Here is a 56,657-nt window from a genome sequence, read left to right as displayed (position 1 = left end):
ACCATGAACTGGCGGATCGACGACAGCGCCTTGCTGCGCGCCGCGAAGCGCGCCCGGGCGTCGCCGTCGGTGATCAGGTCGACGTAGCGCTGCCGGTACTTCTGCTCCTGGTCGGCCATGCCGTGGAACTTGTCGGGCAGCGGGCGCAGGCTCTTGGTCAGCAGCCGCAGCGCGCTGACGCGTACCGACAGCTCGCCGGTCTTGGTCTTGAAGAGCGCGCCTTCGGCGCCCAGGATGTCGCCCAGGTCCCAGTGCTTGAAGCGTGCGTAGGCGTCCTCGCCCAGCGCATCGCGGGTCACGAACAGCTGGATCTGGCCGGTGCCGTCCTGCAGCGTGCCGAAGCTCGCCTTGCCCATCACGCGCTTGAGCATCAGCCGGCCGGCGACGACGACGTGGATGTTCAGCGGCTCGAGTTCCTCGTTCTCCTGGTCGCCGTGCTGGCGCAGCAGTTCGGCGGCGTGGTGCTTCGGCTTGAAGTCGTTCGGAAATGCGATGCCTTGCTGGCGGATGGCCGCCAGCTTCTCGCGGCGTTCGGTGATCAGCTGGTTTTCGTCGGACATGGGGGGCTTTGCGAGTGAGCCCGCGATTTTAGAGGGCGGCGTCGCCACGCCCTCAGTGCCCCTAAAATCGCGCGTTTGCCCCGTCGGGGGCGCCGCGTCGCCTTCCATGTCCACACCCAGCGTGATCCTGAACCGCAAGCTCCGCGTCGCCCTGGTCGGCTGCGGGCGCATCGCGCAGAACCATTTCGCGGCGCTGAAGCAGCATGCGGCGCGGGCCGAGCTGGTGGCGGTCTGTGACAACCACCCGCCCAGCCTGGCCGTGGCCGTCGCGACGACCGGGGTGGCCGGCTTTGCCTCGCTCGACGAGCTGCTGAGCGGCTCCGACGTCGACATCGTCGTGCTCGCCACGCCGAGCGGCCTGCATTCGCGCCAGGCGATCAAGGTCGCACAGGCCGGCCGCCACGTGATGAGCGAGAAGCCGATGGCGACCAAGTGGGACGAGGGCGTGGCGATGGTGCGCGCCTGTCGCGACGCCGGCGTCAAGCTGTTCGTCGTCAAGCAGAACCGGCTGAACGCGACGCTGCAGCTCGTCAAGCGCGCGGTCGATGCCGGCCGCTTCGGACGCCTGGCGATGGTCAACGTCAACGTGTTCTGGACCCGCCCGCAGGCCTACTACGACGCCGCGCCCTGGCGTGGCCGCTGGGACATGGATGGCGGCGCCTTCATGAACCAGGCCAGCCACTACGTCGACATGGTCGACTGGCTGGTCGGCCCCGTCGACAACGTGCATGCCTATACCGCCACGCTCGCGCGCAACATCGAGGCCGAGGACAGCGGCGTGATGAGCCTGCGGCTGCGCAGCGGCGCGCTCGCGTCGGTCAACGTCACGATGCTGACCCACAACAAGAACTTCGAGGGCAGCATCACGCTGCTGGGCGAGCGCGGCACCGTGCGGGTCGGCGGCGTCGCGGTCAACAAGATCGAGCACTGGGAGTTCGACACCGCGCACGAGGACGACGCGAAGGTCGCGAGCGCGAGCTACGGTGTCGAGAGCGTCTACGGTCCGGGCCATCCGCTGTACTACGACAACGTGATCAACACGCTGCGCGGGGAGGCCAATGCGGCGGTCGACGGCTACGAGGGCCTGCGCTCGCTCGAGGTGCTGATCGCTGGCTACCGCTCGGCGCGCGACGGCGTGCGCGTCGGCCTGCCGCTGGTGTTCTGATGACCGCGACGATCCACCCCTCCGCGATCGTCGACGACGGCGCGCAGCTCGGCGCCGGCACCCACGTGTGGCACTTTGCGCACGTGTGCGCGGGGGCCCGCATCGGCACCGGGTGCTCGCTGGGGCAGGGCGTGTTCGTCGCGAACCAGGTGATCATCGGCAACAACGTGAAGATCCAGAACAACGTGTCGGTCTACGACGCGGTCACGCTGGAGGACGACGTGTTCTGCGGCCCGAGCATGGTGTTTACCAACGTGCACAACCCGCGCTCGGCGGTGCCGCGCAAGAACGAATACCGCCCGACGCGGGTCCGGCGCGGCGCGACGCTCGGGGCCAACTGCACCGTCGTCTGTGGCACGACGATCGGCCGCCACGCCTTCGTCGGCGCCGGCGCCGTGGTGAGCCGCGACGTGGCGGATTTTGCGCTCGTCGTCGGTGTGCCGGCCCGGCGCATCGGCTGGGTCAGCCGGCACGGCGAGCGGCTCACCTTCGCCGATGGTGCGGCGGTCTGCCCGGCCACCGGCGAGCGCTATGTGCTGCTCGACGGCGTCTGCCTGCCGGCCGACGAGGTGCGGACATGACGGCGCCGCTCGATTTCATCGACCTCAAGAGCCAGTACGCGGCGCTGAAGGTCTCGATCGCCGAGCGCATGCAGCGCGTGCTCGACCACGGCCAGTACATCATGGGGCCCGAGGTCGCCGAGCTCGAGGCGAAGCTCGCCGCGTACACCGGTGCGAAGCACTGCGTGACGGTCGCGAGCGGCACCGAGGCGCTGCTGATCGCGCTGATGGCGCTCGACCTGAAGCCCGGCGACGAGGTCGTCACGACGCCATTCACCTTCGCGGCCACGGCCGAGATGATCGTGCTGCTCGGCGGCGTGCCGGTGTTCGCCGACATCGAGCCCGACACCTGCAACATCGACGCGTCGCTGATCGAAGCACAGATCACGCCGCGCACCCGCGCCATCGTGCCGGTCAGCCTGTACGGCCAGTGCGCAGACATGGACGCGATCAACGCGATCGCTGCCCGCCACGGCCTCGCGGTCATCGAAGACGCTGCGCAGAGCTTCGGCGCCACCTACCGCGGTCGCCAGAGCTGCCACCTGAGCACGATCGGCTGCACCAGCTTCTTCCCCAGCAAACCGCTCGGCTGCTATGGCGATGGCGGCGCGCTGTTCACCGACGACGACGCGCTCGCACAGGCCGCGCGCGAGATCCGCGTGCACGGCCAGAGCGCCCGCTACACCCACACCCGCGTGGGCGTGGGCGGGCGCATGGACACGCTGCAGTGCGCGGTCGTGCTGGCCAAGCTGGAGCGCTTCGAGTGGGAGATCGCGCAGCGGCTCGCGCTCGGCGAGCGCTACCGCGCGCTGCTGTCGGACCTGGCCGGCGTCGACCTGCTCGCGGTGCGCGACGAGCGGGATTGCGTGTGGGCGCAGTACACCGTCTTCGTCGAGAGCCGCGCCGCCGTGCAGTCGGCGCTGAAGGCGCAGGGCATTCCGTCGGCCGTGCACTACCCGAAGCCGGTGCATCACCAGGCCGCGTATGCGCGCTACGCGTCGGTGGACGACCTGCCGCACAGCATCGCCGCGGCAGCGCGCGTGATGAGCCTGCCGATGAGCGCCGACCTGACGCACGCGCAACAGGACCGCGTCGTCGCGGCGCTGCGAGGCGCAGTCGCCAGATGAGGTCCGACGCCTGTCGCTTCGCGCATCCAACTCGACCTGCGCGCCGACACAACTGAAATGGTACGACCAGGCGCCAGCATGGTGCGCGCGACGTTGACCTTGCTCGTCGGGAGCGTGCTCGCGCAAGCGTTGCCGCTTTTTCTCGGCCCCTTGGTCACCCGGCTATACACGCCCGATCAGTTCGGGCACTACACGGCGTTCTCGGCCGTTCTCGCGAACATAGCCGTCGTAGGTTGCGCGCGTTACGAATTTGCATTGCCACTCGCGCGCGACGATGCCGAGGCGCGCGACCTGCTCGCGCTGTGCCTGCGCGTGTTGCTGGGCGTTACGTTGGCGACGGCGCTGGGCGCTGGGTTGGGCGTCTTGGTGGCCGGTGGCGGTTTCTATTGGTTGTGGTTGCCGTTGGGCGTGTTGGCCGGCGCGACGGTGCAGACCTTGACGCTGTGGGCGACGCGCGCGCAGCGATTCCCCGCGCTGTCGGCTAGTCGCTTCGTGCAGTACGGCGGTGGCGCCATGTTGCAGGCCGGCTTCGGCGTCGCGCAGTTCGGCGGTTGGGGCCTCATGGCCGCGCCAGTGCTGGCGAGCGCGCTGGCGGTTCCCGGGCTTGCACGTCCCGAGCCCAAAGGTGGGTGGCTTGCGCTCGGTTTGGTACCAGCGGTGCGCTTGCGCGAGGTCGCACTGCGACACCGCGACTTTCCGATGCTCAACACACCGCACGCCTTTGCCGCTGCCCTGCAGGACACACTCGCAGTCGCGTTGCTGGTTGCGCTGACGGGCGAGGCGGCGGCGGGCTTTTGGGGCCTGGCACTGCGCTATCTAAAGGCGCCAGCTTCTCTGATCGGTGGTGCGGTCTCGCAGGCTCTCTACTCGCGGCTTGTCGAGGCTCGGCCCGCCGAAGCTCGCGCTACAGTGCGTCAGGTTATGCTGACGCTCGCGCTGATCTCGCTGCCGCTCGTCCTTGTTCTACTATTGTGGGGGCCGGCGCTTTTCGCGCTGGCGTTCGGCGAGCCTTGGCGTGATGCCGGTCAACTCGCTCGTGCGCTCGCACCATATATTGGCGCACACTTCGTAGCGGCGCCTCTGGGCGTTGTCACGCTCGCGTGGCGTGCGCAGGGCTGGGCTCTGCGCTTCTCGCTTATCGGCCAGGTAATCTTCGTCGGCGCGCTTGCACTAGGGTTGCACCTGGGCGGGCTTACAGGTGGTGCATGGGCCGTTTCCGCGGCGATGCCAATTTACTTCGGCATCTATTTCTGGTCACTCTCGACTTGGAGAAACGTACCCGATGTCCGCGCTAATTAGGGCCTGGATGAACGCCACGCGACGCGCGCTCGTACGCGCGTTGGCGCTGCGCATCGTGTTCGGCGAGCGCGACGGCGCGGGTCGGCTCCTGCCCTTAACGAGGATCTCGCCATCGTGTTGTATTGAGCATCCGGAGGGCCTTTCGCTCGCAGACGATGTGTTTATCGGTCACTACAACGTGATCGAGGCACGGCAAGGCGTGTGCATAGAGACCGGCGTTCAGATTACTAACTTCGTTAGCATCATCACTCACAGCTCTCACCGAAGTCTGCGACTGATGGGCCGTGCTTACGGCACAGTGCCGATCGAGCAGCGGCCCGGGTTCATCAGCGGTTCGGTGCACATCGGTGCCTTTTGTTTCATCGGCCCGCACAGCGTCATCGAGGCCAACACGCGGCTCGGAAAGGGTTGTGTGGTCGCCTCGCACAGCCGCGTCCGCGGTGAGTTTCCCGACTTCGCGGTGATTGCGGGTACGCCTGCACGCGTCGTCGGCGACACGCGTGAGGGTGATGCGGCGCTGCTCGCCCGCTACCCGGAGTGGCGCACCGACTATGAGCGATGGGCGGGTAGGTCGGATGATTGAGTACGGGACCGTGTCCGCGCAACCGCTGCGTGTCGTCTTGATAGGCGATGCGCAGAGTCCGCACCTGCTGAAGTGGGCGCGCGCATTGGCGGCATCGGTTGGGGTCGAGGTGTGGGCAGCATCGACTCGCGGCTTCGTCGCCGAGTTCGACGCGATCGTACCTTCGCAACGTAGGCTAGCGCTCGAAACAAGGCCCCTTCATCGCGGCGGCAATGTCGGTGTTTTGGCGGCGCTGCCGCGGCTCGCGCGTTGGTTGCGCGAGGTCGATGCCGACTGGCTTCATGCGCACTACCTGACCTCGCACGGTACGCTGGCTTGGCTTGCTCAACGGGGCTGGCACCTTCGGGCACGTCTTGCCGGGTCGGCATGGGGCACGGACATCTTACTGACCCCGAAGCGCTCAGCGGCGCAGCGTTGGCTGATCCGACGCGTCCTGCGCGCTTGCGACGTCGCGACTAGCGATTCGGCCTATATGGCAGACCGCATGCGCGAACTGGGCGCGCGCGAGGTCATGACCTTCCCGTTCGGTCTGGAAGCGCTGCCGCCTGAGTCTGGTCCGAAGCAGCCATGGCTGGTATTCGCGAACCGGGGACTCGAACCGCTCTACCGTCCCCAGCGGATGCTCGCGTTGTTCGCAACCCTCGCTAGATATGAGCCGCGCGCGCGGCTGGTCGTCGCCAACGATGGGACGTTGGCTGGGTCCTTGCCCGGTGTGGCGCGCGCGCTCGGTCTCAGCGTCGGTAAAGTCGATGCCGGCGCGCAGGTCGAGTTCGTCGGTCGCCTCGATCAGGTGCAGCAAGACTTCTGGTATGCGCGCGCTGCGTTTTACCTCAGCGTACCTGCGAGCGATTCGGTGTCCGTCTCGGTCCTCGAGGCGATGGCACAGGGTTGCATCCCGTTGCTGTCCGATCTGCCGGCGAACCGCGAACTCATAGAAAGCAGCGCGAACGGCCTGATCATCTCCGACGCTGCAGTCGCACTCGAACTGCCGATGCTCTTGACGTTGGACGCTGCCGCCTCACAGATTGCCGCACGCAACCGCGCATGGATCGCGCGGCATGGTCTGTTTGCACCAGCCGTGGCGCGCTTTGTCGCGCGTTTGCAAGACGGTATGCGCTCGTGAACATCCTGCTCGTCAACCACTACGCCGGCTCGCCGCAGCACGGCATGGAGTACCGCCCGTACTACCTGGCCCGCGAGTGGGTGCGGGCCGGGCATCGTGTCCAGATCGTCGCCGCGGCGTACTCGCACGTGCGCAGCCACCAGCCGGCGATGCCCGGCGCCGGGCAGGCGCTGGACGAAACGATCGACGGCATCGCCTACCGCTGGCTGGCGGCGCCGCGCTATGTCGGCAACGGCGTCGGGCGGGTGCGCAACATCTGGGCCTTCCTGAGCGGGCTGTGGCGCGAATCGGGAAGGCTGGTGCGTGCGTTCCAGCCTGACGTGGTGATCGCCTCCAGCACGTACCCGATGGACATCTGGGTCGCCCGGCGGATCGCGCGGCTGGCAAAGGCCAGGCTGGTCCATGAGGTGCACGACTTGTGGCCGGCGTCGCCGATCGAGCTCTCGGGCATGTCGCCGCGGCACCCGTTCATCGTGCTGTGCCAGAGAGCGGAGAACGACGCGTACCGCGACGCCGACGTCGTCGTCTCGATGCTCCCCAAGGTCGCCGACCACATGCGCGCGCACGGCCTCGACCTGCGCAAGCTGCACATCGTGCCGAACGGCATCGCGCCGGAGGATTGGGCCGGCGCCGCGCCGGAACTGGCCGGTGAGTTGCAGGCGCACCTGGATGCGCAGCGGGCCAGCGGGCGGATCGTCGTCGGCTATGCCGGGTCGCACGGCCTGCCGAATGCGCTCGACGTGCTGCTCGATGCCGCCGGATTGCTGCGGGACGAGCCGTTCGCGTTCGTGCTGGTCGGTGATGGCCACGAAAAGGCGCGGCTGGCGAAGCGGGCGGCCGACGAAGGCCTGAAGAACATCGCGTTGTTCCCGCCCATCCCGAAAGCCCGGATCCCGGCGTTGCTGGCGCGCTTCGACATCGCCTACATCGGCTGGCAGCGCGTGCCGATCTACCGCTTCGGCATCGCGCCCAACAAGCTGATGGACTACATGATGGCGGCGCGACCGGTCCTGCATTCCGTCGAGGCCGGCAACGACCCGGTGGCCGAGGCGGGTTGCGGGTTGACCGTGACGCCGGAATCGCCCGCCGCGGTGGCCGCCGGTTTGCGCACGCTGGCTGCGCTGTCGCCCGCCGAGCGCGCCGCCGCGGGCGCACGCGGACGGGCCTTCGTGCTCGCGCATCACAGCTACCCCGTGCTGGCGCGGCGCTTCATCGAGGCCGTGTCGTGAGCGACGAGCGCGAACTCGACGCGGTGGCGGGCCGCTATGCCCGGCGTGGCGGCCCCGATCGCTACGCGGCCAGCCGGCCCGATACCTGGCAGTCGATGCAGGAACGCCAGCGCGCGCTGCTGCGGCTCTTCGATCGACTCGGCTTCGACGACCTGGGCGCCCTGCGGCTGCTCGAAGTGGGCAGCGGCGGCGGCTGGAACCTGCTCGAGCTGTTGCGCCTCGGCTTTGCGCCGGAGCACCTGAGCGGCGCCGAGCTGCTGCCGGAGCGCGTCGCGATGGCGCGCCGATTGCTGCCGCCGGGCGTCACGCTGTTCGAGGGCGATGCGCTGCGCATGGCCGTGGAACCGGGCTCCCAGGACGTCGTGTTCGCGTCGACCGTGTTCTCGTCGCTGCTCGACGATGCGTTCCAGCAGCTCCTGGCCGACGCGATGTGGCGCTGGGTCAGGCCCGGCGGCGGCGTGCTCTGGTACGACTTCACCATCGACAACCCGCGCAACCCGGACGTGCGCGGCATGCCGCTCGAACGCGTACGCGCGCTGTTCCCGCACGGCGAGCTGCAATCCCGGCGCGTCACGCTCGCGCCGCCGATCGCGCGCGCGGTGACGCGGGTGCACCCGGCCCTCTACACTCTGTTCAACCTGCTGCTCCCGCTGCGCACCCACGTGCTGGCGTGGATCGCCAAACCCCGCTGACCATGCCCGACACCTTGCCGTTCCTGCCGTTCGCGCTGCCCGAGATCGGCGAGGCCGAGATCGCCGAAGTCGTCGACACGCTGCGCTCGGGCTGGGTCACGACCGGGCCGAAGGCGAAACGGTTCGAAGACGACTTCGCGGCCTTCCTCGGCGACGCGTCGCTGCACTGCATGGCCGTCAACTCGGCCACTGCGGGCTTGCATCTGGCGCTCGAGGCGCTCGGCATCGGTCCGGGCGACGAGGTCATCACGACCACGCACACCTTCACCGCGACCGCCGAGGTCGTGCGCTACCTCGGTGCCGACGTGGTGCTGGTCGACATCGATCAGGCCACGCTGTGCATCGACCCGGCGCTGGTCGAGGCGGCCGTCACCCCGCGGACCAAGGCGATCATGCCGGTGCACTACGGCGGCCTCGCGGCGGACATGCCGGCGTTGCTCGACATCGCGAAGCGTCATGGCCTGAAAGTCGTCGAGGACGCCGCGCATGCGCTGCCCACGACCAGCGGCGGCGCGCTCGTCGGCACGCTGGATTCGGACGCGACCGTGTTCAGTTTCTACGCCAACAAGACCATCACGACGGGCGAGGGCGGCATGGTCGTGACGCGCGACGTCGATCTCGCGAAGCGCATCAGGACCATGCGCCTGCACGGCATGAACCGCGATGCGTTCGACCGCTTCACCGCGAAGGTGCCGAGCTGGTACTACGAGATCGTCGCGCCGGGGTTCAAGTACAACCTGACCGACATCGCGGCGGCGATGGGCATCCACCAGCTGAAGCGGGCGCGGGCGTTCCATGCGCGTCGCGCCGCGATCGCGCACGCCTACCACGCTGCGTTCGCGGAGCTGCCCCTGATCGTGCCGCCCGACGCGCCCGCGGGCGAGCTGCATGCCTGGCACCTCTACCCGTTGCGGCTGGCGGATGCGGCGGCCATCGATCGCGATGCGCTGATCGAGCGGTTGTTCGCCGCCGGCATCGGCTGCAGCGTGCACTACATCCCGCTGCACCTGCAGCCGTATTGGCGCGATCGGTATGCGCTGCGCGCCGAGTCCTTCCCCCACAGCCAGCGGGCGTTCGAGCGCATGCTGAGCCTGCCGATCTACACCCGCATGACGGACGCGGACGTGCAGCGTGTCGTCGCCGCGGTGCGTCGCGCGCTCGGCTGATGCGGGCGATGGCCAAACGCCTCCTTGATCTGCTCGGCGCCGGCCTCGGGGTGCTGTTGCTGTCGCCGCTGCTGCTCGGCATCGCGTTGTGGATCAAGCTGGACTCGCGCGGGCCGGTGTTCTTTCGGCAGGAGCGCGTCGGCCGTTTCGGGGCGCTTTTTCGCATCCACAAGTTCCGCACGATGCGGGTCGATGCGCCGTCGCTGGGCCCGCAGCTCACGGTGGGGGCCGATCCGAGGATCACGCCCGCCGGCCACTTCCTGCGACGCCACAAGCTCGACGAATTGCCGCAACTGATCGACGTGGTGGCCGGAACCATGAGTCTGGTCGGTCCGCGCCCCGAGGTGCCGCGCTACGTGGCGATGTACCCGGCCGCGTTGCGCGACAAGGTGCTGTCGGTGCGGCCCGGCATCACCGATCCGGCGTCGATCGAATACCGCGACGAGGGCGCGTTGCTCGCCGCGGCCAGCGACCCGGAGCGCGTCTATGTGGAGCAGGTGATGCCGGCGAAGCTGCGCTTCGCGGCGGCGTACGTCGAACAGCGCTCGATGGCGGGCGACCTGCGCCTGATCGGCGCGACGCTGCGGGCGCTGTGCGTGCGATGAACGCCGAACCGTCGTTCTGGCACCGGCTCGATCACCTGCTGGCGCGCGTGCGCGTCCACCGGCGGCCGCTGTCGCTGCTGATCGACGGCCTGGTGATCGCCGCGTGCTGGAACGCGACCTACCTGTTTCGCCTCGGCTTCGAGCGCTGGTGGCACGCACGGCCCGGCTACGACGTGTGGGTGATGCTCGGCGTCATCGCGGTGTACCTGGGCGTGTTCGTGCTGAGCGGCATCCCGCGTGGGATGTGGCGCTTTTCCGGCTTCGGCGAGGTCAAGCGGCTGACGCTGGCGTGCCTCGGCAGCGGCCTCGTCTGCGCCGTGGTGGTGATGGCGCTCGGGCTCGCGCAGGTGCCGCGCGCCGTGCTCGCGCTCCACCCGCTGATCACGCTGATCGGGTTGTGCATGGTGCGCGTGGGCTACCGCATGCTGTACGAGCATGCGCGCTCGCGCATCACAGGCAGCGAGACGGAAGTGCGCCGTGCGATCGTGCTCGGCGCGGGCGAGGCCGCCAAGCTGCTTCTGGCGAGCATCCATCAGCAGGGCTGGATCGTGCTCGGCCTGCTCGACGACGACCCGGCCAAGCGCGGCGCCCGCATCGGCGGTGTCTCCGTATTGGGCACCCTCGACGACCTGACCACGCTCGACATGCTGCCCGAGGTGACGCACGTGATCGTCGCGATGCCGGGCGCCACCGTCGCGAAGCGCCGCCGTGCGATCGATCTGGCCGCCGCGACCGAGCGGCCCGTGCTCACCGTGCCTTCGGCGAGCGAACTGCAGGATGGCAGCGCGCGCGTCGAGCGCGTGCGCGCGATCGAAGCCGAGGACTTGCTCGGGCGCGAGCCGGTCGCGCTGGACGAATCGGGCATCGCCGGCCTCATCACCGGCAAGACCGTGCTGGTCACCGGTGCCGGCGGCTCGATCGGCAGCGAACTGTGCCGGCAGGTCGCGCGCTACCGACCGGCGCGACTGGTGCTGTATGAACTGAGCGAATTCGCGCTGTACCAGATCGAGCAGCAGCTCGGCGAGCTGCATCCGGAGCTGCGGCTGGTCCGCCTGATGGGCGACGTGAAGGACCTGGAGCACCTGCGCGCCACGTTCGCCGCGCAGAAGCCGCAACTGATCCTGCACGCGGCGGCGTTCAAGCACGTGCCGCTGATGGAAGACGAGAACGCCTGGGCGGCGCTGCGCAACAACACGCTGGGCACCTGGAACGCCGCCACGGCTGCGGCCGAGGCCGGTGTCGAGCGCTTCGTGCTGATCTCGACCGACAAGGCCGTCAACCCGACTAACGTGATGGGGGCCAGCAAGCGCGCAGCCGAGATGGTGCTGTCGCATCTGGCGACGCTCGGGCACGCGACGGTGTTCTCGGCGGTGCGCTTCGGCAACGTGCTCGGCTCCAGCGGCAGCGTGATCCCCAAGTTCAAGGAGCAGATCGCGAAGGGCGGGCCGATCACCGTGACGCACCCGGAGATCACGCGTTACTTCATGACGATCCCGGAGGCGGCGCGCCTGGTGCTGCAGGCGGCGGCCCTGGCGGAAACCGGTCAGGTGTACGTGCTGGACATGGGCGAGCCGGTGCGCATCGTCGACCTGGCGCGTGACCTGATCCGGCTGTCGGGGCATCGGGAGCGCGAGATCGGGATCGTGTTCAGCGGACTGCGGCCGGGGGAGAAGCTGTACGAGGAGTTGCTGGCGGATGCGGACACCAGCCTGCCGTCGGCGCACCCGAGGTTGCGGATCGCGCAGTTGCAGATGCAGGTCGATCAGGCATGGGCACAGCAGTTGCTCGCCTGGTTGTCGAGCACGGAGTGTCGTGTACCGGTGGAAGACTTTCGAAGAGAACTGCGCCTGTTCGTCACGGAGTACGCAGCGCTTGACCCCGCGCATCGGCCTTACTGATGCCTGCGGAAGATCAGCCAACGCGGGGTCCTGAAGCGAACGATGCATCGGTAGAGCCACATGTATGTCACCACGAAGAGCAGCAAGAAGCAGGACAGGACGGCTGTGTTGTTCCACCACAGCAGACTGGGAACTACCGAGCTGAGGCACAGCAGCCAGAGGTAGGGCGATGTCATGCTGTTGCGCCGTGTCAGCCGGCGACGCTCGCGGTTCTCTGCCAAGGTCCAGCGAATCAGGCGACGGTGAATGAGCGTGTGCAGGTGGATGCCGTCCGGTGCGGCGGTCGCCACACCCCGCACGACCTTGCGGCGGTACATCGTGAAGATGGTTTCGAAGATCGGGTAGGCACAGATCAGCAAGACGAAGATCGGCGACACCACCGCATTGCGATGAATCAGCAGAACGCTCAATTCCGCCAGCAGGAACCCGAGCAGGTACGCACCGCCATCCCCCAGAAAGATCAGGCCGGCGGGGAAATTCCAGACGAAGAAGCCGAGAACGGCGCCCGCCGTGATGAGCGAGGCGGTGAAGATGAACGTGTCCTGCACCTGGAATGCGACATAGGCGATGGCCAGAACCATCAGCAACACGCACATCGACGCTAAGCCGTTGAAGCCATCGATGATGTTGATGGCGTTGGCGACGCCGGTGACGACAAACACCGTCAATGCCATCGCAATCGGCGTCATCGCGATCAGGGTGTCTACCCCGGGTATGTCGGTGCGAAGGATCACGCCGTCGAGCAGCCATACCGCGAGCCCGGCCGAGCACGCGGTGAAGATCAACCTGCGCCGCGGCGACATCGACTTCGTCAGGTCTTCGGTAACCCCGGACAAAAATGCGGGCAGGCTACAAAGCAACAGAAGCCACAGCGTCGGAGAGTCGGCGGGTTGTTGCCATTGCGCCATCATCACGCACGCGACCAGCGCAACGAAGATGCCGGTTCCACCGACTCGCGGCACGGGCCTCGAATGAAACTTCTGAGGGCCCGAAACATCGTGATCCGCCGAGCGATGCGCATGCTGCGCCGACGATCGGATGATCAGCAGCGTGATCACCAGGGAGGTGAAGAAACTCAGTGTCAGGAATGTCATGCGAGCGCCCGGGTGCGGTTCGGGATTATCGGGGCTCGCGCGGTTGGGGGGTGAAAGCGCCACTCCGCCGTCCTGTGCCCCCGAGCTTCAAAGAAACTGCGGCAGCTTGCGAACGTTCTTGCACATCAGCGTGAACCAGCCACCCACCTTGTTTTGGCGCAACGCACGGAGATCTTCGCTGCTCTTGTTCACCAGGGCAGCGAGCGAGCGATTGCTCGCTCCCCCGGCACGCATCCGGACCAGAACGTCCGGAATGTGGATCGCCTGAGCACCGGGCGCGCTCAGACAGCGAAGTATGAAGTCGTAGTCGGCCGAGATGCGCAAAGCGTCGTTGAACAGGCCCAGCCCCGGCAGGCGGTCGGACCGCAGGTAGAAGGTCGGATGCGGCGGCATCCATCCGAAGCGCAGCCGGGCAGGGTCGAACTTGCCGCTGCGCCAGTGCCTCAAGACCTGCTCGGGTCTGTCCTGCTTCACGTACACCAGGTCACCGTAGATGGCCGCGGCCGTCGGATGACGCAGCGCGGCGGCGGCGATCGAGGCGACTACATTGGGATGTGCGAAGGTGTCGTCTGCGTTGAGAAAGCCGACCAGTTCGCCGCGCGCCAGGCGCAGGCCCTTGTTCATCGCGTCGTAGATGCCCGCGTCGCGTTCGGAAACGATCCTGCTGACGCGTGCGCCCTGGTCGCGGACGATGGCCAGCGTTGCATCCTGCGACGAGCCATCGACGACAATGTGTTCAATGTCGGCATGGGTCTGCTCCGCCACAGAGCGGAGGGTGTCGGTAATTGTCGCGGCGCTGTTGTAGGCCACGGTGATGATGCTGATCTTCATGTCGGCCTGGTACTGTTCGCCGCGTGGTGAGCATGCAGCCCGAGCTTGAACTTCAGCGTGCGCGCGAGCAAGGCATGGATCAGCGCGATGCGCCATCGAACCATCCTGGACACTGATTGCCGACTCGAGGGCGAGACGTTTCCCCCGTGGCGACGGTACTGAAGGTAGGGCACTGGCAGGTAGACCACGCGACCGAGAATCCGCGCCATCGCGCCGAGCCACATATCGTGCATCGGTGCCCGGCGCGGGATGGGCAAGGCAGCCGCCAGCAGCGAGCGGCGCAGCGCCATCGCACAGCCGAGATACCGGTTGCGCCAAATGGTGGCCACGACGCTCCCCCTGAAGCCGCCTCGCGTGGCCATGAACGAAGGCGCCACCATGGAGCCGTTCGCATCGATGACCTGGGCGTCAGAGATCACGGCGAGCACGGCCGTGTCCTGTTCGAAGGCCTGGACAAACGCCGCGCGCTTTCCGGGCAACCAGACGTCGTCCTGGTCGCATAGGAAGACGATCTCGTGAGTCGCCAGTCGCAGTCCGCACTCAAAGCTGGCGATCACGCCCCGGTTCGAAGGACTTCGATGCACGCGCAGCGCGGGAGAATCGACACGCTCGAGCAACACGTGAGACCCGTCGGTCGATGCGTCGTCGATGACCCATAACTCGTCTCCGGGCAGGAGCTGTTCGAGCACGGACTGGAGCTGTTCCCGCAGGAAGCGCTGTCCGTTGTAGACGGCCATGATGACCGAAACGGAGTTCACCACTTCCGCACCAGCTGCTTGAGTCGGAAGTACAGCGGATGCAACAGCAGTACGAGAAGCAGCTTCAGCCGGCTTGTCCGCCCGCACAAGTAGTCGATGGCGTGCTTCTGGCTGAAGGTCTGCAAGCCAGCCGATGTGCCCGCGACGTCGATCGATGCGATCACAGCGTCGATCGTCTTGGACTCGACCGTTCCGCTGGCCAGCAGCGTTGTGAAGTACAGATAGTCGGCCGTGCTCAGGCCAGGTACGGCCACATAGTCGCCATGCCAGGAATGGATGGATCGGCTGTACAAAATGGCCTGGTGATTGAAGAAGCCATCGCTCAGCGAGGGCAGGCACTGCGTCTCTCGTCCCTCGGCCTCGCGACGCACCCAAGCCCCGAAAACAACCTGCTCGGAACCGCGTCGGAGCGAGCCTGCTGCGGCCGACAACGCATCGGCAGATGCAAACATGTCGCCACTGTTCATGAACAGGATGTACTCACCAGAGGCGCGCGCGACAGCCTTGTTCATGGCATCGTAGATTCCCCGATCACGCTCGGAGATGATCAGGTCGATTCGGTCGGCGTACTGCGCGACGATTTCGATGGTCCCGTCGTCCGATGCGCCATCGACGACCAGATACTCCTTGTCCTCGAACGTCTGGTTCAATACCGACTCGATGGTGGATCCGACAGCCGCAACGTCATTGAAGACGACGGTCACAACCGAGATCAACGGCCTGCCCTGCACCGGAGCCGCGTGGCGATCTTCAGCTTGCATCGACGATAAAGATTCCGGAATACCAGATGGCATAGATCAGGAACGTGGCCGAGTAGAGGATCAAGAATCCTCGATAGAGTCCCTTTGCGCGCAAGTGCAGTGACATGCGCCCGGCCAGCAACACCCCGGAGAAGAGAAAGATGTCGCTGATCCGGTAGGCCAGGATGGGAAACGGTGACAGCACGATGAACAGCAGGATGCCCAGCACGTACGTCTGCAGCAGGATTTGCATCGTCGTATCGTCCTTCCACCTTCGATGCAGCAGAAGCAGCGACACGAGCATCACCAAATGTGGCGCCAGGCGATTGAGAAAGTTGACCTTCTCGAAGACGCCCTGGTCGAGCAGATCGAGATAGATCTGCAGCTTCTGGAGATCGACAACCGTCGACAGGGCCGAAAAGCCGCTGAGGTAGATGTCCCGGTCGAGGACGGCAACGAAACCGAGCAGCGCGAGACATGCCGTGATGAGCGCGAACTTGATGCCGCCACGCCGGTCGAGCAGCGGGAACATCAGCAGGGCCAGCAGCCCCGAGTAATGAAACAAGGATGCGAACACGACGCAGCCGATGGCGACCCAGGGTCGGTGTTCCAGGAAGGCCAGGATCGCGAAATAGATCAGCGGCACCGCTACTGCTGCCCGAATCTGGGTGGCGTCCTGGAGCAGGAAGAAGTATGCGAAGAAGACCAGGAAGTAGAAGTCCAGTGCGCCGCCGATCTTGCTGAACAGCCGAAGCTTCAGCGAAATGGAGAGTACCGCCACGACGAAGTACACCGCGAATTGAAGCGTCTCCTCGCCGAGAACGAACGAGAGCGACTTGGTCAGTAGATAGAAGCCCGGTTCCATGAGCCCGTCGAAGGACCAATCCGACGCGGCGATGTCCCGGATGATCTCCTGATAGGTCTCTCGGTCGGAGTTGGAATCGATCGGCTGGAACGCGCAGGCCGCCGCAATGAGCACGACGAGAAGCACGCGAACGGCGGTCCGGTACCGGGACCGACGGCTGCTCTCGAACAGAAAGGGGCCGGCTGCCCAGACGACGACGAACTGGAACATTCAGCCGCACCGATGGCCGAGATGGCCGCGATCGTCATGATTGATCGGACGTGTGCGTCGAGTGGTCGCGGCGCGACCGGGCCTCTTCAATACTTCCATGAGTTCAAGTGGTGCAAGCGCCAGACTTGGTTGTATACGCCGCTGGCCATCCGGCGCAGCGCCCCGCCAATGCCCAACGCGCGCGCTTGCGGGCGCACCTCGACGCCCGCCGCCTCCAGGGACTTGATCGCCTGGCGCAACTCCGCAACGTAGGGCTCGTAGACATGCGTGACGACCGGGCGAGGAAGATAGTAGATCGGCCCAGCATCGAACCTGCGGTCCGGAAGTATCCGGAGCCCATGGAAGTGGTAGATGACGGCCGGGCCGTAAGGATATCGCGTCGCGTTCCAGGGCGCCTGCGCAAGCTCCTGTCTTTGCAGCACGTGAACCAGACCCTTGAATCGGACCGGCCAATCATCGAGGTATTTCTGATCGCCGAACTTTCCATCCTCGAAGCGGGCATGGCACCACTCGATGCAACGGTCCTCCCACCACTGGCGCACTGGCTCGCCGGCATCACGAACGAACGTCATGAACTGCACGCAGTACTGACCCGATGTGGCCGACTGGTCGTATTCGGGCGCATACCCATGATCGGTCATCAGCACTGCGGCGCCCGAGCACTCCAGCTCGGCGAACAGGGGTTCCGGATCTCGTCGGAACCACAGATCGGCGTCCACGTAGGTCACGCGCGAGACCGTGGAGTCGGCTTCGAACACGAAGCGCGGTGCGAAAGGCGTCAGCGTCCAGCAGTACTCGCCGCGCGTGCGCGATGGCTTGACCGCCAGCAATTCCGGGGTTTCCAGCGCGCTCAGTCTCAGCGGCCGAACGTGGGCCAGCGCCAGACGCTCCAACGCGTCGAATGCCGCGTCGTCCACGCACAGGATCCACAACGTATAGCTGGGGGCGTGACGTGCCAGCGAGGCGTTCAGCGCCAGCCCCTGAGCCAGGAACAAGCTGTCGAACAGCGTGACGAAATGCTCCATCACCGAAACGCGTTGATGGCGGCAATGACCGCTTCCAGCTGATCGTCGGCCAATTGGGGGTGGCACGGGAGCGAGAGGCACGCTGCGGCATGCGCCTCCGTGTGCGGCAGACCGCGCGGGTCGCGTCGCAGCGAGGCGAACGGCACCTGCCGGTGTGCGGGCACTGGGTAATGGATGTGGGTCTGGATACCGTGGTCGCCTAGGTGCCGCGCCAGCTCCGTGCGGGCCTCGCAACACACGACGTGCAAGTGGTGCACGTGCGCCTGCAGTTGCCGAGCCGGCGCGAGCGAGCGCACGCGCGGATTGTCGATGCCTGCGTCGTATCGCGCCGCGATGGCGCGACGGCGTTCGGTGAACGGCTCGAGCCACTTCAGCCGCTCGCTCAGCAACGCGGCCTGAATCTCGTCCAGCCTGCTGTTCATGCCCAGTTCCGGGTGCACGTACCGCTCGCTTTGCCCGTAGTTGCGCAGGCGCGCGACGCGTTGGGCCAATTCTTCGGACTGCGTCACCAGGGCTCCGCCGTCACCGATGGCGCCGAGATTCTTGGTCGGGTAGAAGCTGTACGCACCGGCCGCGCCGAAGCTTCCGGCCACCTGCCCGTCCCAGCGGGCCAGGTGCGCCTGAGCGCAGTCTTCGATCAGCTGAACACCGGCGGCGCGACACAGTTCTACCCAGTCCGGCAGATCGCGCACCTGCCCGTACAGATGCACCAGCAGCACAGCCTTCGTGCGCGACGACAGACAACGGCGCACGCTGTCGGGATCTAGGAGGGCCGTTTCGGGATCAATATCCGCCAGCACTGGCACCGCGCCGGCTCGGACGATGGCCAGCACGGTCGCAAAGGCGGTCATTGGCGTCGTGATCACCTCATCGCCGGGGCCGATGTCCAGCCCTCGCAACGCGAGTTCGATCGCATCCATGCCGTTCGCCACGCCCATACAGTGGCGGGCGCCGCAGCGTTCAGCCCAACTCCGCTCGAAGGCTTGTACCTCATGGCCAAGGACGTACCAGCCAGAAGCGAATACGCGCGCCGCGGCGGCAGCCATGGCCTCACGCAGTGCAGCAGGCTCGGCCTTGAAGTCGTTCATCAAGATCATTGCGGGGTTTCCCAGTAATGCGCGGCGTGCTGCCGGTAGTAATCGATCGTGCGCGCCAGGCCTGCGGCCAGCGTCACTCGAGGCGCCCAGCCGAGCTCGCTCTCGATCAGCGTGTAATCGCTGTAGTAGTCACCGATGTCGATCGCCTTGCGCTCGGGCGGAAACGCGACGATCTCGAAGCGACCGCCGTCGACGAGGCCGATCATCATCGACGCGAGCTGCCTGAGCGACACCACTTCGGCGCTGCCGAGGTTGTAGACCTTGCCGATCGCGGCGTCTTCAGTCGCGGCCAGCAGCAACGCGTTGACGCAGTCGTCGACGTAGTTGAAATCGCGCAGCTGCTCACCGTCACCGAATACCTTGAGTGGCTGGCCCTCGAGCAGCTGCCGAACCCAGATGCCGAGAAAGGTCTGGCGCGCATCCTTCACACGCATTCCCGGCCCATAGGTGTTGGTGAGGCGAAGCACGCTGGCGCGGATCCCGTAGACGCTGCTGTAGAGCAGGTGATAGCCCTCGCCCGCGAGCTTGTTGATCCCGTTCACGTCAACCGGACGGATCGGATGCTTCTCGTCGACAGGCAAATAGTCGGGCCGGCCGTAGAGCTGGCGGGTGCTCGCGAACACCAATCGCACGCGCGGATTGGCCTTGCGACAGGCTTCCAGGATCGACAACTGCGCGGTCGCGTTGATGTCCAAGTCGGTCTGAGGATCCGTCATGGAGTCGAGGTGGCTTGTTTGGCCCGCGAGGTTGAACAGGTAGTCCGTGTCCTGAACCAGGTACTCCATCGCGAAGCGGTCGCGCACGTCACAGACGTTCACGGTCACGCGATCCGAAATGTCTGCGATGTTCTGCGGGTTGCCTCCGTACAGTGGAATGAGACTGTCCGCGAGCGTGACCCGGGCGCCAAGCGCCACCAGTCGGCGCGCCAGATTCGAGCCGACGAAGCCGAGGCCGCCGGTGATGAGCACGCGAGCGTCGTTAAAGTGTTTCATCGAAGGATTCTCGTCAAGGCATTCTTGATTCACGGTCGCGACTTCACCGCGCGTCGCGTCAAGACTCATCGCGCACCGCTCAACAGGTAGCGCAGCGTCATCCGGGCCCTCTGCTTCCACGACAGTTGCCCGAGCAGAAATCGAGCAAACGCCCGATGCGCGCGGGGTGATGGTTCTACAGGGATGGAGCCCACGTTGATCGGATCGTCGGTGACATGCGCGTCCATCACGTCGGTTGTTCCGCAATGGGTACCGGTGGAATCATGGCCAATGTTGCGGACAAGGCTGCGCCCCGGATACAGGGTCAGAAGTTGCTTTAGATAACAAGCTGCATGCCAGCGGATCGCCCACGAACTGTTGCGCCCTGCGATTTGATCCCTGAGCATCTGCGTGTACGGAAAGCTTCCGTCGAAGTCGAATCGCCGGGTCAGCTTTCGCCGTTCAAGTTCGGCCAGCAGCTTTGATCCGTCCGGTTCGAAATGGCCCCAGGCGCGCGCCCATGTTCCCCAGCCCCAGCAGTCAGCCCCCTCAAGGAAGAACGTCTCCGGCAAGGCGCCGCCGGTGGGGTAGACGTAGCCGTGAATGCTCGCCACGCGGGGATCCTCGGCATAACGCGAGAGCCCGTCATTCATGTAGCGCAGGAAGTGCGGCGAGACGACCAGATCGTCCTCGAGCACGATGACGCGATCCGAATGCTTCAACTGCTCCGATACCCCACGCATGATCGAAGCGGCCAGCCCGCGGTTGCTGTCGCTCGCGTCGAGCGTGACCGAGGCAAAACCGTCGATCGTCCCAGCGTAGCGCCGCACGGCTGCGACCGCCTCGTGATCTTGCGGGCCACGCGCTCCGTCGCAGTAGAGCGTGAGGTGCGAGCGCTGCGCTTCCGGGCAGGCCTTGAGCGCTGCGATCGTGCGCGCCAAGTGCGAGGGGCGGTTGAAGGCGAACGCCGCGATGGGTGCGGGTTGGGACGAATTCATGCGGATACCTGTTGGACTTGTTCGCTATCCGGCTGCGGCGCGGTGCCGCCGAGCGTCAACACCACGTCGGCCGCCGCGGCGAGAGACTCCTCGTGCGTAATGAATACGAGAATGCCGTCGCGCATGAACGTGCGCAGGTTGGCCACTACCAAGTCGCGGGTTCGCCCGTCGAGCGCACCGGTCGCCTCGTCGAGGATGAGGACCTGCGGTGCGCGCACCAGTGCGCGCGCAATACCCAGCCGCTGGCGCTGTCCGCCGGACAGGTTGGCGCCCTGGTATTCAAACGGAGCGGACAGTCCGCCCGGCAGCGCTCGCACATGGCCCTCGAGATCGACCAGGCGCAAGGCTTCCCACAGGACCTCGTCGCTTCGTTCCTGGCCGAGCAGGAGGTTTTCTCGCACACTGGTCGAAAAGATGCGCGCCTGTTGCTCGACGAGGATGACCTGTCGCCGTAGAAGCGCCGTGCCGCCCGGCGCGCCGTCGACCAGTACGACACCGCGGTCCGGACGGATCAGGCCGAGCAACAGGTCCGCCAGCGTCGATTTTCCCGAGCCGGAGGGGCCGACGATCGCGACCGTTCGACCTGCCCGGAACGTGAAGTCCAGGCCGTCCAGCACCTTGTGTCCAGCCCGGTAGCCGTATTCGACCTGCCGCAGTTCGATCTGGTGCAGCGGCGGTGCCGTCGGCAAGTTCTCCTGCGTCCCAGGCTCGGCACCGATAAGTTCGTCGATATCGGTCGCGGCGCGCACGTCCATCAGCAGCACGGAGACCAAGTTCATCGCCGCCCCGAGTGCCACGAACAGACGCACCAGCAGGACCGTGAGCGCGACGAAGAAGCTCGCGGTGATGGCACCGGATCGCTCGGTGCCGGGCCACGCCACCCACACGCCCACCAGCAACGCGAGCACGGCAGGCATGAACTTGACGGCGGCCTTCACCGCATCGATTTCGAACAGCAACCGAACGTAGCCTGTGATCTGAGCTGCGTAGCTGCGCAGGAAGAAGACCTCGGAACCCATCGAGCGGATCGACCGCAGTCCATTGAGGGCCTCGACATAGGCGGTGCTCGCTTCTCGCGACAGCGCGATCGAGCGTGCGTTGGTGCGTACGAGCGCGCGAAAACCGAAGCCGACCAGCACCGCGCACGCCGCAAGGAACGCCACCGTCGCCCAGAAAGCGAGCGGGGAGAAGACGTAGAGCAGCGCAAATCCCGCCAGCGCCGACATCAACGTGGCCAATGCCTGAGAGACTGTGTTGATGATCGTTCCGGCCCGAAACGTATCGTCGCCTGCCAGCGTGATGTAGTAGCCGATCGAGCGCCTGTAGATCTGCGTCATCGGCTCGTCGATCAGCACACGGTGGAACGTGCGCTCGCTCAGGTGGCGATGGACCTGTTTCGCGAGCCAATTGGTCAGCAGCACGTGCACCAGCCCCAACACTGTGCGCAGTGCGAACAGCATCAGGAACAGCCACAGCCAAGTCGCCTGAGTCGGTTGAAGGTGCAACCGTGCGGCCACGGCGGACCAGAAGCGCAGGACGGTGCCGCCTCCGCCCCCGAGCGTGACGCCGCTCGACATCGGGATCATCAGGCTGAAGACCGCGTATTCGAGCGCTAGCAGTACCACTGTCAGCAGCAGGGCAACCCGCGCGAGCGGGAAGTGCCGGATCACGTAGCCAACGAATCGGGGCAAGCGCCGCAGCGCGTCGAGCAAGCTGGCTGTTCTCATGATGGCGTGCCGACGGCGCTGTGAGCCTGAGCGGCAGCTGAGAGGACGACGAGCGCGCCTCCGCCGGCCTCGTCGCCGCCGGCGGGCGACCAGGCGAACTGCAGCAGGTTCCAGCGGCCCGGCGCCGCCGGAATCGCGAGCCGATTGCGACCGGGTGTGACGTCGAAGCTCCGTGCGCCGTGTTCGATCGTCCCTGCCCGGAGAGCATCGATCTCCAGATCGACGACATCGGCGGGCCGCACTTCCAAAGCGAGGCAGAACTGATTGCCCGCGACCCAGCCGCCGCGTTCGCGTTGACAGGTGTCGTCTGCGTCCTCGCCGACACCCAACTGTTGAAACCCCGAGTAGAAATACGGGATGTGCTGGTCGTCGCCCGCCTCGATTCGTGAAGGCGGAGCAAACCGCAAACGAGCCTTGAGAACCTTCGCAGGCGCGCCAGCAACGACCGAATAGGGCGGTACGTCGGAGCGCACCACCGAATTCGCTCCGACCACGCAGCCGCGACCAATCGTCACACCGGGCAAGATCACGACATTGATGCCTATCCAGCAGTCATCGCCGATGCTGACGGCCCGCGAGGTTGGGAAATTCGGGCGCGCGGCCGCACGGTGATCTTGCACACGCACCGGCAAGTGAGGCTCGTCCGAGAAGCGGTGTGAGCCCGATGACACGTAGAGGTTGGCCGCGCATACGCAACCAGAACCGATCGAAACCTGGCCCAGGATCTGGCTGCGGCTTTGCAGACTCGTGCGGCTGCCGATCCGGACTTCCGGCCCAGCGAAGAGCTCGCAATCGTCGCCGATCCAGACACCGCGGGCCAGACTCAACCGGTGACCGTCGCCAACCACGAGGCGGGCGGAGCGGCCGATGCAGACGCCTGTGGCGACGTCGAGTCGGCCATCGCCCTCGATCTCCGCCTGCCGATGCACATGGAAGAAGGGCAGCAGACCGTGCCGCGCGACTCGACGCCAGCGCTGCCGCGGCGCATGCAGCATCCAGCGCGTCGTAGCCAGCCATTGGCGCAAGCTCGCGTCAGCGGTAGCCGGCATAGACATCCGGCGCCTGGGCCATGACTTGAGCAAGCGACGGGTTGTGGACTTCACGCATCGTCGCCTTCGCGTACTGCGCCCCGAACAACGAGTTGCTGAACTGGAGTTGCAGCACCAGACGAGAGCGGCCGGTCACCGCCTTGCCCTTGTGCAGTCCTCGCGTGTCCTCGACGATGATCGTCCCGCGGGGCGCCGCGAACTCGATCTGGCGAGCCGAGCCGTAATGCCCGATCACTTCCTCGTCCGAAAGGCGGACATAGCCGCGCCTGAGCATGCTCGCGGGGATCCCGCCGCTGCGATGCGATCCCTCGATGAACGAGTGCGGGCCGTCTTCGGGCCCCACATCCGTGAGGTAAACGAAGATCTTGAGCCACTTGATGCGGTCCATGTCGAAGTGATAGAACTGCGCTGCCTCGCTGTCGGGCTGAGTGTGGAAGCTGGTGTGCCACCACATGGACAGCACGTCCGCGCGTGGGCGGCTGCCGAGGTACTCCTGGGCCAAGGCGAGCAACGATGGGTCTGAGAGCAAAGACTGGACGTCAGGATTGTCGAGCAGAGCTTCCGTGGGATAGTCGTAACGGACCGCCAGGGGCCGTTCGGGGTTGAATATGGCGACCCGGGGTGCATTGCCCACGTCCTCGTGATCCATCCGGCGAACGAGTGCCGGAGTTTCGCAGGTAAATTGCATCAGCCGGTCACACATGTCCTTCGGCAATGCGCTCGGGAAGACCGCAAATCCGCGGGCACGTAGTTCGTCGCCAAAACGGCGCTTGGCGCCACCGCTGAGATCTCCCAGAACACCGACCGGCCGCGCGATGGCGAGCCGCCTGGAGCCGATACCGATACATCCACTCAGCAAATCGTTGAACCGTCCCCCGGTTGCGCAGAACAGTTGGATCAAGGCCTGATGCGCCCACGAGTCTGTGTGGCCCGACTTGGCGTAGCGCACCAACGCGTAAGGAAAGCTGGCCAGGTTCAGCGTCGTTCTGAGCAGCCATCTGATGATGCGTTTCACGGGGGGGCCTCCAGGAACGATGCATGGGGCGTCGTTTCAGACCGCTCCGGTATTCCGATGAAGAGCGACCGGGTGAACGCAGCGAATGCGGGCAGCGCCGCCATGCGATCAAAGCAGCTCACGACCTCGCTCACCGACCGTCGGCTGTCGTGGCATGTACGCCAGGCTGCGATAAAGGCGTCGCGCAGATCGATCTCGGCCTGCGAGAAGGCTAAGTTGTGCATGACATAGAACTGAAGTGCCTGCTGACGCAACGAAGTTGCATCGGGCCGATCCACGAGCGCCGTTTTCAACAGCTCCGCGTAGCTCGACCGGTCAAGCGCAGTACGACAGAAATCGAAGGCGATATGCGGGTGACGGGCGCAACCGATCGAGGGAACCCCCAAGTAGGCCATCTCATGCGCGATCGTGCCGTAGACGGTGACCGCGCAGGCCATGCCGGCGTCAACCAGCTGGCGATTGGTGACACCCGATGAAATCATCCGAAGCTGCGGATAGCGCAGTTTCAGGTCACCGATGACCTCGTCGCTCAGCGCGATCTGGTTTGGATGCGGCTTGACCAGAAACGGGACCGACGCTTGCGCCAGTTTTTCGATCGTGAAGCAGATCCATGACCAGAAGTCATCAAACACCAGGTCTGCATAGACGTGCGGGCTGTCGTAGAAGTCGTGCAGGAAGACCACGACGGCGCCGGCTACGTCAGGTACTTCATCGGTCGTCGCGCGGTAAGCAGAGGCCGCCATGTACGAAGTCGCGCTGTCAATGCCCCCGGACAGCCGGATGTCCAACTGGCGCTGTGCTTCGAGCAGCAACTCGGGCTGGTTCGGCAACGCATGGAATTCACGTCGATAGTGCACTGGATTGCGGGTGTGAAACGTGTCCCGCAGAGTCAGTACCTTGCCGAATTCCTGAAGGTTGCCGAACGATACGACACGAGTGCCCTCCTGGAGCGCCACCCGCGCGGCCACGCCGTGCTGGATGTATGTCGTGTACGACGTCAGGTAGACCCGTGGCTGTCGCGCGCGGAAATAGCGGCGCGCGCGCCGGACGTCGCGATGGGCCTGCCACAGCAGATAGAGAACGAACGGATCCTCGACATTCAACCGTGGCGAAGGACGAAAGCGCAGATAACTGTCAATCACCAGGTCGCCACACGCCGTGCCGTCGATGACCGTTCCGTCCAGGTGGCCTGTCGCGCGCGCCTCATGCCACATGCGCCAACTGCGCCAGGCATCCACGATGTCTGCCGTCGGAGCGAAAGAGTTGCTCCGATACGCAAGTCGTGACGACACCGCGCCGAACGCGCGCAGCCATTGCGCGCTGATGGTTCGATTCAGCAGTACGGTCCAGGCGATGAACGAGGCCCACCCGCCCTGGAGGCCGGCATTGAACGATCGATGCACGGCGAGTTCGACCGCGACATCTCGGTGCCCGACCTCCGCGCGGCGCAGTTGCCGCGCGACCACGGCGAACAGGCCAAGATAGAAGGGATCCTCCACGCACTGCATCGCCACGACCGCGAGCGGCGGGCCTGCTGCCGTTGTGGCCGGACCGAAATGCTCAAGCAGGGCCGCGGCGCGAGGATCTGAAGGCAGCCGGCGCGATACCAAGTTGCGCAAGTTGCGCAGCTTGCCTAGCAGGCTCACGACGACACTCCGGCGCCTGCGAACACATAGTCGTGGTCGGAGATCTTCTCGACCAGCCGGTATCCCCGGTTCTGCAGGTAAGCCTGCATGGTACGAAGGTCCCGGCATTCGACAAGGATGTGCTTGAACTTGAACCGCTCGTGGTCGACACCCTTCAGGACCTCGATCTCGGCGCCTTCGACGTCGAGCGAAAGGAAGTCGATGACTCCAGGTGCGCCGGCCTGAATGAGGATGTCGTTGAGGGGGCGCGCGATGGCCCCGAAGGTGACCACTTCCTCTTGATGGGGCAGGAACTTCACACCGACCTGCGCATGCGAGTCGGCGTCTGCGATGTCGGAGCTGAGATCGCCGGTCGTCGTCATCAGGTTCGAATAGATCATCCTGACGAACGGCTCCTTGTAGTCGAACGAGACACACGCCGCGCAATGAACTGAATCCAGGGGCGATCGGTTTGCCTTGCACTTGAAGTAGTTGTGCGGCGTGGGTTCGACCAGCACACCCTTCCAGCCCCGGAATCGCTCGTAGTACAGGGAGTTGGACTGTGTAATGCCGTCGTTGGCCCCGAGCTCGACGAAGTAGCCACCGTCGTACCCGATGTACTTCTCCATGCGGCGGTCGAGCCCGTTCAGCGCGAAGTAGCGCTGTTTGCGCACGCGCGGCATGCGGGCGATCAGAGCTCGGACCACGCGCCCAGGCGTTATCGCGCTCACACCGTGCCTCGCTTGCCCGCGGGCCAGGACGCCGACTCGGCGGGGCGCTCACCAAGCAATAGATCCCAGGACATCGGCGTTCCCTTTTGCGCGGCTACAGCCATCCTGCGCCCGAGCAGTTGGTCCAGGTGCTTGGGCGGCAGGCCAAGGCCGGGCCGGACCGCACGAAGGTTGCGCGCAGTCAGGATATCCCCGGCCTGAAGATCCTCGGCGACATACAGCGATCGACGAAACACCTTGGACGGTTCTTCGGCCGCGGTGGCGCCATAGGACACGTTGCCCAAGCCTTGCCAGGCACGCTCGGATTCGACCACCAGATTTCTCATCTCCGAAGGCTCGAGGGAGAACGCGGAATCGACCCCTCCCTCGTCGCGCCGCAAGGTGAAGTGCTTCTCGATCACAGTGGCCCCTAGAGCGACGCTGGCCACCGCGACGCCGATGCCCATGGTGTGATCGGACAGGCCCACTTCGCAGCCAAACAAGTCGCGCAAGTGAGGAATGGTGCGAATGTTCGTGTTCTCCGGCGTGGCCGGATAGTTGCTCGTGCACTTGAGCAGCACCAAATCACCGCAGCCAGCCTCGCGGGCGGCGCGCACGGTCTCGTCGAGTTCCGCGATCGAAGCCATGCCCGTCGAAACGATCATCGGCTTGCCGGTCGCGGCGACACGGCGGATCAGCGGCAGGTCAGTGTTCTCGAAAGAGGCGATCTTGTAGCAAGGCACGTCCAGCGCCTCGAGAAAATCGACCGCGCTCGCGTCAAACGGAGTGCTGAACACGATGAGCCCCAACGAACGCGCGCGTTCGAAAATAGGCTGGTGCCATTCCCACGGCGTGTACGCCTCACTATAGAGTTGGTAGAGGCTTTTGCCCTGCCACAGGCTGTGCTTGTCGGAGATGAAGAACTCGCGCTCCGCGATGTCCAGCGTCATCGTGTCGGGCGTGTAGGTCTGGATCTTCAGGCCATGCGCGCCGGTTGCGGCGGCCGCCTCGACGATCTCGATCGCTCGGGCCAGCGATTGATTGTGGTTGCCGGACATCTCGGCGATCACGAAGGGTGGGTGATCCGGCCCGATATCCCGATTGGCGATCTTCATTGGAGCCTCTAACAGTTGAGAGTGAATTTCATCGCGGCACCTGCCAGGTCCATGTGCGCTCGGTTCGGCGAACGAAGCCTGCTGCGGCGAAAGCCGAGCTTGACGAACGATTATCGGGATGGATGTCGGCCTCCAGCATCTCGATCGACGGTTCGTTCCCGGCGACCCACACCATGGCAGCGCGCAGCATCTTGGCGCCGAGCCCCAGCCCCGTCAGCATCGGATCCAGGTAAATGGAAACCTCCGCGCCCGATCCGGCGGTGTCCCATCGAAGGCATCCGACGGGCCGGTGACCGCAGTGCGCAATCAAGAGACAACGGCGCGAATCGGCCAAAGAGCGCGACCACCACGCGAGATGATCCTGCATCGAAACGATCGACGGGTCGCGAGAATAGTGGCGGGCGCGCTCATCGTTCCGCCATCCGTGGCACATCGCGGCGTCGTCCACCATGGCCGGGCGGAGTTCCAGGGTGTCAGCCAGCATTGCCAAGGCGACGCGGATGGCACCGAGCCCGTCCACCAGACGGATGGAACGCTCGTGAAGGTTCAGTCGCTCTTTTTGATCCTGGATGAGCCTTGCAATCGCAGCGCCGACGGCTGCGGGTGTCACCGTAGCCACGGCCAACACGACACCCGCTTCGGCCAACGCTTTGACGACGGGGGCCTGATTGTCGGCACACACGAGCGCGATCGTCGGCGCGCCGACACGACATCGCTCCCAAGACGCGCCGCCGCCGGCGCCGATCTGCAAGCCATGCCGAGAGAAGAAGTCTGCCAGGTCGGGCTGATCGATGAGCAGCCGGGTCTGCCCGGACTTCTCGCACAGTGCAAGCAATTCCGCCAAGTGAGGATTGGCGCTCGTGGTCGCGATCTCGATCGATCCGACGAAGCCGGCGATATCGCGACAGGCTCGAAGCACGACCGAGCTGGCATTACTCGCATCGGCCCCGCCCATGAAGATTCCGATGCTTGTCGCGAGAGGCTCGACCCTGCACGCCTGAGGCGACACGTAACGGGGCCCCAACAGGGCGAAACGGGGCCCGCCAAGGAGCTTGCGAATTCCGCCGATCTGACTTCGGTACTTGGCACGATGGTCACCCGTCAAGTTGTGATCCACGAGCAGATCGCAGTGCAGAGGTCGATCTGCCAGATCGTCGATGACGCATACCCGCGCGTCGAGGACGGTGGATACATGGTCATGCCAATGGCTGTCGATGCCGTAGTGGTCGACAACCACCCAGTCCACGCCGCCTTCAAGCACCTCGCAAGTCTGCGCCGCGTCTGCTGCTTGGGACACACCGAGCCACGCGCGGTGGTCCGCGAGCGTCGCGGCATGGAGACTTTCGGATTTCGCGACCGAACGCGGCAGCTTGAGCGTCCGAAACAGTTCGGGCTCGATCATCGACGCCGTATCGATGTCGTGGTCCCTTGTGACGAACACGACTTCAGCCCCGAGCGCGCGAAGCGCGTGCGCCAGCGCAAGCGAACGCTTGACATGGCCAACGCCACTGGCAATCGATGCGTCTACGCGGACGGCGATGCGCATCGCTGCTCCCTCCACAACTGGAACAACCGCTCTGCGCGAATCCAGTCGTCTTCGCTGTCGATGTCCTGAACTCGGTAAGACGGCAATTCGTATGCCGCCACGGACGCATCGAACAGAATGTCGTGACGACGGTATGCATCTGGCCGGCCCCAATAGAACTGTCCCGCGTCGTGCAGCGCCTCATCCAGATCTTGAGAGCGCGACGCGATCCACTGCGGAAACATCGGTACGACCTTGCCGTCGCTTGAACGGACCAAGGCGCGCTGTACCGGAAACTCGAAGCGCGTGGCGCTGGCCACGAAATCGGTACCGGCCGAGAGCCGCGTGTGAGCGGCCCGAATATCCTCGCCCGTCACCATCGGCGCCGTGGCGTAGACGCAGCACACTTCGGCAACCGGCGTGCCGTGCGCTTCCATCCACTCCACGGCGTGTCGCACGACTGCGTTGGTGCCCGTATGGTCGTCTGAGAGGGCGGGGGGACGGATGAATGGCGTTTCCGCGCCCCACTCGCGGGCGATTCGCGCAATCTCGTCGTCGTCGGTCGACACGACGATCCGGTCGAACAACGCGGACTGTCGAGCGGCATCGATCGAGTACGCGATGATCGGTTTGCCATCGAACAGTCGGATGTTCTTGCGCGGAATGCGTTTGCTTCCACCGCGTGCCGGAATGACCGCCAACCTCACGCCAAAGCCTCCCCGAGCGCGCGGACGACGGTCTCCTGTTGCGCGTCAGACAAGTCGGGATAGAGCGGCAGCGTCAACGCCTTTGCGTAGTAACGCTCGGATTGCGGATAGTCGCCCGAGCGGAAGCCCAGGTCGCGGTAATACGGCTGCAAATGAACTGGTATGTAATGCACCGCGACGCCGACGCCCGCCTTGCGCATCGCCTCGAACACGCCAGCGCGAGCGCGGTTCGTTTGCAGCTCGACGACATAGAGGTGCCACGCTGAGCGCATATCCTCCAGCGGAGCCGGGCAAGTCACCGGAAGCGAACTCAGCAGTGCGTCATATCTGGCGACGAGCGCCTCTCGGCGGACGATGAATTCGTCCAAGCGATGCAACTGAGACAACCCCAGCGTTGCGTGCACATCTGTCAGTCGGTAATTGAAACCGAGCGACTGCATCTCATAGATCCAGGAGCCTTCGGCCGAATCAAGAAATCGGGACGGGTCGCGCTCCATGCCGTGGCTGCGCAGCAACTGCATGCGGTGGGCCAGTTCTGCGTCATTGGTCATGGCCATGCCGCCTTCGGCGCTCGTGACGATCTTGACCGGGTGAAAGCTGAAGACCGTGATATCACTGTAGCGGCCGCTGCCGATCGGGCTGCCTTGATAGATCGATCCCACCGCGTGGGACGCGTCTTCAATGACAAAGAAGCCGTAGCGCTTCGACAGCTCGCGAATATGCGCCATGTTGCAGGGGCGGCCGGTGAAGTGCACTGGCACGAGAATCTTGGGCAGGCTGTCTTGACGCTTGGCGAGTTCTAGTTTTTGCTCCAGCGCCTCGATGCAGATATTCCGAGTGACAGGGTCGATGTCGACGAAGTCAACGTCCGCGCCGCAATAACGGGCGCAATTGGCCGATGCCAGGAAAGTGATCGGAACGGTCCACAACCGATCGCCCGGGCCGAGCCCCAACGCCATACAGGCGATATGCAGCGCCGAGGTGGCGCTGTTGACGGCAACGCCATACGTCGCACCCGTCAGTTCGCAAACAGCCCGCTCGAATGCCGGGACTGCGGGTCCTTGTGTCAGAAAATCCGAACGCAGGACACCGACGACGGCTTCGATATCCGCTTCTGAAATGTGCTGGCGACCGTAAGGAATCATTCCATGGCCTTGCGATTGAAATCGACGATCTCACCGACGCTCAGGAAATGCTGATTGCCCCCAGAGTGATACTCGAAACCCGCCGGTACCCGCCGACCGGTTTCGCGCATGGCATTCAGCGTGTAGTCGATGTCGGAGTGGTGGAACTTGATGGTCGGCCTCATCACATAGTGGTCGTCGAATTCGAGCGTGAGGTGCGAGTCGTCGGCGGGGCACATGATTTCATGCAACTTCTCGCCGGGGCGGATACCGATGACGCGGGTGGGCAGTTCCGGTGCCATCGCCTGCGCGAGGTCCGTGACGCGGATCGACGGAATCTTGGGTACGAAGATTTCGCCCCCCCACATGCGGTCGAAGTTGGTCAGTACGAAGTCGACACCGTCCTGCAGACTGATCCAGAATCGAGTCATGCTTTCGTGAGTGATGGGCAATTCGCTCGCGCCTTCGGCAATGAGCTTCTCGAAGAACGGCACCACCGAGCCGCGCGACCCGACGACGTTGCCATAACGAACCACGGCGAACGACGGGCCGGTCTGACCAACCATGTTGTTGGCCGCGACGAAGAGTTTGTCCGACGCCAGCTTGGTAGCACCGTACAGGTTGATCGGATTCGCCGCCTTGTCGGTGGACAGCGCGATGACCTTTTGAACGCCAGCGTCTATGGCGGCAGCAATGACATTCTCCGCGCCGTGGATGTTGGTCTTGATGCACTCCATCGGGTTGTATTCGGCCGCGGGAACTTGCTTCAGCGCAGCGGCATGAATCACGAAGTCGACATCACGCATTGCTTGCACCAGACGCGCCGGATCACGCACGTCGCCGATGAAATAGCGCATCACCGGATTGTTGAACTCCTGCTGCATCTCGAATTGCTTGAGTTCGTCGCGGGAGAACACGATGATCCGCCGAGGCTTGTAGCGGGTCAGCAAGGTCTTGACGTACTTCTTGCCGAACGAGCCTGTGCCGCCGGTGATCAGAATGGACTTGTCGTTGAACATGATGTGTGGTGCGTTGTCTCGTTCGAAAGGGACCCGGAGTTGGCGCAGGCCGAGTCAGCGCCGCGATTCCTCAGGAACGTGATGGCCCCGACCGATGGGGAAATAAGCGAGCGCATTCGACTTCATCAACGCGGGGTCGTACAGATTGCGTCCATCGAATACCAAGGGGGTCTTCAGTTTCGATTTCAATGTTGCGAAGTCCGGGCTCCGAAACTCTTTCCACTCAGTGACGATGACGAGCGCGTCCGCGCCCTCGCACGCTTCGAGCGGATGCTTGGCGAAACTGACCCGCGATTCGTCGCGATACAACTGTGTCGCGTGCTCCATGGCTACCGGATCGTAGGCCACGATGGTTGCGCCGAGGCGCAGCAACTCCGAGATCAAATCTCGACTGGGCGCATCACGCATGTCGTCGGTGTTGGGCTTGAATGCCAGGCCCCAGACCGCGAATTTCCTGCCCGACAGGTCGGCGCCGAAATACCGAACGATCTTGGCGGCGAGCACCTGCTTTTGGCCGTTGTTCACTTCCTCGACAGCGCTCAAGATCGGCAGCGGATGTCCATGCTGTTTCCCTGTCTGGATCAGCGCTTTCACATCCTTGGGAAAACACGAGCCGCCGTAGCCGCAACCGGCGTAGAGGAAAGAGTAGCCGATTCGTGTGTCCGATCCGATTCCAAGGCGAACCGACTCGATGTCTGCATCAAGGTCTTCGGCCAGATTGGCGAGTTCGTTCATGAAACTGATGCGCGTGGCGAGCATGGCGTTGGCGGCATACTTGCTGAGTTCGGCGGACCGCACGCTCATTACCAGCATGCGGTCATGGTTGCGCAGATAAGGTGCGTAAAGCACCCGCATCATCTCGATCGCGCGCTCGTCGTCCGCTCCGACCACTATGCGGTCCGGGCGCATGAAATCGTCGACTGCAGCGCCTTCTTTCAGGAACTCGGGGTTTGAGACGACGGCGAAGGGAACTTGAACATTTCGTCGCGCAAGCTCTGCCAAGATCACCCCGCGTACCCGGTCAGCAGTGCCCACCGGCACGGTGCTCTTGTCAACGATGACTCGGTATTCGTTCATCCTTTGCCCGATAGACCGCGCTGCTGCCAGCACATGTCGAAGGTCGGCGGAGCCATCTTCATCGGGTGGCGTGCCAACTGCAATGAATTGCAGGACGCCGTGGCCTACCGCCCTGTCGATGTCGGTCGTGAAGGCCAGGCGTCCGGCACTCGTGTTGCGTGCTACCAGTGGCGCGAGACCCGCTTCATGGATCGGGATGCCGCCATCGTTCAACACCCGTACCTTCTCGGGATCGAGATCGAGACACAAGACATCGTTGCCCATCTCGGACAGGCAGGCGCCCGTGACCAGCCCCACGTAGCCAGTGCCGATGATCGTGATCTTCATTTGTCAAGTGCTCTGTTGGACCCGCACGGACCGCTCTGCGCTGACAGCCTCATTCGTTGTAGTCGTACGCTTGGAAGCCTGCGAGCTTGACGAGACTGTCCCGACGTGCAGCCGTGTAGTCGGCGTCCACCATCTCCCTGACCAGTTCGGGCAATGCGATGGTCGGGGCCCAGCCCAGCTTGCGCTTGGCCTTGGAGGGGTCGCCCAGCAACGTCTCCACTTCGGTGGGTCGGTAATAGCGCGGATCGACCTTGACGATCACATCGCCTGGCTTGCATATCGCCCTGTCGCCCTCTACAGCTGTCACCGTGCCGATCTCCGAGGCGCCTTCGCCGCTGAATGTGACTGCAATTCCCAGTTCCCTCGCTGCCAGGTCGACGAATTGCCGCACGCTGTATTGCACGCCGGTGGCGATCACGAAATCTTCAGGCTCGTCTTGCTGGAGCATCAGCCACTGCATGTGGACATAGTCTTTGGCGTGGCCCCAGTCCCGCAACGCGCTCATGTTGCCCAGGTAGAGGCAATCCTGCAGCCCCAACGCGATTCTCGCGATCGCTCGGGTGATCTTTCGCGTCACGAAGGTCTCACCGCGGAGCGGACTTTCGTGGTTGAAGAGGATGCCGTTGCACGCGTACAGACCGTAAGCCTCGCGGTAGTTCACGGTGATCCAGTAGGCGTACAACTTGGCAACTGCGTAGGGGCTGCGCGGATAGAAGGGAGTCTTCTCTGTCTGGGGAGTTTCCTGCACCAGACCATAGAGTTCGCTGGTGCTGGCCTGGTAAAAGCGGGTCTTCTTCTCGAGCCCCAGGATGCGGATCGCTTCGAGGATGCGCAAGGTTCCGATGCCGTCCGCGTTGGCCGTGTACTCGGGTGTTTCGAAGGAAACGGCTACGTGGCTCATGGCGGCGAGGTTGTAGATCTCGTCTGGCTGCACCTGCTGGATGATGCGAATCAGGTTCGTCGAGTCGGTCAGGTCGCCGTAGTGCAGCGTGAAGCGCTGGTGGTCGACGTGCGGGTCCTGATACAGATGGTCGATGCGGTCGGTATTGAACAGGCTCGCGCGACGCTTGATGCCGTGCACCTCGTAGCCTTTTTGGAGCAGCAACTCGGAAAGATACGCACCATCCTGGCCGGTCACGCCCGTGATCAATGCAACTTTGTTTGAAGTCATGTTCTGCCGGGGCTCAGATTCGGAAAGAGGCGCTGTCGTATGCGGCGCGGATGCCTTCTTGCAGCGCAGTACTCGCGCGCCAGCCGAGTCCCGCAAGGCGGCTCACATCAAGGAGTTTGCGAGGCGTGCCATCGGGCTTGCTGCTGTCGAAGACGATTCGGCCATCGAAACCCACCACCGCCATGATGGTTTCGGCGAGCTCTCGGATGGTCACGTCTTGACCTGTGCCGATGTTGACCAGAGGACCTTCGTACCCCAACTCCATCAGGTAGACGCATGCGTCCGCCAAATCGTCGACGTACAGAAACTCACGCCGCGGCGCTCCGCTACCCCAGACGGTATACGCAGCATCTCCGCGTGCCTTTGCCTCATGGGCTTTGCGCAGCAGAGCCGGCAGCACGTGACTGTTCGCGAGGTCGTAGTTGTCATTGGGCCCATACAGGTTGGTGGGCATCACGCTGATGTACCGCCGCCCGTACTGGCGGTTGTAGGACTCGGCCAATTTGATCCCGGCAATCTTCGCGATCGCGTAGGGCTCATTGGTGGCCTCGAGCGGCCCCGTCAACAGGTATTCCTCTTTGATGGGCTGGGGACAGTCGCGTGGGTAAATGCAACTCGAACCCAAAAACAATAGCCGCTGCACGCCTGCGAGATGCGCGCCATGGATCAAGTTGGCTTCGATCAACAGGTTTCGATACAGAAAGTCGGCGCGGTACAGGTTATTTGCCTGAATGCCGCCCACTTTTGCCGCAGCGATGAAGATGTACTCGGGTTGTTCCGTGCGCAGGAACTCGTGAGTCGCGCGCTGGTCGAGCAGATCAAGTTCTGCATGAGTTCGGGTCACGATGTTCGTATAACCACGGGACTGCAGGCGTCGCACGATCGCGCTGCCGACCATACCGCGGTGTCCCGTGACGAATATTTTCGCGTCGAGTTTCATGCGTCTTGGCGGTCCTGCTGAAGTTCGCCTCGCAGCTTGGCGATTTCGACTTGAAGACGCTCGAACTCGCCCTCCTTGCGGGCGAGGAAGTCGCGTGTGAGCCGCACCTTGGCGCTGGCGCCGCGTGGGGTCAACAGATACGCGTACGCCCACTTGTTATCGCTACGTCGAAAATTGTCGGCTTTCACCCACCCTTTGTCGACCAGCGCGCGCAGGCAGTAATTCACCTTGCCCACGCTGACGCCCAGCCGGGCCGCCAGATTGCGCTGACTGGCGTCTGGCTGGTCAGTGATCTGGCGCATCAACTCGTACTGGAAGTCGTCAGGCATCGATGAGGGACAGGAGATCTGTTCAACGTTTGAACAGTTGCGATGATACCTCGCCATCAATCGTCCCTGCGATGGCGACTCGAGCCCGGAATTTCGGCTTTAGCTGCGCACTCGCCACGCCCGCTTCAGCGCTCTCCACGCCGCGGCCTCCTGCGCATCCTGCTCGTCTGTAAGCGACGCATAACGACGAATCAGGACCCATGCCATGGAGCCCAGAAGCGCGATCAACGTGATTGCCGCGACGAGGGTTGCGCGCGAAGGCTTTGACTTGTAGTCCGGAGGCAGGGCCTTGTCGATCTGCTGTAGAAGCGGCCCTTCGCGCGCTTCATCAAGCTTGGCCAGTTCGAATTGACGCGCCATGGCCTCCAGCAGCGTTTCCTGCATCTTCAGCTCGCGGCGCGCGCGCACGTAGCCGATGGCGGCCTCCGGGATTTTGCCGACCGGAATGTCGATCGTGCTGCCGGAACTGCCGCCTTGATTGGATTCCATGCGCGCCAGTTCCGATCGCAACGCGGCGATCTCTGCCTTGAGACGAATCACCTCGGCGTTCTGTTCGGTGGAACCGGTGCGCATCACCTTGAGCTGCACCTCGCGCTCGGCGATGAGCGAACGGACTCGTGCGGCGCCCGTGATCAGGGCCTCCGACTGCTTGTCGAGAACAATGAAACCTGACTTCTCCTGAACCCGCTGCAAGTCCACCTCGGCCTTGACGAGGCTCTCTTTCGTGTCCTTGAGCTGTTGCTCGAAGAACGCGCGACGTTTTTGCGCCTCACTCACCGCCAACCGGCCCAACACCTTGGTGATCTCGCTCACATGAGCGTTCGCCAACTCAGCGGCGAACACCGGGTCTTTGTCGTCGACTTCGATGTTGATGAGTCCGCTCTTCTTGTCAGCCAGTGCTCGAACGACCTGCGGTAAGTGCTTGCGCAACGTTTCGTTGGTCTTGATGTTGTAACGCGCCTTCAACCCGAAGCGTTCATCCAACCCGCGTACGACACTGTCACTTTTCAGCAGGGCGATATACATCTCGGCCGGCGCCTTCCCCCCCAAGCCGCCTCCGATCCCGTCTCCAAGACCCCCGATCGAGCTCAACGCGGCCAGCGCTGCCGCGGAGCCGCCCTGCTGCTGGGAGCCGGGCGGGAGCAAGCTGGTCCGTGCCGTATAAATGGGCGTGAGTGTCAGCGAGTAGGCCAAGGACAACACCGCGGCTCCCGCCGTGACGTAAGCAATCGGACGCTTGCCTTCACCGATCCAGGTGAGAAGGTCGATCAGGCCGACGCCAGAGTCTTTGCCTTCGGTCGGTTCGGGAGGCGTCTCGGCCGGATGCCGTTCAATAGTTGTCATGTTGGCCAAGGTGCGAAAGATGGCATGCGAGCCGATTGGCGCAAGTGGCCTCTCGATGACGAGCGCTGTAAGAAAGATCCACTGTCGGTCACGTTGTCGGTGGCAGACCTGCCGCCGATGCATCCTTTTCCGACAAGAGCGGCGACGTGTCGCTTAGCGGCCATTGGATGCCCACCGCTGGGTCATCCCACCGGATGCATCGTTCCGCATTCGGTGCGTAGAAGTCCGTGCTCTTGTAGAGAACATCGGCACTGTCGCTGACTACCAGAAAACCATGCGCTAACCCGGGCGGGATCCACAGCTGTTTGTGGTTATGACTGCTCAGTTCAACACCCACCCAGCGGCCGTAGGTGGCACTCCCAGGCCTGATATCGACTGCGACGTCGAAGATTTCTCCCTGGGTAACTCGCAGAAGCTTGCCCTGAGCGTGAGGCGTCGTCTGGTAGTGAAGGCCACGCAATACGCCTTTGGTCGACCGGGAGTGGTTGTCCTGCACAAAAATCACTTCTCGACCGACGGCGGTGTTGAACGCTCGCTGGTTGAAGCTCTCCATGAAAAAGCCACGCGCATCGCCGAACACCGTGGGTTCGATGATCAGAACGCCTTCAATTGCGGTTGTTGTGACTTTCATTGGCGATGGGAGAGCAGCAGGGAAGGCGCCGGAGAACAACAGGCGCTGGCGTGTGCGAGCCGGCATTCTAGTGACTCCCAGGCGAACACGGCGCCTTCCGCCCGGAAGCGCGATAATCGAGGAATGACCGAAAACATGATAGAAAACGGCGCACTGAGCGCCGAACCGGCGCCTCAGGGTGCCGAGGCCGCTTTCCAGTCCGACGTGGACGCCGGCTTGTCGCTGCGCTTCGACAGCGTCGGCCTGTCCGAAAGTCTGCAACGGGCGGTTGCCGCACAAGGCTATACGACGATGACGCCGATCCAGGCCAAGGCGATCCCGATCGTGCTGGCGGGGCGCGATGTGATGGGCGCCGCGCAGACCGGTACCGGCAAGACGGCTGCCTTTTCGCTGCCATTGCTCCACAAGATGCTGCGCCACGAAAACGCCAGCATGTCGCCAGCGCGTCATCCGGTGCGGGCGCTGGTGATCGCGCCGACACGCGAACTGGCCGACCAGGTCGCGGCCAACATCAAGGGCTATGCGGCCCAGACCAAGCTGCGCGTCGCGGTCGTCTACGGTGGCATCGACATGAAGCCGCAGACGCTCGAACTGAAGGGCGGCGTCGAGGTACTCGTAGCCACGCCGGGCCGGCTGCTGGATCACATCGAGGCCAAGAATTGCGTGCTGAACCAGGTCGAGTACGTCGTGCTCGACGAGGCTGACCGCATGCTGGACATCGGGTTCCTGCCCGATCTGCAACGCATCCTCAGCTACCTGCCCAAGACCCGCCAGACGCTGCTGTTCTCGGCGACCTTCTCGCCCGAAATCAAGCGCTTGGCCGAGAGCTATCTGCAGGATCCGATTCTGGTGGAAGTGGCGAGGCCGAACGCGACCGCATCGACTGTCGAGCAGCGCTTCTTCGCCGTCGACACCGACGACAAGCGCCGCGCCGTGCTCAAGCTGATCAAGGACCGCGCGCTGACGCAGGCGATCGTGTTCGTCAACTCCAAGCTCGGTTGCGCGCGCCTGGCTCGCTCCTTCGAACGCGATGGCCTGCGCACGAATGCGCTGCATGGCGACAAGTCGCAGGACGAGCGCCTGAAGGCGCTCGAAGCCTTCAAACGCGGCGAAGTGGACGTTCTGGTCGCGACCGACGTGGCCGCCCGCGGGCTCGACATCGCCGACCTGCCGGCGGTCTTCAATTTCGACGTGCCGTTCAACGCCGAGGACTACGTGCACCGCATCGGCCGCACGGGTCGCGCCGGTGCGTCGGGCCTGGCAGTCACGCTCGTGTCGCCGTCCGACACACGCCTGGTCGCTGACATCGAGAAGTTGATCAAGAAGAAGATCGAGCTCGAGCCGATCGAGCTCGACAACTCACCGCCGCCGCGCGAGTACCGCGACCGTGCGCGCCACGACAGCCCGCGCCCCGAGAGCGTCGACGAGCCGCGCGCGCCGCGTGCCGCGGCGCCGCAGCGCCGGGACCCGCCGCCTCGCGTTCCCAGCGATCCGTTCTTCGACAAGCCCTACGAGCCGAGCAGCCCGACGGCCGAGCCAGCGTGGGAAAGCAAGGTGCCGGTCGCACCGCGCAGCCTGTCGCCGAACATCAAGCCGAAGAAACGCGTCGCCGCGCTGTTCGGCGCGAAGCAGCCGGACCCGGTCGAGCAATAGTCGCTGCTGCCGGCTCAGCCAGCCAGCAGCGAGAACACCACGGGCACGTCCGCCGGCAGCTTGGCGAGGCGCGCCTTCCAACTCTGAACGCTGTCGGTGCGGGTGAAGCCGCCGGGCAGCGTGAGGCCGCAGCTCACCGACAAGCGCGTGCCCGGCTGCAGGTGCGCGAGCAGCGCGCCGAGCAGCGCCTCGTTGCGGTAAGGTGTCTCGATCATCAGCTGGGTCTGACCTTCGCGTCGCGACAGCGCCTCGAGTTCGCGGATCCGCGTGGCGCGCGCCGCTGCGTCGACCGGCAGGTAGCCGACGAACGCGAAGCTCTGGCCGGTCAGCCCGCTCGCTGCCAGCGCCAGCACCAACGAGCTCGGTCCCGACAGCGCGACAACGGGAATGCCTGCCCCGTGCGCCGCCTGCACCAGTGCGGCGCCCGGGTCGGCCACCGCTGGAAGCCCGGCTTCTGAGATCAGCCCGATGTCGTGGCCGGCGAGTGCCGGGGCGAGCAGGGCGGCGAGGTCGGGCGCCGGGGCGTTGCGCGCACCTTTGGCGGGCCGCGGCAGCTCGACGATGTGCAGCGCCTGCAGCGGTTGCGCGAGCGGCACCACCGCATCGACGCGCTTCAGGAACGCGCGTGTGGTCTTGGCGTTCTCGGCGACCCAATACGTCAGCCGCGCCGCTGCGCGGATCACCGCCGCGGGCAGCACGTCACCGATCGGGCCGGCTTCCGCCGCCACGCCGAAATCCAGCGTGTTCGGGACCAGATAGAGCGAGCCGCGCAGGACGCTCATGCCGGCGCCAACGGGTCGATGCCGGCCGCGCGCAGCAGCGCGGCGGTGCGGATCAGCGGCAGCCCCACCAGCGCGGTCGGGTCGTCGGATTCGACCGCTTCGAGCAGCGCGATGCCCAGGGTCTCCACCTTGGCGCTGCCGGCACAGTCGTACGGCTGCTCGGCGCGGAGGTAGTGCTCGATCTCGGCGTCGGTGAGCTGGCGGAACCGCACCGTGACCGGCACCAACGCCGTCTCGGCGTGGCCCGTCGACGCACGGACGACCGCTACCGCCGTCTGGAAGACGACGCTGCGCCCGCGCATCGCGCGCAGCTGGAGGGTGGCGCGCTGGTGCGTGCCGGGCTTTCCGACGGGCGTGCCGTCGAGGTCGGCCACCTGATCGGAGCCGATCACGACAGCATCGGGGTGGATCGCCGCGACGGCGTGCGCCTTCGCCAGAGCCAGGCGTTGCGCGAGTGCGGCCGGTCGTTCGCCGGGCAGTGGCGTTTCGTCCACATCCGGCGCGTGCGCCTCGAACGGGAGGCGCAGGCGTTCCAGCAATTCGCGCCGGTAGCGCGAGGTCGAACCCAGGATCAAGGTTGGTCGCGTGCTCATGATTCGATTCTCGCCTGCGCCGTACACTGCCCTCATGAGTTCCCGAGATTTCGATCCGCTGCGCCTCGACGTAGCGTCCTTCGCCAAGGCCGCCGGTACCCTGGAAGGGCGCTGGCCGCTGCGGCAGTTCGGCCGCCTGACGGATTCGGCCGTCGCCGATGCGTTGCTGGCCGATGACGGCGACGTGGCATGGCAGGCGCGGGGCGAAGCGCGCCCCCAGCGCGGCGGCGAAGCCCAGGTCTGGTTGCACGTGAATGCGACGACCCGCGTGCCGCTCGAATGCCAGCGCTGCCTGAAGCCGGTCGAGGTTCCCCTGGTGCTCGAGCGCAGCTTCCTGTTCGTGCATGGCGAGGACGCCGCAGCGCAATTGGACACCGACAGCGAGGACGACGTCCTGGCGCTGACCCGCGCGCTCGACTTGCGGGAACTGATCGAGGACGAACTGCTGCTGGCGCTGCCGATCGTGCCGAGGCACGAGGTCTGCCCGGTGCCGCTCGTCGCCCCGGAAAGCGGGGACGAGCCACTGGCCGAAAGACCGAACCCGTTCGCGGCCCTGGCCGTGCTGAAGGGCTCCAAGCCGAACTGATGCCTCGAGTTTCCCCTGCGTGCTAGAATCGCGGGCTTTCCAGCAGGCGCTGTAGTTCTTGAACGCCTGCCCAACAGCAGGCGTAGGTTTCCGACGCCCCGCAATACCCCGGATCCTTCGGAGAAGCCCATGGCCGTCCAACAGAACAAGAAGTCCCCGTCGAAGCGCGGCATGCACCGCTCGCACAATGCCCTGAACACCCCGGGCACCGCGATCGAGCCGACGACGGGCGAGCAGCACCTGCGTCACCACATCAGCCCGACCGGCTTCTACCGTGGTCGCAAGGTGCTGAAGACCAAGGCGGACGCGTAAGGCGCCTCCGCCTGCGCGCATCGAACCGGTCGCGGCAGTCGCGTACACGGTCCGTGCTCCGAGCCTTCACTGAATCTGCCGCATCGCCCGGCCTGCGCCACAGCGCAGGGCTGGGCGTTCGTGCTGCGTGGGCGAGGCGATGAGCACGATCCGCCTCGCCGTCGACTGCATGGGCGGTGACCACGGTCCGTCTGCAACCTTGCCGGCGTGCCAGGCGTTCCTCGCGGCGCATCCCGAGGCCGAGCTGATCCTCGTCGGCCGCGCCGAAGCGCTGGCCGATGCGGCGGGCTGGGCGCGCTGCCGCGTCGTGACGGCGACCGAAGTCGTCGAGATGGACGACGCGATCGAGGTGGCGCTGCGGCGCAAGAAGGATTCGTCGCTGCGCGTCGCGGTCAGCCAGGTCAAGCCCGGTGCCGACGGCCAGGCCGCGGCGCATGCCTGCGTCTCCGCCGGCAACACCGGCGCGCTGATGGCGGTGTCGCGCTATGTGCTGAAGACACTCGAAGGCATCGACCGCCCGGCCATCGCGACCGTGCTGCCGAACGAGCGCGATGGCGGGACGACCGTGCTCGACCTGGGCGCGAATGTCGACTGCACCGCCGAACACCTGCTGCAATTCGCGGTGATGGGCAGCGCGCTGGTCGCGGCCGTCGAAGGCAAGGCCAATCCGAGCGTCGGCCTGCTCAACATCGGCGAAGAGGCGATCAAGGGCAGCGAGACGATCAAGCAGGCCGCCGAGCTGCTGCGCAACGCTGCGGCCAGCGGGATGCTGAACTTCCACGGCAACGTCGAAGGCAACGACATCTTCAAGGGCACGACCGACATCGTCGTCTGCGACGGCTTCGTCGGCAACGTCGCGCTCAAGACCTCCGAGGGCCTGGCGTCGATGCTCTCGAAGTTCGTCAAGCAGGAGTTCACGCGCAACCCGTTGAGCAAGCTCGCCGCACTCGCCGCGCTGCCGGTGCTCAAGCGCCTGCAGAAGCGGGTGGACCACCGGCGCTACAACGGCGCGGCGCTGCTCGGCCTGCGCGGGCTGGTGTTCAAGAGCCACGGCTCGGCCGATGCCTTCGCGTTCGAACACGCCCTGAATCGGGCTTATGATGCCGCTCGAAACGGCCTGCTGGATCGGGTCCATGATCGGATCCTCGAATCGCTGGCCGCGATGCCCGCCGTGCCGTCTGCCGCGGGCGACGCGCCAGACATCGCTCGCACCGCATGACACCACATTCGACTTCCTCGAACCGCCACTCGCGCATCACCGGCACCGGCAGCTTCCTGCCGCCGAAGCGCCTGACCAACGACGCGCTCGCCGCGCAACTGGCGGCCGATGGCATCGAGACGTCCGATCAGTGGATCGTCGAACGCACCGGCATCCGCGCCCGGCACTTCGCCGAGCCCGATGTGCCCAGCAGTGACCTGGCTGTTGCCGCGGCGCGGCACGCGCTCGAAGCCGCCGATGTCGACGCAGCCAGCATCGACCTGATCATCGTTGCCACGAGCACGCCGGACATGGTGTTCCCGTCGACCGCCTGCCTCGTGCAGCAGAAGCTCGGCGTCGCCGGCTGCGCCGCGTTCGACGTTCAGGCGGTGTGCTCGGGCTTCGTCTATGCGCTGACGATCGCCGACTCGATGATCCGTACCGGCGCGGCCAGCAAGGCGCTGGTCATCGGCGCCGAAGTGTTCTCGCGCATCCTCGATTTCAAGGACCGCGGCACCTGCGTGCTGTTCGGCGATGGCGCCGGCGCAGTCGTCCTGGAGGCGAGCGATACCCCCGGCATCCTCGCGAGCGAGTTGCACGCCGACGGCCGTCACGTCGACATCCTGTGCGTCCCCGGGCATGTCAACGGCGGCCAGATCCTCGGAGATCCGCTGCTCAAGATGGACGGGCCGGCCGTGTTCAAGCTGGCTGTCGGCGTGCTCTACGACGTGGCCAAGTCGGTGCTCGAGAAGGCCGGCCGCAGCGACTCGGACGTCGACTGGCTGATCCCGCACCAGGCCAACATCCGCATCCTCCAGAGCACCGCCAAGCGCCTCAAGCTGCCGCTCGAGAAGTTGATCGTCACGGTCGACCAGCATGGCAACACCTCGGCGGCGTCCATCCCGCTGGCGCTCGACGAGTCCGTGCGCAGCGGCAAGATCAAGCCGGGCGACACGGTGCTGCTCGAGGGCGTGGGCGGCGGCTTCACCTGGGGCGCGGTGCTGCTCGATCTCTGAGCCACGCTGCCGGCCCGACCGCCGCCGAGGCACCTCATTCCAACAGACCGCGCACCCCTGGCAACAGCGAGCGCAGCACCCGATGACAACCTTCGCATTCGTATTCCCCGGCCAGGGCTCCCAGGCCGTCGGCATGCTCGACGCCTGGGGCGACAACGCCGCCGTCCGGCAGACGCTGCAGGAAGCCTCCGACGCGCTCGGCGAGGACGTGGCGCAGCTGATCCATGCCGGCCCGAAGGACCAGCTCGACCTGACGACCAACACCCAGCCGGTCATGTTGACCGCCGGCATCGCCTGCTACCGCGCCTGGCTGGCCGACACCGGCCGCGCTCCCAGCGTCGTCGCCGGCCACTCGCTCGGCGAATACACCGCGCTGGTCGCGGCCGGCGCGCTGACGCTGGCGGACGCGCTGCCGCTGGTGCGCTTCCGCGCGCAGGCGATGCAGGACGCGGTGCCGGTGGGCGTCGGCGCGATGGCGGCCATCCTCGGGATGGACGCCCAGGCGGTACGCGACGGCTGTGCCGAAGTGGCGGCCGCCACTGGCGAGGTCGTCGAGGCCGTGAACTTCAACGACCCGAAGCAGACCGTGATCGCCGGCACCAAGGCCGGGGTCGAGAAGGCCTGCGAGGTGCTGAAGGCCAAGGGTGCCAAGCGCGCGCTGCCGCTGCCGGTGTCGGCGCCGTTCCATTCCAGCCTGATGAAGCCGGCCGCCGAGCGCCTGCGTGGTCGCTTGGCCGAGACGCCGATCGCCGCGCCGAAGATCGACGTGGTCAACAACATCGACGTGAGCGTCCAGGCCGATCCTGCGGCGATCCGCGACGCGCTCTACCGCCAGGCCTTCGGCCCGGTTCGCTGGGTCGAGACCGTGCAGGCCATTCGCGCGCGCGGCGTCACGCACCTCATCGAATGCGGGCCCGGCAAGGTGCTCGCGGGCATGGTCAAGCGCATCGACGCCGACGCGGCGAGTGCGACGATCTTCGACCCGGCGTCGCTCGCGGATGTGAAGGGGATGCCGGCATGACAACCGAAGTCCAGATGGCGGGGCAGGTCGCGCTCGTCACCGGCGCCTCGCGCGGCATCGGCCGTGCGATCGCGCTCGAGCTGGCGAAGCAGGGCATGAAGGTGATCGGCACCGCCACCACCGACGCCGGCGCCGTCGCGATCACCGAGGCGCTCGCGGCCTTCCCCGGCAGCAAGGGGCTCACGCTGAATGTCAACGACGGCGCCGGCGTCGACGCCGCGGTCGATGCGATCGTCAAGGAGCACGGCGCGCTGCACGTCGTCGTCAACAACGCCGGCATCACGCGCGACATGCTGTCGATGCGGATGAAGGACGACGACTGGGACGCGGTCATCGACACGAACCTGAAGGCGGTGTTCCGCGTCAGCCGGGCGGTCACGCGCCCGATGATGAAGCAGCGCTACGGCCGCATCGTCAACATCACCTCGGTCGTGGGCGCCAGCGGCAATGCCGGCCAGGCGAACTACGCGGCCGCGAAGGCCGGTGTCGCCGGCATGACGCGCTCGCTGGCGCGCGAACTCGGCAGCCGCGGGGTCACGGTCAACTGCGTGGCGCCCGGGTTCATCGAGACGGACATGACCAAATCGCTGTCCGAGGCGCAGACCACCGCGCTGATGGCACAGATCCCGCTCGGCCGGCTCGGCCACGCCAGCGACATCGCCCATGCGGTGGCGTTCCTCGCTTCGCCACACGCCGGCTACATCACCGGCAGCGAGTTGCACGTCAACGGCGGGATGTTCATGAACTGACGACGATGCGGCCACGTGCCGCGTCACGCCGGATGGCCCGTCCGGCGTATGGCCGGGTGTCTTAGAGAAGGCGCCCTAGAGGCCGTAGAATCGCGGGCTGTTTCTGTAAACACTCCCGGAGGAGTACATGAGCGATATCGAAGCACGAGTCAAGAAAATCATTGCCGAACAACTCGGTGTCCCTGAGGCCGATGTCATCAACGACAAGGCATTCGTCGCCGACCTCGGCGCCGATTCGCTCGACACCGTCGAACTCGTGATGGCGCTCGAAGACGAGTTCGGCATCGAGATCCCCGACGAAGAGGCCGAGAAGATCACCACCGTCCAGTTGGCGATCGACTACGCCGTCAAGCACCAGAAGGCCGCGTAAGCCGGCCCGGCCCAACCCGAACTCCCTGAGCCCATGAAGAGACGCGTTGTCGTGACCGGCCTGGGCCTGATCAGCCCCGTGGGCAACACGGTGGAAGAGGGCTGGGCCAATATCGTTGCCGGCAAGTCCGGCATTGCCAACATCACCAAGTTCGATGCGTCGAACTTCGCGTGCAAGTTCGCGGGCGAGGTGAATGGCTTCCAGGTCGAGGACTACTTCCCGGCCAAGGACGCGCGCCACATGGACACCTTCATCCATTACGGCCTGGCGGCATCGATCCAGGCCGTGAAGGACTCCGGGCTGCCCACCGGCGACGACCTGACCGAAGAGCTGGCCGAGCGCATCGGCGTGCTGGTTGGCTCCGGCATCGGCGGCCTGCCGCTGATCGAAGAGACGCACGGCGAGCTCGCGGCCAAGGGGCCGCGGCGCATCACGCCTTTCTTCGTGCCGGCGTCGATCATCAACATGATCTCCGGCCACGTGTCGATCCGCTACGGCTTCAAGGGGCCGAACCTCGCGATCGTCACGGCCTGCACCACCGGCCTGCACAGCATCGGCATGGCGGCGCGGCTGATCGAGCACGGCGACGCCGATGCGATGGTCGCCGGCGGCGCCGAGTCGACGGTCTCGCCGCTGGGCGTCGGCGGCTTCACGGCCGCCCGTGCGCTGTCGACCCGCAACGACAGCCCGGAAACCGCGTCACGCCCCTGGGACAAGGACCGTGACGGCTTCGTGCTCGGCGAGGGCGCCGGCGTGGTCGTGCTCGAAGAATACGAGCACGCGAAAAAGCGCGGCGCCAAGATCTACGCCGAGGTCGTCGGCTTCGGCATGGGCGCCGACGCGTACCACATGACCGCGCCGGACGTCGACGGCCCGAAGCGCTCGATGAAGGGTGCGCTGCGCAGCGCCGGCATCGACGCCGATCAGGTGCAGTACCTCAGCGCCCACGGCACTTCCACGCCGCTGGGCGACCTGAACGAGACCAACGCGATCAAGCTCGCCTTCGGCGCGCACGCCAAGGACAAGCTCGTCGTCAGCTCGACCAAGTCGATGACCGGCCACCTGCTGGGTGGCGCCGGCGGCATCGAGTCGGTGTTCACGGTGCTGGCGGTCAAGCACCAGATCGCGCCCCCGACGATCAACATCTTCAACCAGGACCCCGAGTGCGACCTGGACTACTGCGCCAACACCGCGCGCGAGATGAAGATCGACTACGCGATGAAGAACAACTTCGGTTTCGGCGGCACCAACGGCACGTTGGTCTTCAAGCGCGTTTGACGCCGCCGCTGCCCGCTTCGTTGATCCACCGCGCCGATGCGCGCAGCCCCGACGTACCAGGTCTCGTTGCAGCGCTTCGGCGTCTGGCGCGTCGGCGTCGGCGTGCTGGCGGCGCTCGCGTTCGCGGTCATGCTGGGCTGGGTAGGGTCGCAGCAACATCCGGTCGGTGCGTCCGTGTGGGCGCTGACCGTGCTGGGCGCGGCGGCGCTCCTGCCCGCGTGGATGGCGCTCCACCAGCGTCCGATCGACTTGCGCTGGGACGGGCAGGCATGGTACCTGGGCGATGCGACGAGCGACGCAGTCCCCGGCGAGTTGGGTGTGATGCTCGATCTGGGCGCCTGGATGCTGCTGCGCTTCAAGCCCCTGCCGTCCGGGAAAATCGTCTGGCTGCCGGTGCAGCGCCGCGGCCTCGAGGCAGAATGGCACGCCCTGCGCTGCGCGGTCTATGCGTCGCGGTCCGCGCGGCCGGACGACGATTCGATGGTCGGGCACTGACATGACCGGCATGACCCGGCCGGACGCCGATGCCCCCCTGATCGAGCGGGTCAAGGCGGGCGACGTCAAAGCCTTCGAGATGCTGGTCGTCAAGTACCAGCGCCGCATCGAACGCCTGATCGGGCGCATGGTGCGCGACGTCGATCTGGTACCCGACATCGCGCAGGAAACCTTCATCCGCGCCTACCGTGCGATCCCGCAGTTCCGTGGCGACAGTGCCTTCTACACCTGGCTGTACCGGATCGCCGTCAACACCGCGAAGAAGGCGCTGATGGAACTCAAACGCGACCCCCTGGTCACCGAATCGGCCCGCGCATCCCGCGACGACGAGGACGAGGCCGGCTCGCGGGTCGAGAACGAACTGACCAACGGCGAAACCCCTGATGCCGTGATGGCGAGCAAGCAAATTGCATCGGCAGTGAACTTTGCGATCGAAGCGCTGTCCGACGACCTTCGCCAGGCGATCACGCTGCGCGAGATCGAGGGTCTCAGTTACGAGGAAATTGCCGAGCTGATGAATTGCCCGATCGGCACGGTGCGGTCGCGGATCTTCCGGGCCCGCGAGGCGATCGCGTTGCGCTTGCGTCCGTTGCTGGACACGCGCGACGGCGAGCGGTGGTGAAGGGTTGATGGAGAGCGAGATGTCGAACGATTCCGAACTGCAGGCGGCGCGCGAGCGCTTGTCGGCACTGGCCGATGGCGAACTGGAACTGACCGCGGTCTCCCGGACCTGCGCCGAGTGGCGCGACAGCGCCGATCACCGTGCCGCCTGGCACACCTATCAACTCATCGGGGACGTGCTCCGATCGGACGATCTCGCCAGCGATCCGGCCCGGGATGCGAATTTCATGTCGTCCCTGCGCGCACGCCTGGCGCAGGAGCCGGTGGTGCTGGCGCCGCAGCCGCTGTCCGCCCCGGCAGTGTCGCCGGTTCCCGCGCGTGCGGTGGCGAACGGCAGTGGGGGTCGCCGTTGGGGCTGGATGGCGCCGACCGCGGTCGCCGCGGGCTTCGTCGCCGTGGCGGGTGTGCTGACGCTGTCGCGGGCACCCGGTCTGCTGCCCGACGTGCCCGCGTTGGCCAGTGTGGCGCCCACCCTGTCGGCGCCTGCCACGCCGGTGGCCACGCTGGTCGGCGCCTCGGGCGTCGCCGTCGAGCCGCAGGCCCTGGTCAGCAACGGGCAGATGATCCGCGATGCGCGGCTCGACCGCTATCTCGCGGCGCACAAGCAGTTCGCCGGCAGCTCGGCGCTCGGTGTGCCGTCGGGCTTTCTGCGCAACGCCACCGCCGAAGTCCCCGGTCGCTGACTCGACGAACCGTGCCGAACCGACCCGCTCGAACCCTCTTTCGACCCTTGCGCGCGCTGGCCCTGGCCGGTGCCGCGACGCTGGTGGCGTCGTCCGCCTGGGCGCAGGCGAGCGCCCCTGCGGGCGACGCCCCGACGCGTGACGTGCGCGCCTGGTTGCTGCGCATCCACGAAGCGGCCAGCCACCGCAATTTCCAGGGGACCTTCGTCGTCAGCGGCGGCGGGGCGGTGTCGAGTGCGCGCATCGCGCACTTCTGCGAAGGGCCGAACCAGTTCGAGCGCAGCGAAGCGCTCGATGGCCAGGCGCGCCACGTCTACCGCCACAACGAGGTGGTGACGACGCTGTGGCCGGCCAACAAGACCGCGATGATCGAGCAGCGCGACTCGCTGGCGCAATTCCCGGCGCTGCTGCAGGCCGGCGGCGACCGCATCGCCGAGTTCTACGATGTGCGACCGCAAGGCGCGGAGCGCGTGGCCGGCCGCGACGCCGACGTGTTGCTTGTCAAGCCGCGCGATACCTTCCGCTACGGCTACCGGCTCTGGGCCGACCAGGCCTCCGGGCTTCTGCTGCGCGCCGACGTGATCGGCGAACGCAACGAGGTGCTCGAATCGTCCGCGTTCTCGGACGTGACGATCAACGTGAAGTCACATCCCGAGTCCGTGCTGCTGCCGATGAAGAAGCTCGACGGCTATCGCGTCGTGCGGCCGGTGCTGACGCCCACACGGCTCGAAGCCGAGGGCTGGACCATGCGCGACGCGGTGCCGGGCTTCCGCCAGGTCAGCTGCGTGAAGCGACCGATGGCCGGCGCGAACCGGCCCGAGAAAGCCGGCGAGCAGCAGGCGCTGCAGAGCATCTTTTCCGACGGGCTGACCTACGTGTCGGTCTTCATCGAGCCCTTCGATCCGCAGCGCCACACGCGCCCGATGCAGGCCTCGGTGGGACCCACCCAAACCCTGATGCAACAGCAGGGCGACTGGTGGGTCACCGTTCTGGGCGACGTGCCGCCTGCGACACTTCGCCTGTTTGCCAAGGGCCTGGAGCGCAGTCGCAAGTAATCCTGCCGCGTTCGCAGGCCGTTGTTCCGTTCGTCATTTCAACGCGCCGGGGGAGGCGATCTTGATCCAAGCCGCAGTTCGTTCTGTTCAGTCCGCCTTGCGCCGCCGGGTTGGCCTCGGCGTGCTCGCCATGAGTCTCGGCGTCACCGCCGCGCTGGCCGCGCCACCCGTCGGCGCGCAGGGCCTGCCCGACTTCACCGACCTGGTCGAGAAGGTCGGCCCCGCGGTGGTCGGCATCCGCACCACCGAGCGCGCCCGCGCCTCGCGCGGCACCGGCGAGATGGACGAGGACATGCTGGAGTTCTTCCGCCGCTTCGGCATCCCTGCACCGCAGCGGCCCAATCCGCGCGCCCCGCAACAGCCGCAGCAGCCCGATGCCGAGCCGCAGACGCGCGGCGTCGGCTCCGGCTTCGTGCTCAGCGCCGATGGCTTCGTGATGACGAATGCGCATGTGATCGACGGTGCGGACGAAGTCATCGTCACGTTGACCGACTCGCGCGAGTTCAAGGCGAAGGTGATCGGCGCCGACAAGCGCTCCGATGTGGCGCTGGTCAAGATCGAAGCCAGCGGCCTGCCGACGGTGCGCATCGGCGACGTGAACAAGCTGAAGGTCGGCGAATGGGTCATCGCGATCGGCTCGCCGTTCGGGCTCGAGAGCACCGTAACCGCCGGCATCGTCAGTGCGAAGGCGCGCGACACCGGCGACCTGGTCAAGCTGATCCAGACCGACGTCGCGATCAACCCCGGCAACTCCGGCGGGCCGCTGATCAACATGCGCGGCGAGGTCGTGGGCATCAACTCGCAGATCTACAGCCGCTCGGGCGGCTACATGGGCATCTCGTTCGCGATCCCGATCGACGAGGCCACGCGCGTGTCGGACAGCCTGCGCACCAGCGGACGCGTGATCCGGGGCCGCATCGGCGTGGCGATCGGGCCGGTGACGAAGGACGTCGCCGAGTCCATCGGGCTGGGCAAGCCGGTCGGCGCGCTGGTCAGCAATGTCGAGGCCGGCGGGCCGGCGGACAAGGCGGGCGTGGAGGCCGGCGACATCATCACCAAGGTCGATGGGCGCCCGGTCGAGAAGTTCGGCGACCTGCCGCGCATGGTCGGCATGGCCAAGCCCGGTGCGAAGGCGGTGCTTCAGGTGTTCCGCCGCGGTGCGTACCGCGACATCAGCGTGGCGGTCGTCGAATTCGATGCGGACCGCACGGCAAGCGCCGGCCGCGACGGCAACAGCGCCCCGAAGCCGCCCGCCGCGGTGCCGGGCGCGCTTGGCCTCACCGTGGCCGAACTGACCGATGCGCAGCGCCGCGAACTGAAGGTCAAGGGCGGCGTGCGGGTGGAAGCCGTCGAAGGGGCGGCAGCGCGGGCCGGCGTGCGTGAGGGCGATGTGCTGCTCCAGGTCGACAACACCGAGATCACCAGCGCCAAGCAGTTCGACGCGACGATCGCCAAGCTGGACAAGTCGAAGACGATCACGATGCTGGTGCGACGCGGGGAGACGGTCAACTTCGTCATCGTTCGTCCGAGCCGCTGAACGGAGCCCGGTGACTCGGCCGGGTCTTTTCATGTCGTGAGACCGGCGCGACCGTTACAAATTACTTGGCGCGGTCCGACGAGGCGCGTGGAGCGGCCATGAATGTTTGCGGCCGCTAACAAGTCGCAGCGGGCGCCGGATTGTTCCGTCTGGACGGTAGAATGCGACCCGGCGGCGGATGCATTTTGCCAAATCGAGCAACGAAAACGCTGCGCTGAAACTATCCCCAAGCCATCCACAAGCATTTGTGGATAACCTGTGCATGGTTTTTCGTGTTGGCGGTCCGCAACGGCGCTAAATCGAGCAACGGCGCGGTTTGCAGCCGGCCTCTTTTGAATACAATGAAGTCCCAACAAGCAGTTGCCATACGTTTTGTTGGAAGGCGCGTCATTGATTCGACGTGCCTTTTTTTTGACTTCGACACGCCGCTTCACGGCGACACAGCGCTTCGCGATATGAGCCTCCGTCGCAACGGTCTCGCCGTTGTGCGCACGCGCTGAGGCTCGCGCCAAACACATCGCAGCAAGCATGAACCACATCAGAAATTTTTCGATCATTGCTCACATCGATCACGGCAAGAGCACCCTCGCCGATCGATTGATCCAGCGCTGCGGCGGCCTGAGCGATCGCGAGATGGAAGCGCAGGTGCTGGACTCGATGGACATCGAGCGCGAGCGCGGCATCACGATCAAGGCACAGACCGCCGCGCTGGAGTACAAGGCGCGAGACGGCCAAATCTACAACCTGAACCTGATCGACACCCCCGGCCACGTCGACTTCTCGTACGAAGTGAGCCGGTCGCTGTCCGCGTGCGAAGGCGCGCTGCTGGTGGTCGATGCGAGCCAGGGCGTCGAGGCGCAGACGGTCGCCAACTGCTACACCGCGCTCGATCTCGGCGTCGAGGTGATCCCGGTCCTGAACAAGATGGACCTGCCGAACGCCGATCCGGAGAACGCCAAGGCCGAGATCGAGGACGTGATCGGCATCGACGCCGAGAACGCGATCCCGTGCAGCGCAAAGACCGGCATGGGCATCGACGACGTCCTCGAGGCCGTCATCACCCGCATGCCCGCGCCGCGCGGCAACCCGAATGCGCCGCTGCGGGCGATGATCGTCGACTCCTGGTTCGACAACTACGTCGGCGTCGTGATGCTGGTGCGCGTGGTGGACGGCACGCTGTTCAAGGGCGAGCGCTTCCGGATGATGGCGAGCGACGCGGTCTACAACGCCGACAGCCTGGGCGTGTTCACACCCAAGTCGGTCGCGCGCGAGCAGCTCAATGCCGGCGAGGTCGGCTTCATCATCGCCGGCATCAAGGAACTGCAGGCCGCCAAGGTGGGCGACACGATCACGCTCGAAAAGAAGCTGCCGAACAACCTCGGTCCGGCGGCCGAGGCACTGCCCGGCTTCAAGGAGATCCAGCCGCAAGTCTTCGCCGGCCTGTACCCGACCGAGGCCAGCGAGTACGACCAGCTGCGCGACGCGCTCGAGAAGCTCAAGCTCAACGACTCGTCGCTGCGCTACGAGCCCGAGGTCAGTCAGGCCCTGGGATTCGGCTTCCGCTGCGGTTTCCTCGGCCTGCTGCACATGGAGATCGTGCAGGAGCGGCTGGAGCGCGAGTTCGACCAGGACCTGATCACGACGGCCCCGTCGGTCGTCTACGAGGTCGAGCTGAACGACAAGACCGTGATCCAGGTCGACAACCCGTCGAAGATGCCCGATCTGGGGCGCATTCACGAGATCCGCGAGCCGATCGTCACGGTCCACCTGTACATGCCGCAGGACTATGTCGGCCCGGTGATGACGCTGGCCAACCAGAAGCGCGGCAACCAGATCAACATGGCCTACCACGGCCGCCAGGTCATGCTGACCTACGAGATGCCGCTGGCCGAGATCGTGCTGGACTTCTTCGACAAGCTGAAGAGCGTCTCCCGCGGCTATGCGTCGATGGACTACGAGTTCAAGGAGTACCGCGGCTCCGACGTCGTCAAGGTGGACATCCTGCTGAACGGCGACAAGGTCGACGCGCTGTCGATCATCGTCCACCGGGCCCAGAGCCAGTACCGCAGCCGCGCGGTCGTCGCGAAGATGCGCGAGCTGATTTCGCGCCAGCAGTACGACGTGGCGGTGCAGGCCGCCATCGGGGCGAACATCATCGCGCGTGAGACAATCAAGGCCCTGCGCAAGAACGTGATCGCCAAGTGCTACGGCGGCGACGTGTCCCGCAAGCGCAAGCTCCTCGAAAAACAAAAGGCCGGCAAGAAGCGCATGAAGCAGATCGGCTCTGTCGAAGTGCCGCAGGAAGCTTTCCTGGCCATCCTCCAGGTGGAAGATTGAATTGATGGGTGCACTGACCGGTGTTCTGTATGGCCTGCTCGCGGTCTTTCTCGGTGGCTGGTACTTCGGCAAGTGGAGCGGCAATTTCTCGCTGCTGCTGCTGATCCTGACGGTCGTCACCTTCGGCTACTGGCTCGCCGAACGCTTCGTCTTCGCGCCGCGCCGCCGCGCCGCCGCCGCCACGCTCGAACAGCAGGACCAGGCGCGCCGCGCCAAGCTCAGCGAACAGGGCATCACGAAGGTCGACAGCAACCTCGAGCAGGCCCGCGAGTCGCTGCTCGCGCAACCCTGGTGGCTCGACTGGACCGCCGGCCTGTTCCCGGTGATTCTGGTCGTGTTCCTGCTGCGTTCGTTCCTGTTCGAGCCGTTCAAGATCCCGAGCGGCTCGATGATCCCGACGCTGCTGATCGGCGACCTGATCCTCGTCAACAAGTACCACTACGGCGTGCGCCTGCCGGTGATCAACAAGAAGATCATCGCCAACAACGACCCGCAACGTGGCGACGTGATGGTGTTCCGCTATCCCAAGGACCCGAGCATCGACTACATCAAGCGCGTGGTCGGCGTGCCGGGCGACGAGATCTCGTTCCGCAACCAGCAGCTTTATATCAACGGCGTCGCCGCACCGATGGAGCAGACGCCGCCGCCGGGTTTCTACGACGAGGACCTGCGCCAGTACTTTCCGGAGTTCAAGGAGAAGCTGGGCGCGGTGGAGCACGAGATCCTGCTCAACCCTCGCAGCCAGCCGTTCTACGGGCCGGAAGACAAAATCACCTTCCCGTACCGGGAGAACTGTCGTTACAGTGCCGAGGGCGTGTCCTGCAAGGTGCCGCCCGGCAACTACTTCATGATGGGCGACAACCGGGACAACTCCCAAGATTCACGCTTCTGGGGATTCGTGCCCGACGAGAACATCGTCGGCAAGGCATTCTTCGTCTGGATGAATTTCGGCAACTTGAAGCGCATCGGCGGGTTCCATTGAGGCCCCCCGGGCGCATCGACAGGAGCATTCGAGCATGAGGGTTTCGCGTCTCTCGACAGCGCGGCGGCAACGCGGCGTCACGCTATTCGGCCTGTTGGCGTGGGCGATCGTGGTGGGCTTCGTTGCGTTGATCGTGATGAAGGTGCTGCCGACGATGAACGAGTACTTCACGATCCAGAAGGCCGTGAACAAGATCGCTCAAGAGGGCGGCTCCACCGTGCCGCAGATCCGCGCCGCCTTCGAGCGCACCAAGGACATCGAATACTCGATCACCTCGATCTCCGCCAAGGACCTGAAGATCACGAAGGAGAACGACAAGGTCGTGATCGAGTTCGCCTACGACAAGGAAATCGAACTCATCAGCCCGGTCTTCCTGCTGATCAAGTACGAAGGTCGCTCGAAGTAGGTACGCTCCCGGGATGATGGAAACCCGCCTGGACGCCCTGCAGCGACGCATCGGCCACCGCTTCGCCGACGCCCGCCTGCTCAGCCGGGCGCTGACCCACCGCAGCTTCGGCGCCGACCACAACGAGCGGCTCGAATTCCTGGGCGATGCCGTGCTTAGCCTGGCCGTCTCCAGCCTGCTCTACGAACGCTTCAAGGGCTCGGACGAGGGCGACCTGACTCGCGTGCGCGCGCACCTGGTGCGCGAGGAGAGCCTGCACCGGGTCGCGCTGCAGCTGTCGTTGCCCGACGTCTTGCACCTCGGCGAGGGCGAGGCCCGAGGCGGCGGCGCGCAGCGCGCGTCGATCCTGGCGGACGCGCTCGAGGCGCTGATCGGCGCGACCTTCCTCGACGGTGGCTTCGATGCCGCCGGCACGGTCGTCAAGGGCCTGTTCGGCGAGATCATCGCGACGACCGACATTGCGAGCTGGTCCAAGGACGCGAAGACCGAACTGCAGGAGTGGCTGCAGGCACGCCGCCTGCCGGTGCCGACCTACCGCATCAGCGCCACGCGCGGCCAGGCCCATGCGCAGACCTTCGAGGTCGAGTGCGAGGTGCCGGCGCTGAGCCTGGTCGAGCAGGGCGTCGGCCGTTCGCGCCGCGTTGCCGAGCAGGAGGCCGCCCGCCGCATGCTCGATGCGCTCAAAAGCAGCGACAAGCCAGGCGGCCCGCTGCAGTCTTGAAGGATTCCATGACCACCGACACCGACAACCCTGCCGACGCGCCGGCGCCGGCTGCACAACGCTGCGGCCTCGTCGCGATCGTCGGGCGGCCCAACGTCGGCAAGTCGACGCTGCTGAACGCGCTGGTCGGCCAGCAGGTCAGCATCACCTCCGCAAAGGCGCAGACCACGCGGCACCGCATCACCGGCATTCGCACGGTCGACAACGCGCAGTTCGTGTTCGTCGACACCC

58 protein-coding genes (2 of these 58 running past the window's edge) are annotated in these 56,657 nt (G+C 65.4%); 30 read left to right on the top strand and 28 right to left on the bottom strand.

Annotation, left to right across the window (positions count from 1 at the left end; all coding sequences use genetic code 11):
- Positions 1–560 carry the start of a lysine--tRNA ligase gene (gene lysS, locus ACWH49_RS05450; RefSeq protein WP_448170540.1) on the bottom strand. It extends 919 nt beyond the left edge of the window, so the window shows 560 of its 1,479 coding nt (coding positions 1–560); the start codon lies at positions 558–560; the stop codon falls past the left edge of the window.
- Between the two features lie 106 nt (positions 561–666).
- Here lysS and ACWH49_RS05445 point away from each other — a divergent pair, with 106 nt between their 5' ends.
- From ACWH49_RS05445 to ACWH49_RS05395, 11 genes are all read left to right on the top strand, one after another.
- The gene (locus ACWH49_RS05445) at positions 667–1,725 is read left to right on the top strand and encodes a Gfo/Idh/MocA family protein (RefSeq protein WP_448170539.1); all 1,059 of its coding nucleotides are present in this window, start codon (positions 667–669) and stop codon (positions 1,723–1,725) included.
- Complete coding sequence (locus ACWH49_RS05440; protein WP_448170538.1) at positions 1,725–2,306, top strand: acyltransferase; 582 nt, start codon at positions 1,725–1,727, stop codon at positions 2,304–2,306. Before ACWH49_RS05445 ends, ACWH49_RS05440 begins: the two co-directional genes overlap by 1 nt.
- The gene (locus ACWH49_RS05435) at positions 2,303–3,412 is read left to right on the top strand and encodes a DegT/DnrJ/EryC1/StrS family aminotransferase (RefSeq protein ID WP_448170537.1); all 1,110 of its coding nucleotides are present in this window, start codon (positions 2,303–2,305) and stop codon (positions 3,410–3,412) included. Before ACWH49_RS05440 ends, ACWH49_RS05435 begins: the two co-directional genes overlap by 4 nt.
- A 78-nt stretch (positions 3,413–3,490) precedes the next feature.
- A complete protein-coding gene (locus ACWH49_RS05430; RefSeq protein WP_448170536.1) occupies positions 3,491–4,711 on the top strand; it encodes a lipopolysaccharide biosynthesis protein in 1,221 nt (406 codons plus the stop codon).
- A gap of 7 nt (positions 4,712–4,718) precedes the next feature.
- Positions 4,719–5,294, top strand: a complete 576-nt coding sequence (locus ACWH49_RS05425) for an acyltransferase (protein WP_448170535.1) — start codon at positions 4,719–4,721, stop codon at positions 5,292–5,294.
- Between the two features lie 10 nt (positions 5,295–5,304).
- Positions 5,305–6,417 (top strand): glycosyltransferase family 4 protein, encoded by a 1,113-nt coding sequence (locus ACWH49_RS05420; RefSeq protein ID WP_448170534.1) that lies wholly within the window; start codon positions 5,305–5,307, stop codon positions 6,415–6,417.
- A complete protein-coding gene (locus tag ACWH49_RS05415) occupies positions 6,414–7,646 on the top strand; it encodes a glycosyltransferase family 4 protein (RefSeq protein ID WP_448170533.1) in 1,233 nt (410 codons plus the stop codon). The genes ACWH49_RS05420 and ACWH49_RS05415 overlap by 4 nt, the downstream gene beginning before the upstream one ends.
- Entirely contained in the window at positions 7,643–8,338 is a 696-nt protein-coding gene (locus ACWH49_RS05410; RefSeq protein WP_448170532.1) for a class I SAM-dependent methyltransferase, read from the top strand. Before ACWH49_RS05415 ends, ACWH49_RS05410 begins: the two co-directional genes overlap by 4 nt.
- A 2-nt stretch (positions 8,339–8,340) precedes the next feature.
- Positions 8,341–9,504 (top strand): DegT/DnrJ/EryC1/StrS family aminotransferase, encoded by a 1,164-nt coding sequence (locus tag ACWH49_RS05405; RefSeq protein WP_448170531.1) that lies wholly within the window; start codon positions 8,341–8,343, stop codon positions 9,502–9,504.
- Between the two features lie 8 nt (positions 9,505–9,512).
- Positions 9,513–10,109 carry a sugar transferase gene (locus tag ACWH49_RS05400; RefSeq protein WP_448170530.1) on the top strand — a complete coding sequence of 199 codons (597 nt, stop codon included), beginning with the start codon at positions 9,513–9,515 and terminating at the stop codon, positions 10,107–10,109.
- Complete coding sequence (locus ACWH49_RS05395; protein ID WP_448170529.1) at positions 10,106–12,007, top strand: polysaccharide biosynthesis protein; 1,902 nt, start codon at positions 10,106–10,108, stop codon at positions 12,005–12,007. The genes ACWH49_RS05400 and ACWH49_RS05395 overlap by 4 nt, the downstream gene beginning before the upstream one ends.
- Here ACWH49_RS05395 and ACWH49_RS05390 read toward each other — a convergent pair.
- The 25 genes from ACWH49_RS05390 to rfbC form a co-directional block, all read right to left on the bottom strand.
- A complete protein-coding gene (locus tag ACWH49_RS05390; protein WP_448170528.1) occupies positions 12,001–13,101 on the bottom strand; it encodes an MraY family glycosyltransferase in 1,101 nt (366 codons plus the stop codon). The two genes, ACWH49_RS05395 and ACWH49_RS05390, sit on opposite strands and share 7 nt — an antisense overlap.
- An 87-nt stretch (positions 13,102–13,188) precedes the next feature.
- Positions 13,189–13,932, bottom strand: coding sequence for a glycosyltransferase family 2 protein (locus ACWH49_RS05385; protein ID WP_448170527.1), 744 nt, complete (start codon positions 13,930–13,932; stop codon positions 13,189–13,191).
- Positions 13,929–14,669: a glycosyltransferase family 2 protein gene (locus tag ACWH49_RS05380; RefSeq protein WP_448170526.1), complete on the bottom strand. Its 741-nt coding sequence runs from the start codon at positions 14,667–14,669 to the stop codon at positions 13,929–13,931. The genes ACWH49_RS05385 and ACWH49_RS05380 overlap by 4 nt, the downstream gene beginning before the upstream one ends.
- A gap of 17 nt (positions 14,670–14,686) precedes the next feature.
- A complete protein-coding gene (locus tag ACWH49_RS05375) occupies positions 14,687–15,451 on the bottom strand; it encodes a glycosyltransferase (protein ID WP_448170525.1) in 765 nt (254 codons plus the stop codon).
- Complete coding sequence (locus tag ACWH49_RS05370) at positions 15,441–16,505, bottom strand: EpsG family protein (protein ID WP_448170524.1); 1,065 nt, start codon at positions 16,503–16,505, stop codon at positions 15,441–15,443. Before ACWH49_RS05370 ends, ACWH49_RS05375 begins: the two co-directional genes overlap by 11 nt.
- Positions 16,506–16,591: 86 nt before the next feature.
- Positions 16,592–17,530, bottom strand: a complete 939-nt coding sequence (locus ACWH49_RS05365; protein WP_448170523.1) for a hypothetical protein — start codon at positions 17,528–17,530, stop codon at positions 16,592–16,594.
- Positions 17,530–18,618 carry a DegT/DnrJ/EryC1/StrS family aminotransferase gene (locus ACWH49_RS05360; RefSeq protein WP_448170522.1) on the bottom strand — a complete coding sequence of 363 codons (1,089 nt, stop codon included), beginning with the start codon at positions 18,616–18,618 and terminating at the stop codon, positions 17,530–17,532. The genes ACWH49_RS05365 and ACWH49_RS05360 overlap by 1 nt, the downstream gene beginning before the upstream one ends.
- Before the next feature lie 5 nt (positions 18,619–18,623).
- A complete protein-coding gene (locus tag ACWH49_RS05355) occupies positions 18,624–19,688 on the bottom strand; it encodes an NAD-dependent epimerase/dehydratase family protein (RefSeq protein WP_448170521.1) in 1,065 nt (354 codons plus the stop codon).
- A complete protein-coding gene (locus ACWH49_RS05350; RefSeq protein ID WP_448170520.1) occupies positions 19,685–20,596 on the bottom strand; it encodes a glycosyltransferase family 2 protein in 912 nt (303 codons plus the stop codon). The genes ACWH49_RS05355 and ACWH49_RS05350 overlap by 4 nt, the downstream gene beginning before the upstream one ends.
- Positions 20,593–22,308 (bottom strand): ABC transporter ATP-binding protein, encoded by a 1,716-nt coding sequence (locus ACWH49_RS05345; protein WP_448170519.1) that lies wholly within the window; start codon positions 22,306–22,308, stop codon positions 20,593–20,595. Before ACWH49_RS05345 ends, ACWH49_RS05350 begins: the two co-directional genes overlap by 4 nt.
- An 11-nt stretch (positions 22,309–22,319) precedes the next feature.
- A complete protein-coding gene (locus tag ACWH49_RS05340; RefSeq protein ID WP_448170518.1) occupies positions 22,320–23,348 on the bottom strand; it encodes an acyltransferase in 1,029 nt (342 codons plus the stop codon).
- 7 nt (positions 23,349–23,355) lie between these two features.
- A complete protein-coding gene (locus ACWH49_RS05335) occupies positions 23,356–24,387 on the bottom strand; it encodes a phytanoyl-CoA dioxygenase family protein (protein ID WP_448170517.1) in 1,032 nt (343 codons plus the stop codon).
- A complete protein-coding gene (locus ACWH49_RS05330; RefSeq protein ID WP_448170516.1) occupies positions 24,384–26,033 on the bottom strand; it encodes a hypothetical protein in 1,650 nt (549 codons plus the stop codon). Before ACWH49_RS05330 ends, ACWH49_RS05335 begins: the two co-directional genes overlap by 4 nt.
- Positions 26,030–26,695: an FkbM family methyltransferase gene (locus ACWH49_RS05325; RefSeq protein ID WP_448170515.1), complete on the bottom strand. Its 666-nt coding sequence runs from the start codon at positions 26,693–26,695 to the stop codon at positions 26,030–26,032. Before ACWH49_RS05325 ends, ACWH49_RS05330 begins: the two co-directional genes overlap by 4 nt.
- 44 nt (positions 26,696–26,739) lie before the next feature.
- The gene (gene pseI / locus ACWH49_RS05320; RefSeq protein ID WP_448170514.1) at positions 26,740–27,837 is read right to left on the bottom strand and encodes a pseudaminic acid synthase; all 1,098 of its coding nucleotides are present in this window, start codon (positions 27,835–27,837) and stop codon (positions 26,740–26,742) included.
- Between the two features lie 28 nt (positions 27,838–27,865).
- The gene (gene pseG, locus ACWH49_RS05315) at positions 27,866–29,383 is read right to left on the bottom strand and encodes a UDP-2,4-diacetamido-2,4,6-trideoxy-beta-L-altropyranose hydrolase (RefSeq protein WP_448170513.1); all 1,518 of its coding nucleotides are present in this window, start codon (positions 29,381–29,383) and stop codon (positions 27,866–27,868) included.
- Positions 29,362–30,069 carry a pseudaminic acid cytidylyltransferase gene (gene pseF / locus ACWH49_RS05310; RefSeq protein WP_448170512.1) on the bottom strand — a complete coding sequence of 236 codons (708 nt, stop codon included), beginning with the start codon at positions 30,067–30,069 and terminating at the stop codon, positions 29,362–29,364. Before pseF ends, pseG begins: the two co-directional genes overlap by 22 nt.
- A complete protein-coding gene (gene pseC, locus ACWH49_RS05305; RefSeq protein ID WP_448170511.1) occupies positions 30,066–31,214 on the bottom strand; it encodes a UDP-4-amino-4,6-dideoxy-N-acetyl-beta-L-altrosamine transaminase in 1,149 nt (382 codons plus the stop codon). The genes pseF and pseC overlap by 4 nt, the downstream gene beginning before the upstream one ends.
- Complete coding sequence (pseB, locus tag ACWH49_RS05300) at positions 31,211–32,212, bottom strand: UDP-N-acetylglucosamine 4,6-dehydratase (inverting) (protein ID WP_448170510.1); 1,002 nt, start codon at positions 32,210–32,212, stop codon at positions 31,211–31,213. The genes pseC and pseB overlap by 4 nt, the downstream gene beginning before the upstream one ends.
- Positions 32,213–32,266: 54 nt before the next feature.
- Positions 32,267–33,616 (bottom strand): UDP-glucose dehydrogenase family protein, encoded by a 1,350-nt coding sequence (locus ACWH49_RS05295; RefSeq protein ID WP_448170509.1) that lies wholly within the window; start codon positions 33,614–33,616, stop codon positions 32,267–32,269.
- 49 nt (positions 33,617–33,665) lie between these two features.
- Positions 33,666–34,787: a GDP-mannose 4,6-dehydratase gene (gene gmd, locus ACWH49_RS05290; protein ID WP_448170508.1), complete on the bottom strand. Its 1,122-nt coding sequence runs from the start codon at positions 34,785–34,787 to the stop codon at positions 33,666–33,668.
- A gap of 13 nt (positions 34,788–34,800) precedes the next feature.
- Complete coding sequence (locus ACWH49_RS05285) at positions 34,801–35,727, bottom strand: GDP-L-fucose synthase family protein (RefSeq protein ID WP_448170507.1); 927 nt, start codon at positions 35,725–35,727, stop codon at positions 34,801–34,803.
- On the bottom strand, positions 35,724–36,056 hold the full coding sequence (locus ACWH49_RS05280) for a MarR family EPS-associated transcriptional regulator (RefSeq protein ID WP_448170506.1): 333 nt from the start codon (positions 36,054–36,056) through the stop codon (positions 35,724–35,726). Before ACWH49_RS05280 ends, ACWH49_RS05285 begins: the two co-directional genes overlap by 4 nt.
- Before the next feature lie 99 nt (positions 36,057–36,155).
- Entirely contained in the window at positions 36,156–37,400 is a 1,245-nt protein-coding gene (locus ACWH49_RS05275; RefSeq protein WP_448174312.1) for a GumC family protein, read from the bottom strand.
- A gap of 88 nt (positions 37,401–37,488) precedes the next feature.
- Complete coding sequence (gene rfbC / locus ACWH49_RS05270; RefSeq protein ID WP_448174311.1) at positions 37,489–38,031, bottom strand: dTDP-4-dehydrorhamnose 3,5-epimerase; 543 nt, start codon at positions 38,029–38,031, stop codon at positions 37,489–37,491.
- A gap of 291 nt (positions 38,032–38,322) precedes the next feature.
- On the opposite strand from rfbC, the gene ACWH49_RS05265 reads away from it, so the two are divergent.
- A complete protein-coding gene (locus ACWH49_RS05265) occupies positions 38,323–39,684 on the top strand; it encodes a DEAD/DEAH box helicase (protein WP_448174310.1) in 1,362 nt (453 codons plus the stop codon).
- A 14-nt stretch (positions 39,685–39,698) separates the two neighbouring features.
- Here ACWH49_RS05265 and ACWH49_RS05260 read toward each other — a convergent pair whose 3' ends face one another.
- Together ACWH49_RS05260 and ACWH49_RS05255 are read right to left on the bottom strand one after the other, a co-directional pair.
- A complete protein-coding gene (locus tag ACWH49_RS05260; protein ID WP_448170505.1) occupies positions 39,699–40,466 on the bottom strand; it encodes an SAM-dependent methyltransferase in 768 nt (255 codons plus the stop codon).
- Positions 40,463–41,059 carry a Maf family nucleotide pyrophosphatase gene (locus ACWH49_RS05255; protein WP_448170504.1) on the bottom strand — a complete coding sequence of 199 codons (597 nt, stop codon included), beginning with the start codon at positions 41,057–41,059 and terminating at the stop codon, positions 40,463–40,465. Before ACWH49_RS05255 ends, ACWH49_RS05260 begins: the two co-directional genes overlap by 4 nt.
- A 34-nt stretch (positions 41,060–41,093) precedes the next feature.
- Between ACWH49_RS05255 and ACWH49_RS05250 the strand changes: the two genes are divergently transcribed.
- The 18 genes from ACWH49_RS05250 to era all read left to right on the top strand — a co-directional run.
- Positions 41,094–41,645, top strand: coding sequence for a YceD family protein (locus ACWH49_RS05250; RefSeq protein ID WP_448170503.1), 552 nt, complete (start codon positions 41,094–41,096; stop codon positions 41,643–41,645).
- A gap of 129 nt (positions 41,646–41,774) precedes the next feature.
- On the top strand, positions 41,775–41,957 hold the full coding sequence (gene rpmF, locus ACWH49_RS05245; RefSeq protein WP_056465027.1) for a 50S ribosomal protein L32: 183 nt from the start codon (positions 41,775–41,777) through the stop codon (positions 41,955–41,957).
- A gap of 139 nt (positions 41,958–42,096) precedes the next feature.
- Positions 42,097–43,176, top strand: coding sequence for a phosphate acyltransferase PlsX (gene plsX, locus ACWH49_RS05240; protein WP_448170502.1), 1,080 nt, complete (start codon positions 42,097–42,099; stop codon positions 43,174–43,176).
- Positions 43,173–44,171 carry a beta-ketoacyl-ACP synthase III gene (locus tag ACWH49_RS05235; protein ID WP_448170501.1) on the top strand — a complete coding sequence of 333 codons (999 nt, stop codon included), beginning with the start codon at positions 43,173–43,175 and terminating at the stop codon, positions 44,169–44,171. Before plsX ends, ACWH49_RS05235 begins: the two co-directional genes overlap by 4 nt.
- Before the next feature lie 82 nt (positions 44,172–44,253).
- Entirely contained in the window at positions 44,254–45,192 is a 939-nt protein-coding gene (gene fabD / locus ACWH49_RS05230) for an ACP S-malonyltransferase (protein ID WP_448170500.1), read from the top strand.
- Positions 45,189–45,941, top strand: a complete 753-nt coding sequence (fabG, locus tag ACWH49_RS05225) for a 3-oxoacyl-ACP reductase FabG (RefSeq protein ID WP_448170499.1) — start codon at positions 45,189–45,191, stop codon at positions 45,939–45,941. Before fabD ends, fabG begins: the two co-directional genes overlap by 4 nt.
- Positions 45,942–46,068: 127 nt before the next feature.
- On the top strand, positions 46,069–46,311 hold the full coding sequence (acpP, locus tag ACWH49_RS05220; protein ID WP_056465023.1) for an acyl carrier protein: 243 nt from the start codon (positions 46,069–46,071) through the stop codon (positions 46,309–46,311).
- A 33-nt stretch (positions 46,312–46,344) separates the two neighbouring features.
- The gene (fabF, locus tag ACWH49_RS05215) at positions 46,345–47,589 is read left to right on the top strand and encodes a beta-ketoacyl-ACP synthase II (protein ID WP_448170498.1); all 1,245 of its coding nucleotides are present in this window, start codon (positions 46,345–46,347) and stop codon (positions 47,587–47,589) included.
- A 36-nt stretch (positions 47,590–47,625) separates the two neighbouring features.
- On the top strand, positions 47,626–48,084 hold the full coding sequence (locus ACWH49_RS05210; protein WP_448170497.1) for a hypothetical protein: 459 nt from the start codon (positions 47,626–47,628) through the stop codon (positions 48,082–48,084).
- A gap of 10 nt (positions 48,085–48,094) precedes the next feature.
- A complete protein-coding gene (gene rpoE, locus ACWH49_RS05205) occupies positions 48,095–48,706 on the top strand; it encodes an RNA polymerase sigma factor RpoE (RefSeq protein WP_448174309.1) in 612 nt (203 codons plus the stop codon).
- Positions 48,707–48,725: 19 nt separating this feature from the next.
- Positions 48,726–49,388, top strand: coding sequence for a sigma-E factor negative regulatory protein (locus ACWH49_RS05200; protein ID WP_448170496.1), 663 nt, complete (start codon positions 48,726–48,728; stop codon positions 49,386–49,388).
- A gap of 47 nt (positions 49,389–49,435) precedes the next feature.
- Positions 49,436–50,443: a MucB/RseB C-terminal domain-containing protein gene (locus ACWH49_RS05195; protein WP_448170495.1), complete on the top strand. Its 1,008-nt coding sequence runs from the start codon at positions 49,436–49,438 to the stop codon at positions 50,441–50,443.
- A 130-nt stretch (positions 50,444–50,573) separates the two neighbouring features.
- On the top strand, positions 50,574–51,980 hold the full coding sequence (locus ACWH49_RS05190) for a Do family serine endopeptidase (RefSeq protein WP_448170494.1): 1,407 nt from the start codon (positions 50,574–50,576) through the stop codon (positions 51,978–51,980).
- Between the two features lie 528 nt (positions 51,981–52,508).
- Entirely contained in the window at positions 52,509–54,317 is a 1,809-nt protein-coding gene (lepA, locus tag ACWH49_RS05185; protein WP_448170493.1) for a translation elongation factor 4, read from the top strand.
- A gap of 4 nt (positions 54,318–54,321) precedes the next feature.
- The gene (gene lepB, locus ACWH49_RS05180) at positions 54,322–55,299 is read left to right on the top strand and encodes a signal peptidase I (protein ID WP_448170492.1); all 978 of its coding nucleotides are present in this window, start codon (positions 54,322–54,324) and stop codon (positions 55,297–55,299) included.
- A 34-nt stretch (positions 55,300–55,333) separates the two neighbouring features.
- Entirely contained in the window at positions 55,334–55,705 is a 372-nt protein-coding gene (locus ACWH49_RS05175) for a DUF4845 domain-containing protein (RefSeq protein ID WP_448170491.1), read from the top strand.
- A 16-nt stretch (positions 55,706–55,721) separates the two neighbouring features.
- Complete coding sequence (gene rnc, locus ACWH49_RS05170) at positions 55,722–56,426, top strand: ribonuclease III (protein WP_448174308.1); 705 nt, start codon at positions 55,722–55,724, stop codon at positions 56,424–56,426.
- An 8-nt stretch (positions 56,427–56,434) separates the two neighbouring features.
- Positions 56,435–56,657: the beginning of a GTPase Era gene (gene era / locus ACWH49_RS05165; RefSeq protein ID WP_448170490.1), read on the top strand. Its footprint extends 716 nt past the window's final position; only the first 223 of its 939 coding nucleotides appear in the window; its start codon is at positions 56,435–56,437; the stop codon falls past the right edge of the window.

The sequence above is a fragment of the Rhizobacter fulvus genome (assembly GCF_964020785.1).
Note: the sequence above shows the minus strand (reverse complement) of the source record. Positions and strands in the feature narration are given on the sequence as shown.

Coding starts and splice junctions, on each gene's coding strand:
- fabD (WP_448170500.1), top strand. CDS start 44,254: ATGACAACCTTCGCATTCGTATTCCCCGGCCAGGGCTCCCAGGCCGTC.
- ACWH49_RS05430 (WP_448170536.1), top strand. CDS start 3,491: ATGGTGCGCGCGACGTTGACCTTGCTCGTCGGGAGCGTGCTCGCGCAA.
- pseB (WP_448170510.1), bottom strand. CDS start 32,212: ATGTTCAACGACAAGTCCATTCTGATCACCGGCGGCACAGGCTCGTTC.
- ACWH49_RS05325 (WP_448170515.1), bottom strand. CDS start 26,695: ATGCCGCGCGTGCGCAAACAGCGCTACTTCGCGCTGAACGGGCTCGAC.
- ACWH49_RS05425 (WP_448170535.1), top strand. CDS start 4,719: ATGAACGCCACGCGACGCGCGCTCGTACGCGCGTTGGCGCTGCGCATC.
- ACWH49_RS05440 (WP_448170538.1), top strand. CDS start 1,725: ATGACCGCGACGATCCACCCCTCCGCGATCGTCGACGACGGCGCGCAG.
- plsX (WP_448170502.1), top strand. CDS start 42,097: ATGAGCACGATCCGCCTCGCCGTCGACTGCATGGGCGGTGACCACGGT.
- ACWH49_RS05280 (WP_448170506.1), bottom strand. CDS start 36,056: ATGCCTGACGACTTCCAGTACGAGTTGATGCGCCAGATCACTGACCAG.
- pseC (WP_448170511.1), bottom strand. CDS start 31,214: ATGATTCCTTACGGTCGCCAGCACATTTCAGAAGCGGATATCGAAGCC.
- ACWH49_RS05385 (WP_448170527.1), bottom strand. CDS start 13,932: ATGAAGATCAGCATCATCACCGTGGCCTACAACAGCGCCGCGACAATT.
- rpoE (WP_448174309.1), top strand. CDS start 48,095: ATGACCCGGCCGGACGCCGATGCCCCCCTGATCGAGCGGGTCAAGGCG.
- ACWH49_RS05190 (WP_448170494.1), top strand. CDS start 50,574: ATGAGTCTCGGCGTCACCGCCGCGCTGGCCGCGCCACCCGTCGGCGCG.
- ACWH49_RS05255 (WP_448170504.1), bottom strand. CDS start 41,059: ATGAGCACGCGACCAACCTTGATCCTGGGTTCGACCTCGCGCTACCGG.
- ACWH49_RS05445 (WP_448170539.1), top strand. CDS start 667: ATGTCCACACCCAGCGTGATCCTGAACCGCAAGCTCCGCGTCGCCCTG.
- ACWH49_RS05360 (WP_448170522.1), bottom strand. CDS start 18,618: ATGAACGACTTCAAGGCCGAGCCTGCTGCACTGCGTGAGGCCATGGCT.
- ACWH49_RS05395 (WP_448170529.1), top strand. CDS start 10,106: ATGAACGCCGAACCGTCGTTCTGGCACCGGCTCGATCACCTGCTGGCG.
- ACWH49_RS05365 (WP_448170523.1), bottom strand. CDS start 17,530: ATGGAGCATTTCGTCACGCTGTTCGACAGCTTGTTCCTGGCTCAGGGG.
- rpmF (WP_056465027.1), top strand. CDS start 41,775: ATGGCCGTCCAACAGAACAAGAAGTCCCCGTCGAAGCGCGGCATGCAC.
- ACWH49_RS05285 (WP_448170507.1), bottom strand. CDS start 35,727: ATGAAACTCGACGCGAAAATATTCGTCACGGGACACCGCGGTATGGTC.
- acpP (WP_056465023.1), top strand. CDS start 46,069: ATGAGCGATATCGAAGCACGAGTCAAGAAAATCATTGCCGAACAACTC.
- ACWH49_RS05275 (WP_448174312.1), bottom strand. CDS start 37,400: ATGACAACTATTGAACGGCATCCGGCCGAGACGCCTCCCGAACCGACC.
- ACWH49_RS05260 (WP_448170505.1), bottom strand. CDS start 40,466: ATGAGCGTCCTGCGCGGCTCGCTCTATCTGGTCCCGAACACGCTGGAT.
- ACWH49_RS05200 (WP_448170496.1), top strand. CDS start 48,726: ATGTCGAACGATTCCGAACTGCAGGCGGCGCGCGAGCGCTTGTCGGCA.
- ACWH49_RS05375 (WP_448170525.1), bottom strand. CDS start 15,451: ATGCAAGCTGAAGATCGCCACGCGGCTCCGGTGCAGGGCAGGCCGTTG.
- pseI (WP_448170514.1), bottom strand. CDS start 27,837: ATGAAGATCGCCAATCGGGATATCGGGCCGGATCACCCACCCTTCGTG.
- ACWH49_RS05435 (WP_448170537.1), top strand. CDS start 2,303: ATGACGGCGCCGCTCGATTTCATCGACCTCAAGAGCCAGTACGCGGCG.
- lepB (WP_448170492.1), top strand. CDS start 54,322: ATGGGTGCACTGACCGGTGTTCTGTATGGCCTGCTCGCGGTCTTTCTC.
- rfbC (WP_448174311.1), bottom strand. CDS start 38,031: ATGAAAGTCACAACAACCGCAATTGAAGGCGTTCTGATCATCGAACCC.
- ACWH49_RS05370 (WP_448170524.1), bottom strand. CDS start 16,505: ATGTTCCAGTTCGTCGTCGTCTGGGCAGCCGGCCCCTTTCTGTTCGAG.
- lepA (WP_448170493.1), top strand. CDS start 52,509: ATGAACCACATCAGAAATTTTTCGATCATTGCTCACATCGATCACGGC.
- ACWH49_RS05295 (WP_448170509.1), bottom strand. CDS start 33,616: ATGAAGATCACGATCATCGGCACTGGCTACGTGGGGCTGGTCACGGGC.
- fabF (WP_448170498.1), top strand. CDS start 46,345: ATGAAGAGACGCGTTGTCGTGACCGGCCTGGGCCTGATCAGCCCCGTG.
- rnc (WP_448174308.1), top strand. CDS start 55,722: ATGGAAACCCGCCTGGACGCCCTGCAGCGACGCATCGGCCACCGCTTC.
- ACWH49_RS05390 (WP_448170528.1), bottom strand. CDS start 13,101: ATGACATTCCTGACACTGAGTTTCTTCACCTCCCTGGTGATCACGCTG.
- ACWH49_RS05250 (WP_448170503.1), top strand. CDS start 41,094: ATGAGTTCCCGAGATTTCGATCCGCTGCGCCTCGACGTAGCGTCCTTC.
- ACWH49_RS05235 (WP_448170501.1), top strand. CDS start 43,173: ATGACACCACATTCGACTTCCTCGAACCGCCACTCGCGCATCACCGGC.
- ACWH49_RS05350 (WP_448170520.1), bottom strand. CDS start 20,596: ATGAATTCGTCCCAACCCGCACCCATCGCGGCGTTCGCCTTCAACCGC.
- ACWH49_RS05265 (WP_448174310.1), top strand. CDS start 38,323: ATGACGCCGATCCAGGCCAAGGCGATCCCGATCGTGCTGGCGGGGCGC.
- ACWH49_RS05380 (WP_448170526.1), bottom strand. CDS start 14,669: ATGGCCGTCTACAACGGACAGCGCTTCCTGCGGGAACAGCTCCAGTCC.
- ACWH49_RS05175 (WP_448170491.1), top strand. CDS start 55,334: ATGAGGGTTTCGCGTCTCTCGACAGCGCGGCGGCAACGCGGCGTCACG.
- ACWH49_RS05400 (WP_448170530.1), top strand. CDS start 9,513: ATGGCCAAACGCCTCCTTGATCTGCTCGGCGCCGGCCTCGGGGTGCTG.
- gmd (WP_448170508.1), bottom strand. CDS start 34,787: ATGACTTCAAACAAAGTTGCATTGATCACGGGCGTGACCGGCCAGGAT.
- ACWH49_RS05355 (WP_448170521.1), bottom strand. CDS start 19,688: ATGAGTCTTGACGCGACGCGCGGTGAAGTCGCGACCGTGAATCAAGAA.
- pseG (WP_448170513.1), bottom strand. CDS start 29,383: ATGCGCATCGCCGTCCGCGTAGACGCATCGATTGCCAGTGGCGTTGGC.
- ACWH49_RS05405 (WP_448170531.1), top strand. CDS start 8,341: ATGCCCGACACCTTGCCGTTCCTGCCGTTCGCGCTGCCCGAGATCGGC.
- fabG (WP_448170499.1), top strand. CDS start 45,189: ATGACAACCGAAGTCCAGATGGCGGGGCAGGTCGCGCTCGTCACCGGC.
- ACWH49_RS05210 (WP_448170497.1), top strand. CDS start 47,626: ATGCGCGCAGCCCCGACGTACCAGGTCTCGTTGCAGCGCTTCGGCGTC.